The organism is Pseudanabaena minima str. Chao 2107, from assembly GCF_051131155.1.
Lineage (GTDB): Bacteria > Cyanobacteriota > Cyanobacteriia > Pseudanabaenales > Pseudanabaenaceae > Pseudanabaena > Pseudanabaena minima.
On the sequence record NZ_CP159508.1, the window covers coordinates 5017229 to 5074899 of the forward strand.

At 43.1% G+C, this 57671-nt stretch carries 43 protein-coding genes, 1 other RNA gene and 4 pseudogenes (2 of these 48 running past the window's edge); 26 read left to right on the forward strand and 22 right to left on the reverse strand.

From position 1 onward, the window contains the following. Nucleotides 1–232: the 5' end (the start) of a translational GTPase TypA gene (gene typA / locus ABM313_RS22640; protein ID WP_434685382.1), read on the reverse strand. 1562 nt of this gene lie to the left of the window's left edge; only the first 232 of its 1794 coding nucleotides appear in the window; it begins with the start codon at nucleotides 230–232; its stop codon lies off the left edge, out of view. 243 nt (nucleotides 233–475) lie between these two features. Next, a complete protein-coding gene (gene rseP, locus ABM313_RS22645) occupies nucleotides 476–1564 on the reverse strand; it encodes an RIP metalloprotease RseP (RefSeq protein ID WP_434685383.1) in 1089 nt (362 codons plus the stop codon). Between the two features lie 265 nt (nucleotides 1565–1829). On the opposite strand from rseP, the gene ABM313_RS22650 reads away from it, so the two are divergent. Together ABM313_RS22650 and ABM313_RS22655 are read left to right on the forward strand one after the other, a co-directional pair. Next, nucleotides 1830–2357 (forward strand): DoxX family protein, encoded by a 528-nt coding sequence (locus ABM313_RS22650; protein WP_434685384.1) that lies wholly within the window; start codon nucleotides 1830–1832, stop codon nucleotides 2355–2357. 728 nt (nucleotides 2358–3085) lie between these two features. Beyond that, nucleotides 3086–3415 carry an RNA recognition motif domain-containing protein gene (locus ABM313_RS22655; protein ID WP_434685385.1) on the forward strand — a complete coding sequence of 110 codons (330 nt, stop codon included), beginning with the start codon at nucleotides 3086–3088 and terminating at the stop codon, nucleotides 3413–3415. A 68-nt stretch (nucleotides 3416–3483) separates the two neighbouring features. On the opposite strand, the gene ABM313_RS22660 is transcribed toward ABM313_RS22655, so the two are convergent. The 4 genes from ABM313_RS22660 to ABM313_RS22675 form a co-directional block, all read right to left on the reverse strand. Further along, on the reverse strand, nucleotides 3484–3882 hold the full coding sequence (locus tag ABM313_RS22660) for a ferredoxin (protein ID WP_434688571.1): 399 nt from the start codon (nucleotides 3880–3882) through the stop codon (nucleotides 3484–3486). Beyond that, nucleotides 3875–4261: a DUF1257 domain-containing protein gene (locus tag ABM313_RS22665; RefSeq protein WP_434685386.1), complete on the reverse strand. Its 387-nt coding sequence runs from the start codon at nucleotides 4259–4261 to the stop codon at nucleotides 3875–3877. The genes ABM313_RS22660 and ABM313_RS22665 overlap by 8 nt, the downstream gene beginning before the upstream one ends. Nucleotides 4262–4342: 81 nt before the next feature. After that, nucleotides 4343–4579 (reverse strand): DUF2997 domain-containing protein, encoded by a 237-nt coding sequence (locus tag ABM313_RS22670; protein WP_434685387.1) that lies wholly within the window; start codon nucleotides 4577–4579, stop codon nucleotides 4343–4345. 394 nt (nucleotides 4580–4973) lie between these two features. Continuing rightward, complete coding sequence (locus tag ABM313_RS22675) at nucleotides 4974–5594, reverse strand: hypothetical protein (RefSeq protein WP_434685388.1); 621 nt, start codon at nucleotides 5592–5594, stop codon at nucleotides 4974–4976. 52 nt (nucleotides 5595–5646) lie between these two features. Between ABM313_RS22675 and ABM313_RS22680 the strand changes: the two genes are divergently transcribed. Further along, complete coding sequence (locus ABM313_RS22680; RefSeq protein WP_434685389.1) at nucleotides 5647–6984, forward strand: sensor histidine kinase; 1338 nt, start codon at nucleotides 5647–5649, stop codon at nucleotides 6982–6984. Nucleotides 6985–7099: 115 nt separating this feature from the next. Continuing rightward, a pseudogene (locus tag ABM313_RS22685) lies at nucleotides 7100–7453 on the forward strand (response regulator transcription factor); the annotation flags it as partial. Nucleotides 7454–7496: 43 nt separating this feature from the next. On the opposite strand, the gene ABM313_RS22690 reads toward ABM313_RS22685, so the two are convergent. Beyond that, on the reverse strand, nucleotides 7497–8348 hold the full coding sequence (locus ABM313_RS22690; protein ID WP_434684046.1) for an IS5 family transposase: 852 nt from the start codon (nucleotides 8346–8348) through the stop codon (nucleotides 7497–7499). Nucleotides 8349–8440: 92 nt separating this feature from the next. Between ABM313_RS22690 and ABM313_RS22695 the strand changes: the two are divergent. Next, a pseudogene (locus ABM313_RS22695) lies at nucleotides 8441–8713 on the forward strand (winged helix-turn-helix domain-containing protein); the annotation flags it as partial. A gap of 133 nt (nucleotides 8714–8846) precedes the next feature. Then, nucleotides 8847–9410 carry a hypothetical protein gene (locus tag ABM313_RS22700; RefSeq protein WP_434685390.1) on the forward strand — a complete coding sequence of 188 codons (564 nt, stop codon included), beginning with the start codon at nucleotides 8847–8849 and terminating at the stop codon, nucleotides 9408–9410. A gap of 196 nt (nucleotides 9411–9606) precedes the next feature. Here ABM313_RS22700 and ssrA read toward each other — a convergent pair. Next, nucleotides 9607–9998, reverse strand: a transfer-messenger RNA (tmRNA) gene (gene ssrA / locus ABM313_RS22705). A gap of 229 nt (nucleotides 9999–10227) precedes the next feature. Between ssrA and ABM313_RS22710 the strand changes: the two genes are divergently transcribed. The 4 genes from ABM313_RS22710 to ABM313_RS22725 all read left to right on the forward strand — a co-directional run bounded on the left by ABM313_RS22710 (nucleotide 10228) and on the right by ABM313_RS22725 (nucleotide 17719). Continuing rightward, nucleotides 10228–11142: a hypothetical protein gene (locus tag ABM313_RS22710; RefSeq protein ID WP_434685391.1), complete on the forward strand. Its 915-nt coding sequence runs from the start codon at nucleotides 10228–10230 to the stop codon at nucleotides 11140–11142. Nucleotides 11143–11281: 139 nt separating this feature from the next. After that, nucleotides 11282–14059 carry a CHAT domain-containing protein gene (locus tag ABM313_RS22715; protein ID WP_434685392.1) on the forward strand — a complete coding sequence of 926 codons (2778 nt, stop codon included), beginning with the start codon at nucleotides 11282–11284 and terminating at the stop codon, nucleotides 14057–14059. Between the two features lie 347 nt (nucleotides 14060–14406). Continuing rightward, the gene (locus ABM313_RS22720; RefSeq protein WP_434685393.1) at nucleotides 14407–17187 is read left to right on the forward strand and encodes a CHAT domain-containing protein; all 2781 of its coding nucleotides are present in this window, start codon (nucleotides 14407–14409) and stop codon (nucleotides 17185–17187) included. Between the two features lie 361 nt (nucleotides 17188–17548). Then, nucleotides 17549–17719 (forward strand): hypothetical protein, encoded by a 171-nt coding sequence (locus tag ABM313_RS22725; protein ID WP_434688602.1) that lies wholly within the window; start codon nucleotides 17549–17551, stop codon nucleotides 17717–17719. Here ABM313_RS22725 and ABM313_RS22730 read toward each other — a convergent pair. Continuing rightward, nucleotides 17707–18044 (reverse strand): annotated as a pseudogene (locus ABM313_RS22730) (type IIL restriction-modification enzyme MmeI); the annotation flags it as partial. The gene ABM313_RS22725 and the pseudogene ABM313_RS22730 sit on opposite strands and share 13 nt — an antisense overlap. Before the next feature lie 176 nt (nucleotides 18045–18220). Then, nucleotides 18221–19153: a pentapeptide repeat-containing protein gene (locus ABM313_RS22735; protein WP_434685394.1), complete on the reverse strand. Its 933-nt coding sequence runs from the start codon at nucleotides 19151–19153 to the stop codon at nucleotides 18221–18223. Between the two features lie 172 nt (nucleotides 19154–19325). Between ABM313_RS22735 and ABM313_RS22740 the strand changes: the two genes are divergently transcribed. From ABM313_RS22740 to ABM313_RS22755, 4 genes are all read left to right on the forward strand, one after another. Beyond that, nucleotides 19326–22385, forward strand: a complete 3060-nt coding sequence (locus ABM313_RS22740) for a DUF4114 domain-containing protein (RefSeq protein ID WP_434685395.1) — start codon at nucleotides 19326–19328, stop codon at nucleotides 22383–22385. 99 nt (nucleotides 22386–22484) lie between these two features. Further along, nucleotides 22485–22691, forward strand: a complete 207-nt coding sequence (locus ABM313_RS22745) for a hypothetical protein (RefSeq protein ID WP_434685396.1) — start codon at nucleotides 22485–22487, stop codon at nucleotides 22689–22691. Nucleotides 22692–22748: 57 nt separating this feature from the next. After that, the gene (locus ABM313_RS22750; protein WP_434685397.1) at nucleotides 22749–23522 is read left to right on the forward strand and encodes an RNA methyltransferase; all 774 of its coding nucleotides are present in this window, start codon (nucleotides 22749–22751) and stop codon (nucleotides 23520–23522) included. A 75-nt stretch (nucleotides 23523–23597) separates the two neighbouring features. Continuing rightward, nucleotides 23598–25178, forward strand: coding sequence for a serine hydrolase (locus ABM313_RS22755; RefSeq protein ID WP_434685398.1), 1581 nt, complete (start codon nucleotides 23598–23600; stop codon nucleotides 25176–25178). A 221-nt stretch (nucleotides 25179–25399) separates the two neighbouring features. Here the strand turns inward: ABM313_RS22755 and ABM313_RS22760 are convergent, their stop codons facing one another. Further along, nucleotides 25400–25960, reverse strand: coding sequence for a thioredoxin domain-containing protein (locus tag ABM313_RS22760; protein WP_434685399.1), 561 nt, complete (start codon nucleotides 25958–25960; stop codon nucleotides 25400–25402). A gap of 257 nt (nucleotides 25961–26217) precedes the next feature. Between ABM313_RS22760 and ABM313_RS22765 the strand changes: the two genes are divergently transcribed. Together ABM313_RS22765 and ABM313_RS22770 are read left to right on the forward strand one after the other, a co-directional pair. Beyond that, nucleotides 26218–27693 (forward strand): MFS transporter, encoded by a 1476-nt coding sequence (locus ABM313_RS22765; RefSeq protein WP_434685400.1) that lies wholly within the window; start codon nucleotides 26218–26220, stop codon nucleotides 27691–27693. A 293-nt stretch (nucleotides 27694–27986) separates the two neighbouring features. Beyond that, on the forward strand, nucleotides 27987–28862 hold the full coding sequence (locus tag ABM313_RS22770; RefSeq protein ID WP_434685401.1) for a hypothetical protein: 876 nt from the start codon (nucleotides 27987–27989) through the stop codon (nucleotides 28860–28862). 65 nt (nucleotides 28863–28927) lie between these two features. Here ABM313_RS22770 and infB read toward each other — a convergent pair whose 3' ends face one another. After that, complete coding sequence (gene infB, locus ABM313_RS22775) at nucleotides 28928–32359, reverse strand: translation initiation factor IF-2 (protein WP_434685402.1); 3432 nt, start codon at nucleotides 32357–32359, stop codon at nucleotides 28928–28930. Between the two features lie 536 nt (nucleotides 32360–32895). On the opposite strand from infB, the gene lepA reads away from it, so the two are divergent. Then, a complete protein-coding gene (lepA, locus tag ABM313_RS22780) occupies nucleotides 32896–34707 on the forward strand; it encodes a translation elongation factor 4 (protein WP_434685403.1) in 1812 nt (603 codons plus the stop codon). Between the two features lie 45 nt (nucleotides 34708–34752). Here lepA and purM read toward each other — a convergent pair whose 3' ends face one another. From purM to ABM313_RS22800, 4 genes are all read right to left on the reverse strand, one after another. Continuing rightward, a complete protein-coding gene (gene purM / locus ABM313_RS22785; protein ID WP_434685404.1) occupies nucleotides 34753–35784 on the reverse strand; it encodes a phosphoribosylformylglycinamidine cyclo-ligase in 1032 nt (343 codons plus the stop codon). Between the two features lie 66 nt (nucleotides 35785–35850). Further along, entirely contained in the window at nucleotides 35851–36648 is a 798-nt protein-coding gene (gene proC, locus ABM313_RS22790) for a pyrroline-5-carboxylate reductase (RefSeq protein WP_434685405.1), read from the reverse strand. Between the two features lie 22 nt (nucleotides 36649–36670). Next, complete coding sequence (locus ABM313_RS22795) at nucleotides 36671–37255, reverse strand: cell division protein SepF (protein ID WP_434685406.1); 585 nt, start codon at nucleotides 37253–37255, stop codon at nucleotides 36671–36673. Between the two features lie 810 nt (nucleotides 37256–38065). Then, a complete protein-coding gene (locus ABM313_RS22800) occupies nucleotides 38066–38746 on the reverse strand; it encodes a YggS family pyridoxal phosphate-dependent enzyme (protein WP_434685407.1) in 681 nt (226 codons plus the stop codon). Between the two features lie 197 nt (nucleotides 38747–38943). On the opposite strand from ABM313_RS22800, the gene ABM313_RS22805 reads away from it, so the two are divergent. The 3 genes from ABM313_RS22805 to ABM313_RS22815 all read left to right on the forward strand — a co-directional run bounded on the left by ABM313_RS22805 (nucleotide 38944) and on the right by ABM313_RS22815 (nucleotide 46486). Next, on the forward strand, nucleotides 38944–42120 hold the full coding sequence (locus tag ABM313_RS22805; protein WP_434685408.1) for an adenylate/guanylate cyclase domain-containing protein: 3177 nt from the start codon (nucleotides 38944–38946) through the stop codon (nucleotides 42118–42120). A 135-nt stretch (nucleotides 42121–42255) separates the two neighbouring features. Next, complete coding sequence (locus tag ABM313_RS22810; protein WP_434685410.1) at nucleotides 42256–45804, forward strand: helicase-related protein; 3549 nt, start codon at nucleotides 42256–42258, stop codon at nucleotides 45802–45804. 34 nt (nucleotides 45805–45838) lie between these two features. Continuing rightward, on the forward strand, nucleotides 45839–46486 hold the full coding sequence (locus ABM313_RS22815; protein WP_434685411.1) for a Uma2 family endonuclease: 648 nt from the start codon (nucleotides 45839–45841) through the stop codon (nucleotides 46484–46486). Between the two features lie 62 nt (nucleotides 46487–46548). Here ABM313_RS22815 and ABM313_RS22820 read toward each other — a convergent pair whose 3' ends face one another. Beyond that, a complete protein-coding gene (locus tag ABM313_RS22820; protein WP_434685413.1) occupies nucleotides 46549–46785 on the reverse strand; it encodes a hypothetical protein in 237 nt (78 codons plus the stop codon). A gap of 185 nt (nucleotides 46786–46970) precedes the next feature. Between ABM313_RS22820 and ABM313_RS22825 the strand changes: the two are divergent. The 6 genes and pseudogenes from ABM313_RS22825 to ABM313_RS22850 form a co-directional block, all read left to right on the forward strand. Further along, nucleotides 46971–47306 (forward strand): annotated as a pseudogene (locus tag ABM313_RS22825) (DUF1156 domain-containing protein); the annotation flags it as partial. Nucleotides 47307–47352: 46 nt separating this feature from the next. Further along, nucleotides 47353–48168 (forward strand): HNH endonuclease, encoded by an 816-nt coding sequence (locus ABM313_RS22830; protein ID WP_434685414.1) that lies wholly within the window; start codon nucleotides 47353–47355, stop codon nucleotides 48166–48168. Beyond that, nucleotides 48165–48335: a hypothetical protein gene (locus ABM313_RS22835; RefSeq protein WP_434685415.1), complete on the forward strand. Its 171-nt coding sequence runs from the start codon at nucleotides 48165–48167 to the stop codon at nucleotides 48333–48335. The genes ABM313_RS22830 and ABM313_RS22835 overlap by 4 nt, the downstream gene beginning before the upstream one ends. Before the next feature lie 65 nt (nucleotides 48336–48400). Beyond that, on the forward strand, nucleotides 48401–49030 hold the full coding sequence (locus tag ABM313_RS22840) for a Uma2 family endonuclease (RefSeq protein ID WP_434685416.1): 630 nt from the start codon (nucleotides 48401–48403) through the stop codon (nucleotides 49028–49030). A 24-nt stretch (nucleotides 49031–49054) separates the two neighbouring features. Further along, nucleotides 49055–49675 (forward strand): Uma2 family endonuclease, encoded by a 621-nt coding sequence (locus ABM313_RS22845; RefSeq protein WP_434685417.1) that lies wholly within the window; start codon nucleotides 49055–49057, stop codon nucleotides 49673–49675. A gap of 40 nt (nucleotides 49676–49715) precedes the next feature. Next, nucleotides 49716–53072, forward strand: coding sequence for a Swt1 family HEPN domain-containing protein (locus tag ABM313_RS22850; protein ID WP_434685418.1), 3357 nt, complete (start codon nucleotides 49716–49718; stop codon nucleotides 53070–53072). Nucleotides 53073–53153: 81 nt separating this feature from the next. Here the strand turns inward: ABM313_RS22850 and dnaK are convergent, their stop codons facing one another. The 5 genes from dnaK to ABM313_RS22875 all read right to left on the reverse strand — a co-directional run. Then, on the reverse strand, nucleotides 53154–55124 hold the full coding sequence (dnaK, locus tag ABM313_RS22855; RefSeq protein WP_434685420.1) for a molecular chaperone DnaK: 1971 nt from the start codon (nucleotides 55122–55124) through the stop codon (nucleotides 53154–53156). 149 nt (nucleotides 55125–55273) lie between these two features. After that, nucleotides 55274–55747, reverse strand: coding sequence for a CAAD domain-containing protein (locus tag ABM313_RS22860; protein ID WP_434685421.1), 474 nt, complete (start codon nucleotides 55745–55747; stop codon nucleotides 55274–55276). A 348-nt stretch (nucleotides 55748–56095) separates the two neighbouring features. Next, the gene (locus ABM313_RS22865; protein ID WP_434685422.1) at nucleotides 56096–56413 is read right to left on the reverse strand and encodes an STAS domain-containing protein; all 318 of its coding nucleotides are present in this window, start codon (nucleotides 56411–56413) and stop codon (nucleotides 56096–56098) included. A 373-nt stretch (nucleotides 56414–56786) separates the two neighbouring features. Next, on the reverse strand, nucleotides 56787–57359 hold the full coding sequence (locus ABM313_RS22870) for a DNA-3-methyladenine glycosylase (RefSeq protein WP_434685423.1): 573 nt from the start codon (nucleotides 57357–57359) through the stop codon (nucleotides 56787–56789). A gap of 39 nt (nucleotides 57360–57398) precedes the next feature. Further along, nucleotides 57399–57671, reverse strand: partial view of a molybdenum cofactor biosynthesis protein MoaE gene (locus ABM313_RS22875; RefSeq protein WP_434685424.1) — the 3' portion only. It continues 153 nt past the right edge of the window; only the last 273 of its 426 coding nucleotides appear in the window; the start codon falls outside the window, past its right edge; the stop codon is at nucleotides 57399–57401.

Here is a 57671-nt window from a genome sequence, read left to right on the forward strand (position 1 = left end):
GTCCTGGGGTGTCAACGATATTGATCAGCGTATCTTTGTATTTAACGGCAGTATTTTTAGAAAGGATGGTAATACCGCGCTCACGCTCTAAGTCGTTGGAGTCCATCACGCATTCGACAAGGGCTTCTCCTTCGCGAAAAGCGCCAGACTGTCTGAGGAGTGCGTCAACTAAAGTGGTTTTGCCGTGATCGACGTGGGCGATGATGGCGACATTACGAATAGGGAGAGACATGGGTGATGTATCGAGTTGATCGAAAAACTTATTATTTCTTTATCTATTATGCGTGAATTTGTCAAAAAACTTTGTATTTATGACCACTTGTAGTAATCCCTAATACAAAAAGAAAGGCGGCACTTAGTAATATTGCGATGTAATATTGCGATCGCCAGTCAAAAGCAAAACCCAAAAGAGAGTGGCGGCGCTCCGCGCCGCCACTCTCTTTTGGGTTTTATGTCCTAATACACAAAGCTTTGGCTACAGAGGGCTTAACCCACTTTGTTGAAGTAAGTTAAAGGAGTCTTTGAAGATCATCACTACACCTAGACCGAGCAGAATTACCAAACCTCCTTGCATAACATTATTTTGTAATTCTTCAGGCAGAGGCTTGCCACCGCGCAAGGCTTCAATGAGTAAAAACACTAACTGACCACCATCGAGAGCGGGCAAAGGCAAGATATTAATGATCGCAAGGTTAATACTAATAATCGCGGTGAAATCAAACAATGCTGCCGCATCTGACTTAACTAACTCTGAACCCATCGCCACGATCGCTACAGGGCCCGATAATTGTGAAGCTGTATTTTGGAAATTAGTAGCCAATTGTTTTAAGCCTTGAATCGTCATCACCACTAAGCGCTCAAAACTCTGAGTGGCATTATCGAAAGCTTCCCCAATATTATGTACGGAACGGCGATGGGGCTTGCCCGTAAAGTCTAGTCTCACGCCGATACGACCTTTACCTGATTCGCCATCAGGCAAGATGGGTATTTCCAGCAATTTGCCGTCACGCATCACTTTCAAGTCAACGTTTTGATTGGCATTTTTGGAAATCAAAGTTTGAAAGCGATCAAGAGTAGTTAGACTCGTGTCAAATTTTGTACCATTTGCTGATAAGACGATATCGCCAGCTTGTAAACCTGAAACGGCAGCAGGTGCATTTGCATCAAGGATTTTTGTAATTCTTACTCCTGGTTGATCGACTGTACCGATACCAACGCTAATAGTCATTACTAATAAGACTAAGTAAGCAAAGACAAAATTGGCGATTACACCTGCACTGATTACGATCGCACGATCCATGATTGGACGATTTCTCATTAAGTTGGGATCATCCGCAGAAATGTTGCTCTCTTCATCATCATCAGGAAAGCCAACATAACCACCAAGGGGAATTGCCCGCAGTGCATACTCTGTTTGTTTACCTTGATATTTCCACAACACGGGACCAAAACCAATCGAAAATCGATTGACATGAATGCCCTGTGCACGGGCAGCCATAAAGTGACCGAGTTCGTGAACCAAAATCAGAATCGCAAGAACGGCAATGGCGGGCAATGCTGACATAATCTTCGCTCTAAAAATTTAGAATTTTAATGTTGTATGCAATACATAAAGATTGCTTAGTTTGCGATCGTAGCACAACGAAAATGTCAAATGCTTGACAAAGATTTTTGCGCTTCGTCCAACCAAAAGAATGTCAAGACCCTATAAGCCTCAATACTTTTTTAATTATTGGATGAGTTGTATTATAAAAACTTATGTTAAGATTAATGTATATACGTAATAAATTATTTCAATTGATTAACTTTTGTTAACTAGGTGCGCCGACATGAACAACACTACTCGCATTGCTGCTGCTATCTCTCGCCTAGTTTTGAGTTCAGACTCAGCACCTGTATCGCTGACACAAGGTGCATTGTTGCTCCTGAGAGTTGTTTTAGGTACGGTCATGGTGCATCACGGGTTCGATAAGCTTGATGATATATCTGATTTTGCAGAATCCTATGTAGCAGCTATTGGTATTCCATTTCCTATCTTTTTTGCATACTGTGCAGCGATTACAGAAGTAGTTGCTTCTCCACTACTAGCCTTAGGTTTTTTAACTAGACCAGCTGCTTTAGGGCTATTTGCAACCATGTTGGTAGCCAACTATCATCATATTTTGACTAGTGGCTTCTTTATTCCGTCGCTAGAGCTGTCATTACTTTACGCTGCGTCTTTTGCATTTTTTGCCATTTATGGCGGCGGCAAATATTCGATCGATACGTTGATTGCTAAAGCCTTAGATAAATTTTTGTCAGTTCCTGCTGGGGTTGACGCGATCGCTGAATCCGTAAAAGTGACTATTAACAAGTAGATTTTTAACTAAACAAGAAAAAAAGGACGCAAAGCGTCCTTTTTTTCTTGTTTGAACATTTCTAAACTAAAAAAACTAGGTGTTATAAAACACTTAGTTAAGTATTTATTCCCTATAGATTGTTGACTATTATTTATAGGTTTTATTTTTACAAAAGCGATCGCCGATCAGATCTTTAGTGATTGTTACAATTTATAGAAAATTGTATTTTATACTACGGTTTTTTATATAGCTATAGCCACCTGTATCAGGACAAATCAAAAACCAAATAATATGATGCGGCGCGAAGCGCCGCATCATATTATTTGGTTTTTATGTCCTAACAAGAATGGAGACAGCTATAAGTGAATTAATCAACAATATTCTCAAATAAATGGCTTAAACCTGCTAAAACTCATAGTGCATAGGTATTACTTCTCATTTCAGATTTTTATAGCAATTATCGATTAAACATACTACAAGAGATTTTTTGAAAAGCCTGCAAAGCAATACTCTCAAAAAATCTCTTGGTTTGTGTTTAATAGCAAAGTACTGCAATTTGCTGAGATAGCGTAAATATTTTCAAGATCAGCGACTAATTGAAGATGACTACGCTAGAATATGTGCGGATGAGTATTTCTAGATCGCATGTTTGTTTTCAGTATTGACAGTCGTCTTCTGTTTCATCGTGTCAGCCTTCTTTCCGAAATCTCTATCTCTACACATATCTGATTGTTGAAGCAAGTATTATGTCTATTTATGTTGGTAATCTCTCTTACGAGGTTACAGAAGATGATTTGAAAGCTGTATTTGCAGAATATGGCAAAATCACCCGCGTTCATCTACCGATTGATCGTGAGTCTGGTCGTCCACGCGGTTTCGCTTTTGTGGAAATGACTGATGAAAAAGAAGAAGATGCAGCGATCGATGCACTAGACGAAGCGGAATGGATGGGTCGTGCGCTCAAGGTGAATAAGGCTAAGCCTCGCGAAAGCTCTGATTCCTTTGGCGGAGGCAGAGGTGGCTTCAAGGGTGGCGGTGGTCGTCCTTCTGGCGGTGGCGGCGGTCGTCGTTACTAAATAAAAAAGAAGCGGTGCATTACACCGCTTCTTTTTTAGCTAAAAGGGGGACGCTTTGCATCCCCCTTTTAGGTTTGTGAATTGATGGCACGGCGCAAAGCTGCGCCATCGCCAATAATTCCTAAATTTTGAATGATTTGATGCTTTCTAGCTTCTTCGAGCTTGTTAAGGTCATTGTAGTTAACCCAAGCAATGCAATCAACTGGACAAGTATCGATCGCCTCTTGCACCAATTCTTCCTCATCGCCATCTTGGGCAATTACCCTAGCGCGTCCATAGTCTTCTTCTAAAAAGAAAGTACCACTAGCAGTATGGGCGCAATGACCGCAACCGATACAGACTGTTTCATCAACAAATACGGCATTTTGCCGCAATTCTCCGCCAAGCTCTGGTTCAAAGCCAGAGCGATCGCTCATTTCTGGCTCTGAACTAGTTGTTATCGCTGTTTCTACAGGCGAATTATCCATTCCAACGTTGGAGAACGAGACGTACTGAGCCATCTTCACGGACTTGCTGCTCCGCTAGGCTAAAGCCCTGTTGAGTTGATTCACCCATAACTGTAGCGATCGCATAGCCTTGAGTGACCTTGCGTAAGAAGCTCTCGACAGTCCAAGGCTGTTGCCAAAACTGCATATCAGCAACTAGGGCATATTCAGACCCATTCCACTGAAAGCCTACATCATAACCATTTGCTTGCTCAATTACCACTTCCGCCGATGTGGTCGTGCCTTCATGTCCGCGCATGGGGGAAGCCCCAGACTTCCAGTTGATTCCTAAATCAGTGAGAGCCTTTTGCAAAGGTTCAAGACTGCGGATTTGGGTTTTTACTTGGCTAAAATGTGACATAAGGGTTATCCTGACTACGACTAAATGGCTAATGGACAAAAATTTTTATTTTATAAAATGAAACATTGGATTTTCTGTGTTTTATTGCCATTGGCTAAAGCTAGAAGCGTCCATGTCTGACAAGCGATCAAGTTGCGTAGCCGACTGAGATGTGAACTGCTGCTGAGCAAAGTTTTCGGATGTTAACTCGCGATGAGCCACGATACCGAGCTTTGCTTCGATCGCTGCCGTCACCTCAGCACAACTAGAACCGACAATGCCTGTGACGCGCTCTTCGACTCGTCCATCTGGGTAAATAATGAATTCCAGAGTTTCCATGCTGGTTCTAGCTATTGAGTTACTAGACAGTTTGACTCAAAGTTTATAGAAACGTCAAGAAGTTGGATGTGAAAATCAAAATGCTTTTCTAATGCTTGTAATAGAGCGATCGCAATGATTAGTAAGGATTTTCAGCTTTTTACGAACTAATTAAATTTATTTTAAGTTTCTTGATCAGATCTAAATGTCATCAAGACATATCTTAAGGAATAGTAGGAATAGTCCTTTCAAAGGGAAATTGTGGATCGAGGACTTGGGTGATCGCATAGGTGCATTCTAAATGTAAGCCATAACTAATTAGCTCCCTTTAGGAATGAAAATTAATTAACTTGTGCAATTAAAACCAAAATTTGTTGTGGCGGGCGAAGCCCGCCACAACAAATTTTGGTTTTAATTAATTTTCATTCCTTACTAGCTTGCCATACCTCATATCTATAGAGACTGCAGTTTTGGATTTGTCTCGGCTTGCCTCAATCGGAAAAGTTGCGATATCACCTCGGAGAATTGGTTTCTCAAAAAAGCAAGGACAAGAGAGTAAGGTCGTCGTAATTGGTAAAATCCACACCCTAGTCCTAATCTCAGTGGAGTAATAACCACATTCAGTCCGACTATCAGGCGGAAAACAGGTGTTTTCGTAGATATAGAGAGTTGTGGGTAAGTCTTGAAATTGATACGTGGCGACGGGACGGTAGTCCAGATAGGCAAACGCTAAGTTGACTAACAAAAAAAATGGTACTACCAAAGTAAAAATTGCTAAAAATGGAAAAAAGACAAATGGGCGAAATAAGATAACTCTCTGTTTACGAGCAGTCTGCGATCTCCATCTGAAGGCAAACCCTATAACCATAATTAAAAATATCAATACAGCGATCGGCTTGACTATTTCCCAAGTAGGGATCATCTGCACAAAGCTCATACCAACAAGTGCTGGTAGGCTAGATACAATAATTAACTGCTTTAGATATTGAGAATTTGTAAATGCTTGTTTAATTAATTCGATGAAGAAAAGCCTCATACGTTTGTGGAGCCAAGCTCGCACTCAAATTCTAGTTTGGTATATCGTTTTAATGTCGGTTTCTACAGTAGTTGCTATTGGGGCTATTCGTCATACTCTATTTGTAGAGTTAGATGCACGAGTTAAAAACTCTATGTATCAAGAGCTAGAAGAGTTTAAACGCCTGCATTCGGAGCATAGGCTGATAGAAGGAGACACTTTAGCTGAAAATGTAGCCACGTTATTCGATGTATTCCTATCGCGCAACGTGCCAGAGGATGACGAATTCTATATTACGATTCTAGATGGACGCTTCTATGATGCTAGCTCAAGAGCTTTGCCTAAATTATTGCAACCTGATGGACAGTTAGTTAAACAATTAGAAAAAATCACGCTCCAAGAGTTTAGGCAAAATGCAACTCCAGAAGGAGAAATTGTTTACTTAACTTATCCAATCTATTTTGGAGAGAGATTTAAGGGCGTATTTGTAGTTGTGCATATTACTACGGGGGAGCGAGAGGAAGTTCAAGACATGCTGGTTGCGATCACGAATATTATGCTGTGGGTTCTGGTGATTGCATCTGTGATTGCTTGGTTAACGGCAGGACGCATTTTAAAGCCATTACAGTCGTTGACCAAAGCTGCACGTAGTATTAGTGAGTCTGACTTAACCCAACGTATTGTCATTAAAGGGAATGGGGAGGTCATGGAGTTAGCCAATACTTTTAACGACATGATGGAGAGGCTTGAGCGAGCATTTACGAACCAGCGTCAATTTACCAATGATATCGGACATGAACTTCGCACTCCTATCACCATCATTCGGGGTCACCTTGAACTGATGGGGGATGATCCTCAAGAACAGCGTGAGGCGATCGCATTGGTTATAGATGAATTAGATCGCATGGCTAGTTTAGTTAACGACTTGATCTTGCTTGCCAAATCTGAACAACCTGCTTTTTTGCGATTAGAGTCGATCTCCCTCAATCTATTGATGTCTGAGCTATATGCAAAGTCTCAAGCGATCGCGCCGCGACAATGGCAACTGAATGCGATCTCAGATGGTCAAATTTATGGCGATCGCTATCGCATTACCCAAGCAGTGATGAATTTGGTTCTCAATGCCACGCTGCATACACACCCAAGCGATCGCATTATCTTGGGTGCTGCTATCACTAATACAGAAGTGCAAATCTGGGTTGAAGATACGGGCGAAGGTATTTCCCTAGAGGATCAACCACATATTTTTAAGCGCTTTAGTCGTGGCAACCACCACCAAATCCGTGGAGCCGATGGTTCTGGTTTGGGGCTAGCGATCGCCCAGTCGATTGTCCATGCTCACGGTGGCTCGATTAGACTTCAGAGCAATTTGGGAACTGGATCGACCTTTACTGTCGTCTTACCCAAATAAGGGCTTCGCAGTAAAATAAGAACCCAGTTTTTTGATGGTGCGGCTTTGCCGCACCATCAAAAAACTGGTTATTTATTAAGTTGCAAAGCCCTAATCACAAGTTTAAGGTTGTGTTATGGCTCATATATTAATTGCCGAAGATGAAACTAGGATTTCTGCTTTTATTGAAAAAGGACTGCGATCGCACGGCTTTACTACCAGTGTCGCCAAAAATGCTAATGCTGCACTTCAGTTAACTCAATATGGTGAATGTGATCTATTGCTACTAGATCTAGGACTACCTGGCAAAGATGGGCTTGATGTTTTAGAAGAATTACGCGGTCAGGGAGTAAATTTACCAATTATTATTCTGACGGCAAGAAACGATATTGAAGACAAAGTTGCAGGGTTAGAGAGTGGTGCTGATGACTACATGACCAAACCTTTCCAGTTTGCCGAATTATTAGCGCGTGTGCGGTTGCGGCTCAAGAAAAAAAACAACCATCACAATAGACCTCTTGCAGAACTGAAAATTAATCCAGAGCAGAGAAAGTTTTAGAAGCAACAAGAGCGACTTCAAAGTTATAAATGGCAGCAATCAAATTACAACGCAAACCAAAACGACGACGACGATTACGATAAGGTAAAGAGAGAATCTTAAAAATCTTCAAGCGACGATTAACATGCTCAATCGCAATACGTTGACGTGCAAGTTGGCGATTACAACGCTTATCTTCCTTGGATAATGAGCCATTTTGAGGCTTTTTGATAGGAATTTGCGAGTTAGGATGCAACTTTTGTAAGCCTTGATAACCCTTGTCTGCCAAACCTTGTGTCTGTGCGTGAAAATGAACTCCACTTGCCTTGAATAATGAGAAATCATGCTGCTTGCCCTTACCGTAAGCGGTACAAACTATCTTGAAATTAGTCAGATCGACCACCAATTGGGCTTTGAGGGCATGATGCTTTTTCTTACCGCTATAAAAATGTTTCTGGTGATATTTAGGGCGCTCAACCTTTGTCTCAGTTACATCAATGGCAATTATGGCTGGAGCCTTCTCCTGCCACAATGACTTTTTTCCTGCTAACCGAAACTTTTTCGATTTAATTAAGACATTTTCTACTTTTTTGACGATGCGGCAAATCGTCGATTCTGACACTTCCCAGTCGCTAGCAATATGAAAATAGGTGCGATATTCACGCCAATACTGCAAAGTAACCAATATTTGGTCTTCTAGACTTAGCTTTGGTTCTACACCACCTTGTCCTTTGCTTTGGGCTGCTTGTTGCATTAGCTCCGTCATTTGCGCAAATGTTTCTCTTCTTACCCCAAATAACCGTTTAAATTCTGTCGCTGATAGATTTTGACTGGCTTCGTATTTCATCGCTTAATTTGAGATCTGATAAAAAGCTTATAAATCTAACATGTTTTTGGTTCTGCAAGAGGTCTAATAATGAAACGACGCAACTGTTAGCTGGTCATATCACTTTAGATTTACGGACTCGTAAGGCTTACATCGGCTCACAGGAAATCGATCTGCCTGGACGAGAATTTAACTTAGCCGAAACTTTCTTTCAGCACCAAGGTCAAGTGCTGAGCCGCGCTCAATTATTAGATCGGGTCTGGGGCTACGACTATGACCCTAGCTCTAATGTTGTTGATGTATATGTGGGCTATCTCCGCAAAAAGCTTGGTAATGATGTCATTGAGACAATTAGAGGGGTAGGCTACCGCTTGCAGCTTTCCTAAGAATTTTCTCATGCAATTCTTAAGTAACCTTCATGCACAAAACCTATTGTACAAATTGTTGAAGTTGAGAACTTCACCTATAGCCATTAGCTATACCAATCAGCAATTTTATTCAACTAGGATAGTTCGACACATGAAAAAAGTACATTTTGCAGCGATCGCCTTGTTAACCTTTACTGGACTGAGTCTTCCTACTGCTCCTAGCATAGCTGAAGAAATTTCTTGCCAAGGAACCTTGGGAGCAGTCACCGTTGATAACGTCAAAGTGCCTTCTGGTAAAACTTGTAACCTCAATGGTACTCGTGTGCAAGGAACCGTTAAGATTGAGTCTAATGCTACCTTAAACGCTCGTGGTGCGCGTATCGTTGGTGATATCCAAGGCGAAAATGCTGCTGCTGTAAATGTTTTGAATCAATCAACAGTAGGTGGTAGTGTTCAAGTCAAGCAAGGGCTTGCCGCTAATGTTTCGGCTTCGAGTATTAATGGTGATGTCCAATTTGACTCTAATCGTGGGGCGCTAGTCGCCAACAACAATCGTATTGGTGGTAGTTTGCAAGCTTTTCAAAACACTGGTGGTCTCCGCATTAACAACAATCGTATTGACGGTAACCTGCAATGTAAAGAGAACCGTCCTTTTCCTCTAGGTAGTGGCAATATTGTCCAAGGTAGCAAAGAAGATCAGTGTTCTGCGCTATAAGTAGCTAGGCATAGTTAATTACAAAGCAAAACCCGTAAAGTTGCGCCCCTGCGGGGCGCAACTTTACGGGTTTTGGTAATTTATTTTGCACAGGTACTTAACCCCAAAAATGAAGGCGGCGCAAAGCGCCACCTTCATTTTTTTACGAAGCCATCAAAAAAGGCACTTGCTTAGCAAGTGCCTTTTTGATTTAGGTTAATGGAATCGGGCAGAGTCGAACTGCCGTCCGCACTAGCGCCTAACCTCCCAGTCATTCACAGGTTTATCCAATCTAATCCTCGTGGAGGGAACTGCTATTTATCTCTAGCAATGGGAGATGCACTGATAAAGTCTTAAGCGAAAAGCCTATCAGAGAAAGCTATTCACAGCATCCGTTGATTGGTTGAGTGGTGCATTTAACGGAGTCATACATCACTCCTCGAAACCGAAAAGTTTGGTTCTTAGGCTGCTACTGGAGCTGCTTTACGAGAGAAAGATACAATGTTGTTCGCATGTACTTGTTTGAGCCATTGATTTACGAGAGATAGCCCGCTCTCGACCTGCATCAAGGGATAGCTTCTACTAACACGTCGAAACCCTTACGATCCCTTATGGTTTAAATATAACATATTAAACAAGAATGCATGATTCTTTGTAAGATGTGAGCAGTTCTCACTATGAAAGCCCACCAACAGTAGGTTTGTGTATTAAAAGCTAAACCCAGAGAGGGTTTTTTAAGCTAAACGTGGCGTAGCCATTTTTAGTTTTGGTATTATGCGATCGCTAATCTATAGGCTAACTCTACTAAATTACTGGGTATTAAGAAAAGGGTAACCAAGTGACTATTGCAAGCATAGAGACGGAATATATATCATCCAAAGAACTCAAAGAGTTGCATGGTTTTACTGATCCCATGATCAAGAAGTTTTTAGGTGAGTGCGACAAGACAGAGAAAAATCCCAAAAGCAAAAGTACAACTCTGCTCAAACTCTATCGGATTGATCGTGTTAACGAGGTTTTAGCCGATCCATCATTCATTGAGTGGCAAAGCAAGAAACAATCATCAACCGCTAAACGTAAGCAATCGGTGGTCAATGTCGAGGCTGTTCAAAATATTGAGGTAGTTCCACCTGCTAAAGCTACTACTGTTGAGCCTGTCGTTAAGGTAGATGCCTTTGATTTTGAGCATAAATTATCGCTATTACAGACTGCGGATTGGGTTGACTTTCAATGGGAACATTTTCGAGAGGAAGATGTTGATAAGTTCTCAGAAGAGCAGCAATTACATGCGGTGATGACAGTCAAAAAAATGTTGGCAGCTTCCTATTGGTTTGAGCCTCAAGATTTTTTCAAGGCTTTTAGTCAATATGGCAAGGGTAGTAAAGACAGCACAGATATCACTAATGAATATAAGTCAAGTATCTTGGAAGATGGATGGAAGGGAATTCCGCTTGTGAGTTTAATGATTCGCGATCGCGAAGATCCTACCAAAATAATGCTGGATTCTGGACATCATCGATGGAATGCGCTTAAGGAGTTAGTTGAGGCGGGCAGTTTCCCTAGCGATTTTAAAATACCTGTCTTTGATTTAAAGAAATTACGTCCAATCGTGAGAGATCAATACAATCCAAGTTTAGAATTTGCGCTGCGCTATGCGATCGCGGGTGGCACATTGGGGCATGACTTTGCTCTAAGAGTAATTGCAAAAAATTGGTTTACCAGACTTTGTACTGGGGTTGATTGCTCTTACTGAGACTGTTTAATACCAACCCGCAAAAGTGTGACGACACTTTCGTAAATTAACAACCAAACTCAGTAAGGGCTTTAGATTTTCAACATGGCAACGTCATTTTGAAAATTGGTATAAGAATTATATGTTTGAGGATGATGCCATGATTTCTCGGATCTATTCGCTGAAGTTTGTGTTGGTAAGTGGGCTTTGTGGGATATTGTTTGCGTCTGATTTATCCTTTGCCATAGCTCAAGCGCAAACAAGTCAAAATCGCAAAGTAGAGGCAGAGCGACTTTTGGAGGTTTGTCGAAACGACTTAAAAACAGGTAAAAATCAACAGGCTTTACAGGATTGTCAACAGGCTCTAGACGCATACAAAGCTATTCGAGACCTGAGTGGAGCATCGAAGTCACTGCTAAATCTGGGAGTTGCTCATTATGCACTCGGCAAATATGACCAAGCGATTGAATACTATCTACAAAGCTTAGCGATCGCAAGGGAAATTAAAGATCGCTTAGCCGAAGGAAAATCGCTGGGAAATATGGGCGTTGTTTACTTAGCTTTTGGCAAATATGACAAGGCGATTGAGTTACATCTGCAATCTTTGGCAATTAATCGAGAAATTAAAGATCGTTTGAGTGAGGGACAAGATTTGGGGAATCTAGGTCTCGCTTACTACTCTCTTGGCAAATATGACCAAGCAATTAATTCTCATCTGCAATTATTGGCGATCGCAAGGGAATTTAAAGATCGTCTGAGTGAGGGGCAGTCGCTAGGAAACTTGGGGTTAGTTTACTATGCTCTTGGCAAATATGACCAAGCGATTGAGTATCACAGGCAAAGATTGACGATTGCCAAGGAAATCAAAGATCGTCTGAGTGAAGGACAGTCCCTCGGTAATCTGGGTATTGCTTACCAAGCTCTTGGCAGATATGACAAAGCGATAGAGCACCATCTGCAATTTTTAGCGATCGCGAGGGATCTCAAAGATCGCCTAGGTGAGGGAGCAGCCCTCGGAAATTTGGGTGTCAGTTATAAGTCCCTCGGTAAATATGACAAAGCGATTGAGTACTATCTACAAAGTTTAGCTATCGCAAGAGCAATTAAGGATCGACAGGGTGAGGGAAAGGCGCTAGGCAATTTGGGAAATGCTTACGATTTCCTTGGTAAATATGACAAAGCGATTGAGTACCATTTGCAATATTTAGCGATCGCAAGGGAAATCAAAGATCGTGATGATGAGGGGCTTGCCTTGGGGAATCTGAGTGCTGCTTATAACTCTCTAGGCAAATATGAAAAGGCAATTGACTATAGTTTGCAATATTTAGCGATCGCAAGAGAAATCAAAGATCGTCGTGGCGAGGGGCAGGCTTTAGGAAATCTAGGTGTCGCTTATGATAGCCTCGGTAAATATGACAAAGCGATTGAGTCCCATCTGCAACTGTTGGCGATCGCAAGGGAAATCAAGGATCGTAATGCTGAAGGTATATCGCTTAACAACCTCGGTTTTTCTTTTGAAAATCTTGGTCAGCTTGAGATTGCTTCTCTTTATTACAAAGAATCAATCAATGTGTATGAGTCTATTCGCAAAGATATCCGCAAACTAGATCAAGAAGAACAAAGATCTTATTTGGGAACTATCTCTAAAAGATATAAAGGTCTTGCGACTTTGCTGTTAAACCAAGGTCGCATCATGGAAGCATTACAAGTTCTCGATCTTCTCAAAGTCCAAGAACTCGAAGACTACCTCAAAAACATTAAAGGTAATGATAGGTCGGCTCAGGGTGTAAGAATTTTAGAGCCAGAGAGAGCTATTAGATCTCAGCTATTAGCTCTTAGCCTAGAAAAAGGCAAGGATCTCAATCGGCAGCTTGCTACGCAGATCCAACAACTTCCTAAATCAGAAATCAACAAAGTTCCCGACTATCTCCAACAAATTCCACAGGGAACAGTGCTGCTTTATCCATTGATTTTAGGTGATCAGCTAGAACTGATTTTTTTCTCTCCCAACACAATTCCAATCAGACGTACTGTCAAAATCTCTAAAGATAAACTTGAATTTTTGATTACTGAATATAGAGCAGGACTAATTGATTCTGAATCCGAAGATGTCAAAGAAGCTTCTAAAGCTCTCTATGATGTTTTGATTAAGCCGTTTGACTCAGAACTTGCTGCTGCAAAAGCTAATACAATTCTCTATGCTCCTGATGGAGTATTACGCTATGTTCCCCTTGCAGCTCTCTATGATGGTAAGCAATGGCTAGTGGAAAAATATCGTATTAGTAATCTCATAGCCTATACCCTCACTGACTTCTCTCCAAAGCCAAAATCTCAACCCATTATTCTTGCAGGAGCCTTTGGTGGTAAGGCTGGAGAGAAAAAATTTGGTCAATTTGGATTGCCAGCTAGTCTCAAAGAAGTTCAATCGATCGCCAGATCATTCCAAAACTCCGTCACCCTAACAGAAAATAATTTCAGTCGCCAAGCGATCGAATCCAAATTCAAAAATCATAATATTATTCACCTTGCTACCCATGCTGAATTTAATGTTGGTGCTCCAGAGAATTCTTTCATCATTTTTGGTAACGGTGACAAAATCCATCTTAATGAAATTACGGATTGGCAAATTCCGAATATAGATTTGATTGTGTTAAGTGCTTGCCAGACAGGAACAGGTAAACTTGGTGATGGGGTAGAAATATTGGGCTTTGGCTATCAAGTCCAGAAAGCAGGGGCTAAAATGGCGATCGCCTCTCTCTGGTCAGTTAGTGACGCAGGCACAGGTTCACTCATGATGGCTTTTTATGACCAACTGCAAAAAAAGAATGTGTCAATCTCTGAGTCTTTGAGGCAATCGCAAATTACCTTAATCCAATCTAAAGAATATCGACATCCCTACTTCTGGTCAGCCTTTTTTGTAATCGGCAATGGTTTATAAATACCAATTTACAAAAGTGTGATCACACTTTTGTGAGTTATAGCTGCCGCCATTCTTGTTATGACATAAACCCCAAATAGTGTGAGGTGGCGCGAAGCGCCACCTCACACTATTTGGGGTTTGTCCTGATTCAGGTGGATTAGTTATAGATGTTGATATATAGCTGTCGCCAAATGCAATAGGACATAAAACCTAAGAATTGACTGGCGGCGCTCCGCGCCGCCAATCAATTCTTAGGTTTTGATTTGTGACTGTAGCTATAGCATTGTTCAAATAATTACGTACTCAAAAAAATGATGTACTTTACTTTATAGTTGCTTTAAGGTTGCTAAGGAACTGAAAAGCCCATGCTATCAAGTCTAAAACTGCTTGCTCTTACTGCAATTACATATGGTCTTACATCATTGCCGATCGCTTTGATGCCAATGACTAGCACTGCGATCGCCCAGAATATATCTCCACGACAAACAGAAGCAGATCGACTGTTACGGGAAGGGTTTCAGCAATTTCAAACTCAGCAAATTGATGCGGCTTTGATGACATGGCAGAAGTCCCTAGCCATTTATCGAGAAATCAAGGAACGAGGTGGAGAAGGAGAGGTACTTGGTAGTCTAGGAATTGCCTATCATGTATTGCGCGACTACGACAAAGCCATTGAGTACCAATTGCAAAGCCTTGCGATCGCCAAGGAAATTAAGGATCGCGTTGGTGAAATGCAAGCGCTGAGAAGTTTGGGAAACTCTTACTATGCAGTAGGGAACTATGAGCAAGCGATTGCTTCTTTGCAGCAATCATTGGCGATCGCAAGGGAAACCAAAGATCGTGTCACCGAAATGCAAGTATTGAGCAATCTAGGCTTTACCTATTACTCTCTCGGCAAATATGAACAAGCGATCAAATACTATCTGCAACATTTAGCGATCGCCAGAGAAAGCAAAGAACGCCTCGAAGAGGAACATTCTCTTAGCTATCTGGGTAATGCGTATCGTTATCTCAGCAAATATGACAAAGCGATTGAGTACGGTCTGCAACGTCTAGCAGTCACAAGGGAACTCCAAGATCGTGAAAGAGAGGGACAATCACTGGGTAATCTTGGTTTAGCTTATTACTATCTCGGTAACTATGACAAAGCGATCAATTATCAACTTCAACGTTTGACCATTACAAGGGAAATTAATGATCGGCTCGGAGAGGGTCAGGCGCTAGGAAATCTAGGAATCAATTATTTGGCTCTGGGTAATTATGAGAAGGTAGTTGAGTACCAGTTGAAACGCTTAGCGATCACCAGAAAAATCGCGGATCGTTTGGGAGAGTCACAAGCGTTAGGAAATCTAGGAATTGCCTATGATGCTCTAGGTAAATATGAAAAAGCGATCCAGTACCATTTACAAGGATTAGCAATTAATCGCGAACTCAAAAGTCGCCAAGGGGAGAGTGCTTCATTGATTAACTTGGGTTTGGCTTATCACAATCTAGGAAAATATAATAAGGCGACTGAATACTATCTGCAAAGTCTGGTGATCAAGCGAGAACTCAAAGATAGGCAAGGGGAAGGAGTAGCTGTAGGCAATTTAGGGCAGGCTTATCTAGCACTGGGCAACCGTGATCAAGCGATTGAATACTATCTGCAAGGTTTGGCGATCGCTAGGGAAATTAAAGATCGTCAAGGAGAAGCTGTAGACTTGCACAATCTTGGCGTTGTGTCTTATCAACAGAACCAACCTGAACTTGCAATTCTCTTTTATAAGCAATCGGTAAACGTTCGCGAGTCTATTCGCAATGACATCAAAAATCTGGATAAAGCCGCGCAACAATCCTATGCTAGTAGTATTTCAGGAACTTATCGTCGTCTTGCGGATTTGCTGCTTCGACAAAATAGAGTCATGGAAGCATTACAAGTCCTTGATCTCCTCAAAGTTCAAGAACTAGAAGACTATCTCAAAAACATCAAAGGTAATGATAGAACTTTGCAGGGTGTGAGACTTTTGGAACCAGAGAAGGTTGTTAGTGAAAAGTTGAATGTGAGCGGATTGGTAAAAAGTTCGGAAATTAATCGCCAACTAGCTATACAAATTCAACAAATCCCCAAATCAGATATCAATCAAGTTCCTGAATATCTACAAAAGATGCCACAGGGAAGTGTTCTTGTATATCCTCTCATTCTCAGCGATCGCCTAGAAATCATTCTCTTTGCTCCCAATACTTTACCGATTAGTCGCACTGTTCCGATTACCCAAAGTAATCTTGATGCGTTAATTGTGGAGTTCAGGACAGCATTACAGGATAGTGGATCTGATGATGTAAAAGAGCCAGCCCAAAAACTCTATAACCTGCTCATCAAACCCATTGAAGCTGACTTAATCAATGCTAAAGCAACAACTATTCTCTACGCCCCTGATCAACAACTTCGCTATGCTCCCCTAGCAGCACTCTATGATGGTAAACAATGGCTAAGCGAAAAATATCGCATCAGTAACCTAATTGCCTATAGTCTCAGTGATTTTAGTACCAAATCTAAGCGATCTCCCAATGTGCTTGCGGGAGCATTTGGCGGTAAAGCGGGAGAGAATAAATTTGGTCAAGTTGCTCTTCCTGCTACGCTCATTGAAGTCCGCGCAATTTCCAAAACGCTACAAAATTCAACTACGCTGGAAGAGAAAGATTTTAGCCTCCAAGCTACCAAAGATCATTTAAGTAATCATAATATTCTCCACTTTGCTACCCATGCTGAATTCAACACAGGTAAGCCCGAAAACTCACGCATCTTCTTTGGCAATGGTGATATTCTCCAGTTAAATGAAATCACTAACTTGCCTCTGCAAAATATTGACTTAATGATCTTGAGTGCCTGTCAGACAGGTGTGGGCAAGCTAGGTGATGGGGTGGAGATTTTAGGCTTTGGCTATCAAGTCCAAAAGGCTGGAGCAAAAACCGCGATCGCCTCTCTTTGGAAGGTTGATGATGCTGGCACACAAGCTCTAATGGATGCTTTTTATCAAGAGTTACAAAGTGATAATCTGGCGATCGCGGAAGCTTTACAAAAGGCGCAGATAAAGATGATTCGCTCATCTCAATACAATCATCCTGCCTTCTGGTCTGCCTTTTTTATCATCGGTAATGGTTTGTAAGCACTATCGTTCTCTGTATTATAGCTGTAGTCAATTTCAATAGGACAAGCCAAAACCCAAGAAGCGAGTGGCGGCACTTCGCGCCGCCACTCGCTTCTTGGGTTTTGGGTACTAACAAGAGTGGCTATAGCTATAGTATGGTTATGGCTTTCAAAAATTAAAGAGATATCGATATGTCGCCTAGCGAAAAATCAACTCAGAAAAATTTAATTGACCCAAAAATCAAGGTTGCGGGGTGGAACTTAGAAGATAAAAAATCAAGTTGGTTTTGAGATTCCTGTGGATGGTTATGATGCAGAACCTTGGAATGGGGTGACGGATTATTGTTTGTATTTGCCTAATGGGGAAGTGATTGCGGTAGTTGAAGCAAAGCGGGCAGAGCCGATCGCCTGAAGTCGCTGAGCAGCAGGTACGCCGCTATGTTACGGACATTGCTAAGCATCAGAGCTTTCAACCCTTTGTTTTTATGAGCAATGGCGATCGCACTTTTTTCTGGGATGTCGATCGCGAGAACAAGCGACAAATAGCGTGATTTTTTTCGTTCAAGTTTTCCGATTCAAAGCTCTCGCCATCCGTCGCCAGAATAAACTTCGCCTTATGCTTAGTCGTGGCGGGACTTGTCCGCAAAGCCGTCAGGGTTGCGCCCAACGCACAAACCTTGATATGAATGGTATTGCGTTGCAGCACACCGCCCACCAGATCAGACTGGTTAGTTAGAACTACTCTGTTCACTCCTGAGCTTCTTGAGCGTAGTCGCTTTATTGCCAAAAGCCTCTAGAAACGCAAAAGGAAACTCCTCTGCATCAAAGGGCGCTTCCCAACCGAGAAACCGCTTCTTCAATTTCGACTGCATTCATACGTTATCTATAAGGTGTTAAGGATGGGCGGCGCGAAAAATTAAATGTAGTGGATAGACACAGCTAATTTAGTGTGTTAGGAAAGCCTTGATTTATTTATACAATAGATATTAATCTAAAATCTATTGCATCACTTTAGATGTGTCTGTCCACTACAAATAATTAACTCTAATAACTCATTTTAAAATCTCCATATTGGTATTCGTAAAATCCGCATCAGCTAAAATCGCCTCGTTAAAATTCACACCCTGCAAATTTGCCCCTGTAAAATTGACACCACCTAAATTTGCGGCGGTGAAATTCGCACCTTCGAGATTTGCTCCACTGAGATCTGCGCCTAGTAACAAAGCTTCGGTAAAATTTGCCTTTTGCAAACAAGCTTCACTAATGATCGCCCCAGCCAAATTTGCGCCCACAAACTTGGTCTCGATCGCTGACAACTCACATAAGTCCGCCAGCATTAATTTGGCATTGGTAAAGTCAGCACCACTCAAATTTGCGCCATTGAGTTTCGCACTCACCAAATTCATCAGCCTAAAATTGCGCTTACCCACGGAATACAGATACAAAACTTCCTGACTGCGATTACTAAAGAGATTGCCGAAGTTGGGGCGATCGCCTTGATCCGCTAATTCTTCTAGAGTCACAGCATCGGTAGCTTCGCTGATTAGGTTGAGCAGAGGATTTTGGGTTAGCTCCGCACTACTAAAATCGTGATCAGGAAGCGACTCGACAATGCGATCGAGTCGCTGAGCAACATTTTGACGCTGGGTCATCAGTTCTTGGATTTGCAGATCGAGTTTGCGGAGATGTTGCTGCACCATCTGTTTAAAAGTGGCGTAGGGGATAGTTTGGGCGGCTTGTAAATCCAATAACTGTTTGATTTCCTCAAGGGATAACCCAAAGGCTTTGGCACTTTGAATAAATAACAGACGCTCTAGAGCATCGGTAGCGTAGAGACGATAACCTTGGGGCGATCGCAGGGGCGCGAGCAGCAATCCCAATCGTTCGTAATAGCGAATGGTTGGGGACGGAATCTCGACTAAGCGGCTTAGTTCGCCGATCAGCCAACCACGGGCGCTATTTTGAACGGGTTCGCTGGGTTCCATAGAAAGATTGATAAGTTTTTTTAATAGTTTGTTTGATTTTAGGGATCTTGACCTTGAAGCTAGCTGCAAGCTCTAACGTGGGTGACATGGGATGGGAAAGCGCCAAAAGCAATAGAAAACAGCCCAAGGGAATCAACTAAAGACGCGAGCAATAGATTAAGGATAGATAACCATGTCACTACAAGCAACATCACAGGGAACATTCACAGTTGGAACGACGGGCAAACTAAGTTTTGATTTTCTATTTGATGGTGGACAATTTCAAGGTGAACTTGCCATATTTAGCTTGAGGGGAATGGAAAATCTAGAAGTTGGTTCGGTTGCCTTCAATCAAGAAGCGGCTCGCCGCGCCCTGACCAATTCCACCCAAGGTCGTATTCTGGTTGCTGATAGTGCTGAAGGTGCAAAGTTTAGCGACAAACTTGATTGGGAAGATAATTACAATAGTGGTTCTTACAAAGGAATTAAAAATTTCTCCATGCAAGCAGGCGATCAGGTTGCCTTCATGCTGATTTCTAATGGAACTGTTAGCCAAACCTTTAATACTCTAGCAAGTGGACTGGATCTAGGACTAAGACAACCTTTATTCTCGATTAGTGCCGCTAACCCCGATCTCAGCAATCAGTTTTCTCAAGTTACTGATGTTGCTGGCAAAGGTAATCTCTTCGCGATGGAAGATGTCCGTCTCAAGGGTGGTTCTGATTATGACTATAACGATATGGTATTCCAATTAACAGGAGCCGAAGGTAATGGCATTCCTGCGCTTGAGGATATCGGTGCATCCACTAAAGATTGGGTAGATACAGCGATCGGGAAGCAAATCATCGATTATGCTAGCCGTCCCACCTTCGAGTCTGGGGTGTTTCGTGTGGATGCGTCAGGACAGGTCGGTGTGGACTATCTCTATGATGGTGGTTGGTATCAAGGAGAAATGGCAATCTTTAGCCTCAAGGGAATGGAAGGATTAAAGGTTGACTCTAATGAGTTTGTACAAGAAGCCACTCGCCGCGCCCTCAGCAACTCTACTCAAGGTCATATTGTGATCAAGGATCGGACTGAGGGTGCAAAATATACCGCTAAATTTGCATGGGAAGATGGATTTAATGGCGGTGCTTATCAAGGTGTCAAAACCTATGCCATGAATGCAGGTGAAGACTTTGCGGTAATGCTTATCCAAAACAGCACTGTCCAAGAACTTGCCAATGATGTCACCAAAATGTGGTCTGGCAATCGCTTACCAATTTTCTCAATTCCCCAAGCTAATATCGGCGCACCTAGCAGCGTTCGCCAAATCGTTGATGTCACTGGTCGAGGTGATACCTTTGGTATGGAAGATGTGCGGACTGACTGGGGAACTACTTCCGATCGGGATTATAACGATATGGTTTTTCGCTTCACGGGAGCTACGGGTGTGGCTCCTTTGATGGATACCAATGTGAACCGCGATCGCGATTGGCGCAATTCTTCTGTCGGTCAAGAGTTGGTGCAGTATGCTACTCGTCCTGACTATAGCGGCGGCATTTTTGACACAGGCGAATCTGGCGCAGTTCGCATTGACTTTCTCCATGATGGTGGGTGGTTTCAGAGTGAATTAGCAATTTTCAGTCTTGATGGCATGGAAAATCTCAAGGCTGGCTCGACAGAATTCATTCAAGAAGCATCCCGACGCGCTCTCAGTGAGTCCAATCTCGGCTATGTCGTCACCAAAGATCGTACCGATGCAGCGAAGTTCTCGGACAAGGTTGCATGGGAAGCGGACTTTAACGGTGGTGCATATAAAGGCGCTCAAACCTTCAACATGGCTCCTCGCGGACATTTTGCCTTCATGTTGGTACAAAATAATACCGTAGCGGCGATCGCTAACGATATCAGCATCATTAATCAAACTGGCAACCTGCCCATCTTCTCAATTCCTGAAGCGAATCCCTTTGGCACAGCGATCGGTCAAATGGTTAATGTTGATGGCAAAAACACCTACGCCTTTGAAGATAATCGTCTAGACTTGCCCAACATTTCTGATCGCGACTATAACGACATCGTGATTCAAGTCAAGGGCGCAACTAGTGATGTACCTCTGATGAATGATTTGGTCAATCCCGATCGCGACTGGCGCAGTTCTACCGCTGGACAACAGCTACTCAACTATGCCAATCGTTCTGAATATGACAAAGGTGTAATTTCCTCAGGTCAATCTGGCAGCCTCGAAGTCGAATTTCTCTACGATGGAGGTGCATATAGAGGTGATGTTGGTATTTTCAATCTGGATGGCATGGATACCTATGCTGCTGGATCGGCGGCTTTTATTGCGGAAGCAGCTCGTCGTGCAGCCAGTAACTCGACCCAAGGCTATGTATTGCTCAGTGACACTACCGATGCTGCTAAGTTTACCAGTGGTTTAGATTGGGAATCCAATTTTAACGCTGGTACATTCAGAGGTACAAGAAGCCTCAATCTTAATCCCAACAGTGCCTATGGGGTCATCCAAGTTCCCAATGGTCGAATTAGTGAAGTCGTTGCCAATCCTGTGATCGATGGCACTAAGCGTCCTCTATTTTCCATGCTAGACAACAATCCTAGCCGCAGTTTCCAAATGGGTAAAATCGAGGTGGGTAATGGCTCCTATGTCATCGCCCTTGAAGATCAACGCCTTGATGGAGCCAGCGATCGTGACTACAACGATATTATCTTCCGTGTCAAGGGTGATATTTCTATTAGTGCCGATACCTTGGATCGGGTGATGGCTGCGAGCAAAGATTGGCGATCAACCGATATGGGTAAAGCCCTAATCGATTATGCGAGTAACCCTACAGCCGCGACGACAACCCAATCAATTTTTGGTTTTAGCTGGAGCGACACATTGATTGGAACTGATGCGAATGAATTTATTTCTGGTGGCACAGGTAATGATATTCTGATTGGCGGCAATGGCAATGATATTCTTGTCGGTGGAGCAGGTAGCGATACTTTCCAGTTTAATAATATTCGGGAAGCTGGGGACACAATTCTCGACTTCGGTGCGGGCGATACGATTAACCTCAGAGGTGTATTTAGCTCAATTAATTACACAGGTACTAATGCGATCGCTGATGGCATTCTCCAATTCCAACAACTCGGAACCAATACTGTTGTTCAAGTTGTTGCCGATGGTTTAGGTAATACCAATAATTTCATGGATTTAGTGACAGTTAACAATACTGGTATTGCTTCTGTTCGTAACAGCCTAATCTTTTAATCGCCAAAGATAAGTGGTGGCGCGAAGCGCCGCCACTTATTAATATGATCAAAATATAGCAATGTAAGTTTTGCTTAGGACATAAAACCAAAAATATGAGTGGCGGCGCGAAGCGCCGCCACTCATATTTTTGGTTTTGATTTGTCCTATCTCTTGCGTTGCTATAACAGCCAAGAATATTCTCAAGTAGCAATTCTCATTATAAAAATCGGTTTTTTGAAAGCCCGCCGTTGGCGGGCTTTCAAAAAACCGATTTTAGTGTTTTCAGTGCCTTTGGCGCTGAAAACACTAAAATCGGTTTCATAACTAGCATTGCTGATTTTCAAGTACTCAAAGCGCAAAAACGGATTTACGATCGCTACTATGCCAAATACCACATCAAATATCAGAATTGTGTTAGTCGAGACAGCGGGGGCGCGAAACCTTGGCTCAGTGGCAAGGGTGATGAAAAATTTTGGGCTAGCGGAATTGTGGTTAGTCAATCCGCAATGCGATCGCCTTGGTGATGAAGCGAGACATATGGCAGTCCATGCATCGGAAATTTTAGAAAATGCAAGGATTGTGGATAATCTACTAGATGCATTAGTTGGCTGTCATCGAGCGATCGCTACCGCAGGTCGCATTGATCAGGGCGAAATGAAAGTTACTGATCCCCAAAAAGGTTTGAGTTGGCTAATGCAAGCGGAAACCAGTGCGATCGTCTTTGGTGCAGAGGATCGGGGCTTAAGTAATGCTGAGATTCAACATTGTCAACAAGTGATCCGAATTCCCGTCCATCCAGACTATCCATCGCTCAATTTGGCGCAATCAGTGGGTATTTGCTGCTATCAATTGCAACTGTTGAAAGCAGATTTTAGAGAAAATCCTCAATGTCACGAAAATTTGACTAGCCAAATTGCCCAAGATTTGATACAGTCAGCACCCATAGACCTTGCTACCCGCGCAGACCTAGAAGCTTGCTACCAGCAACTTGAAGCAGTATTGCTCAAGATCGGCTATGTTTATCCACATACCGCCGCTCATCGATTGCGAAAGTTTCGGCATATCTTTGATCGCGCCAATCTGAGTCCATCGGAAGTTGCCATGCTGCGGGGGATTTTACGCCAAGTTAATTGGGCTACGGCTCATCTTGATTAACTTTCAAATGGTTTACTTCGTAAATCATTTGAAAATATCTGTAGAGACATTTTTGTATCGGAGTTATAAATAGCAGTGGAACCAAGAAACTTTTCATCGCCTGACGCTACCGAAAAAAGTCGAGAAGCGCGTTTAAATAAGTTGCGCGAACGTCGCGCCAAGGCTGTGACAAGCAATAGTGACTCTGTTCTCCGCCCAATTAGTGCTGAAGTTCCACCACGTTTGGGGCGATCGCCTGAATCCAATCGATCCCCAGAACCCATCATCGACAATCGATTTAGCAACCGCTCAGACCGCCGTTCGGAAGGACGAATACAGGAGAATAAGGTTAAGCCCTTACCCAATCGTCAAGGTTTTGTAGAGGCTCGTCCTGAGCAACGCTCTGACAATAGGACTGAGTTAAGACCACGCAAAAAATCCAATGGCAACAATCGGACAATCCCCATCAAGTCTCCTATTAAGTTGTTTGGTTGGCATGTACTGCGTTTAGCGATCGCAGGTATTGGGCTGAGTGTGATTGCTGGCACAGCCATTTCTTTCTGGCAAAATCAGCAATCTATTTCTGCAAAAACTAATGCTACAGAATTAGCAGCCAAGGAAGAGGCTAATAAATCTCCAGATATAGCTCCTCTTGAACTCAAAACTGAGGCAGTTCCTTTGCTAAGTAAAGTCAAAGAATTGGCTGCTAAAGAAAAAGATCTCACCATGCAAATGATGGTGGTTGATCTTGACTCTGGAGCCTATGTACAAGTGGGGGCAAATCAGCCGATCGCTGCGGCTAGTACGATTAAAACCCCGATTTTGGTTGCCTTTTTTCAGGATGTGGATGCAGGCAAAATTAAGCTTGATGAGCAGCTAGAGATGACTGCTGACGTTAAGGTGGGAGAAGCGGGTGATTTTCAGCTTTTACCAACGGGTACAAAAATTTCGGCGTTAGAAACAGCCACCCAAATGATTGTGATTAGTGATAACACAGCCACGAATATGATCATTAAGCGGCTCGGTGGGATTGCAGTCCTAAATCAGCGTTTCAAATCTTGGGGGCTAAATAATATGGTCATCAAGAATCAACTGCCCGATCTTGAAGGTACAAATACAATTAGTACTCAAGATATGGTGACATTACTATCCATGCTCGATAAAGGTAAATTGATTGAGCCGCGCAGTCGCGATCGCTTTATGGATATCATGCGCCGCCCCGTGACCAACACGCTTTTACCTAAGGGACTTGGTGAAGAGGCAAGAATTATCCATAAAACAGGAGATATAGGCTCAGCAGTTGGCGACGCGGGCATCGTTGATATGCCTAATGGTAAACGCTATGCGATCGCCGTAATGGTCAAGCGTCCTGATAATGATCAACGCGCCAATGAGTTAATCCGTCAAATCTCACGGACAACTTACGACTATTTTCTCAATGGTGGTAGTTTACCTGCTAGCAATTCTAGCCCTGCTAATCCAAATGCCCCAGCTTCTCAAGAGTCCAATGATTCGACCAATTCTCCAACGCCAAATAATGGTGGTAGTGGGACTAGCGTTATTGAAAACATTACTTTACCCTTGCCAAATACAACTCCAAATGTGACTCCATCACCAAACCCCAACTCATCACCAAGTCTTATCAATCCACCCGAAGTAACTCGTCAAAACCCATAAACAAAAAAGCCACGCTTTGCGTGGCTTTTTTGTTTATGGATTTTTTAAAAGTGTTGTAATACCAATTCACGAAAGTGTGACAACACTTTTGTGAATTAAAAAACAAACCCAGTAAGGGTTTTAAAAACACAAAATGGCTACGCCATTTTGTGTTTTGGTATAAAGCAACGCTTTTAAAAAATCCTTGATTTTATTGAGGGTGCAAAGCGCTCTCAATAAAATTATGAGTGATCCCTTGGTTGAGAGATGTCGGCGGCTTTTGGCTCAGAGAAACGTGACGTTCGATCGCTACTAATGCTGTTATGGGGTAACGGCTGGTCGGCGATCGCCGCTTCGATATTTGCTGCCATAATTTCGCGAGGGACTACTCCTGTCGTATCACCGATCGCCTGATTAGCACGATCTAAAAAAATAAACCGAGGAATCCCATCAACCCGATATTTAGTCACCTCTGGCAACCACTTAGTATTGTCTACATTTAGCATCACAAAATTCATGCGATCGCTATATTCCTTTTCCAGTGATAAATTATCTGCCGCCATCGACTGACAACTAGTACACCAATCCGCATAAAACTCAATCGTAGTTGGTTTCCCATTGGCTAAAGCTTCATCAATGGGCATTGCTGCCGCCGCAACTGCATCCAGCGATGTGCTACTTTGTTGCGCCTGAAATCCGAAAAACAAGGCTGTCGTTAACAGGATGGCAGCGATCGCCACTAATAAATTTCGCAACTGATTAGAAGTGGTTGGCGTGGGACTGGTTGAATGCTCTGAATTCATGACAATAACTTACGAAAATAACTATTCCCATTATGCCGAGCAAGGATTGCCCTATGCTAAAGAAATTCTAAACGAGTTATGAGTGGGTTATCTACGGGTAAGCCTCTCTTAATTTAGCGTGAATTCGATATAGCCATTTGCGCCGCGCGAAGCGCGGCGCAAATGGCGCAAAATGGTAAAAATCGCTCTGCGATTTTTACCATTTTGCGCTTTCGTCGAATTGACGTTAATTCAAAACTGAAATTACGCAATCAACCATGAGTAATTCCGAAAGTTCCTTTGATGCATCCCAATATGACCTCACCCAAGCTAAATTAACTCTTAGTGAAAAATTAGCCTATGGGGCAGGTGATCTTGGCACTTCGATCACCACAAATTTGCTCTCATTTTTTCTATTATTCTTTTTTACCAATGTCGCTGGACTTGAACCTGCCCTTGCAGGGGTGGTTCTATTAATTGGCAAAATCTTTGATGCTATCAATGACCCGATTGTTGGTGTACTTAGCGATCGCACCAAATCCAAAATGGGAAGGCGACTACCTTGGATGATCTATGCGGCGATTCCTTTTGGACTGTCATTTTTCGCGCAATGGCTAGTGCCTAGCACCGATAAGATGGTTCTCTTTTGGTATTACGTGATCGTGGGAATTGTGTTTAATCTCTTTTTCACAGCCGTTAACCTTCCCTATACTGCACTCACGCCCGAAATTACTCAAGATTATAACGAACGCACTAGCCTTAACACCTTCCGTTTTACCTTCTCCATCGGTGGCAGCATCCTCTCGTTATTTATTGCCCAATTAATTTTTGCCTTCTTTAAAGATCCTGCGCGGCAGACTGATAGCTGTAATACAGGTGGAATGCAATATATTGTGCTGGGTGCAGTCTGTGCCATTATTTCCAGTGTTTCGATTTATTGGTGTGTCTGGGGAATTAAAAGAAGAGCGATCGCCAGCGATCGGCATCGACTTCATAATGAATCCATTGATACTGCTATAGAGGAGATGAGTTTTCTTGAGCAATTAAAAATTGTCTTTAGCAATCGCCCATTTCTGTTCGTGATTGGCATCTATTTCTGCTCATGGCTAGCCTTACAAATCACTGCATCGATCATTCCCTACTTTGTGGTGAATTGGATGAAGATGCAGGAAAGTGATTTTATTCTTGTGACGATCGCTGTCCAAGGTACGGCGCTAGTCATGCTATCCGTATGGAGTGAGATCAGTAAAAGATTTGGTAAAAAAGCAGCTTACTTTATGGGTTCAGGTATTTGGATTATTGCCCAAGCAGGCTTATTTTTCTTGCAAGAAGGACAAGTGGTGCTGCTCTATATACTGGCGATTATGGCAGGTGCTGGTGTTTCCACCGCTTATCTGATTCCTTGGTCAATGATTCCTGATGTCACGGATCTTGATGAACTAGAGACAGGACAACGCCGTGAAGGAATTTTCTATGCCTTCATGGTGTTATTGCAAAAGTTTGGGCTAGCGGCTGGTTTGTTTTTGCTTGGTCTAGGTTTGTCATGGGCTAAATTTCAAGAGAGTGTGCCTTGCAAGCCCTTACCAACTCAACCTGATTCAGCCCTATTTGCAATTCGCTTAGCGATCGGTCCTTTGCCAACGATCGCCCTTGTGATTGGTTTAGGTTTGGCATATTTCTATCCGATTACTCGCGAGGTGCATACAGAGATTTTGATGCGCCTATCAGAAAGAAGAAGAGAACAAAGCGAGTAAACAAAAAGCACCCATCGGGTGCTTTTTCTTTGGTATTACGCTGTATCAATCACATTTTTACTTTGTCGTGCTTTGAGATCAAGATCAAACCAAGAAAAGTTTAAAAACGTTGCTTGACAACGCTTTTAAACTTTTCTCCTAATATATATCTTACCTTTCCCTTGCTTTGCTATATTAGCCTTCTAGAATGCTCATTGTAAAATATTAGAGGCTAGTATTTCTTGCTTGTTTCAGTATAATCGAGTCTAAAATAGCAACATTACTAACACCTAAAAATAATCGTTTATTTTAAAATGCTAGCCCCAAAAAAGAAGTATTGCTATATTCTTTCTTACGTCTTACCTCCTGATTCAGTTTTGCGAGAACTTTGTATAAAGGATGCATTACTAGATAATGAAGGTCTTGTAAAACTTTTTGAGATTGATGATTTCCAGCTTTCATTAAGACTTAGTTCGGAAGGAAAACTTGATGCCTTCTTTTGTAAAACTGAAGATTATCAAGAAGAAATTAATATTGATGCTTTCAAAGAAAAATCATTAGGCATACTCATAAAATCTCTAAATCGGTTTCAATTTGCCTTTATGGACTTACGGAACCAGCGTGGATATACACCGTTTGAAAGAAATCGCCATCAATCTAATATTTATGATATTGAAGTATTAGATTGTGAAACGGGAAATAAAATACTTCAACCTGCTGCAACAATATATAAAGTTGTTGGTGAAATGTCATTTCTTGGATTTCCCAAAAATGTACTTTTGCAAAAGTTTTGTGAAGTCTTAGAAATCCAAAAAGACAATATCGATGAATACATTGATAGATTTTTAAGTCTTGAGAATTTAAATAGTGATCCAGTTTTACACTTTGTCACTTTATATTCTTTGTATGAATATATCAATAAAACATCGGGAAACCGTTTAAAGGAATTATTTACTAACAAAGGACTTGAGAAGAAGTTTAGAAATACTAGAAATTTTGCTGCTCATGGAAAAGTTGAAGGTCAAGAGTTAAAAGAAGTCTTAGAAAACTTTTTGGGAGTTTCTCCGATAGGATTTTATTCATTTGATCGATATAATCCATCTCATGTAAATCTAATTAATGAAGTTATTGTTGAAGCTCAACCTATAATTCAGCAGTATTTGAGGGGAGAATTAGGTCTCAATCAATAAGGTTTCCCTGAAAATATTTTCAAACAATAAAAAAGCGCCCCTAAGGGCGCTTTTTATTGTTTCTGCTACGAAGTAGCTAGCGTGCGACGCTTGGTGACCATGCGGAAGGCTTCGATGATATCGCCCTCTTTCCATGCTGAGAACTTCGTAAGGGAGATACCGCACTCAAATCCAGAGGCAACCTCCTTCGCATCATCCTTAACCCGACGCAGCGAATCAAGTACGGCTGAATGTATAACCTCATTGCCACGTTTGACACGGACATTGCAGTTGCGGATCAGCTTGCCATTCTGGACATAGCAACCAGCCACAGCACCCTTACCAATCGTAAAGATGGCGCGGACTTCAGCCTGACCAAGGTATTCTTCGACCATTTCAGGATCGAGTAAACCTTCCATTGCGTCTTGGATATCTTCCAAGAGCTTATAGATGACGTTGTAATCACGGAAGTCAACACCAAGGTCATCAGCAGCCTGTCTTGCACCTGGAGCCATCGTTGTATTGAAACCAAGTACAACAGCCGAACTTGCCGCCGCTAAGCTGATATCGTTTTCGGTGATTTCACCAGGAGCTGATAGTAGGATACGCAATTGGACTTCGCGTTGAGGTAGTTGAGCCAAAGAACCAAGAATTGCTTCGAGGGAACCTTGAACATCTGCCTTGAGAATAATATTGAGTTCCTTGAGATCGCCTTCTTTGACTTTTTCCGACAAAGTACCAAGGGTGACTCGACGTGAAGCCATGGCTTGTACCAAGCGGGCTTGACGTTGATCCATTGTGCGTTGATCGGCGATCGCACGAGCTTGCTTTTCATCAAGGTAGACTTCAAACTCATCACCCGCCGCAGGGACATCGCCAAGACCAAGGACTTCCACCGCAAAGGATGGCGAAGCCTTATCGACACGTACACCGCGATCGTCCACCATGGCACGTACCTTACCAAAGGCAGCACCAGCCACGAAGATATCGCCAACATGCAATGTCCCGTTTTGAACTAGCAATGTTGCTACGGGTCCCTTCGCCTTATCGAGGTGAGCTTCGATGACAGTACCCTTAGCAGTACGGTTAGGGTTCGCTTGTAAGTCTTCAACTTCAGCAACCAGCAAGATCATTTCCAACAAGGTATCAAGGTTCTCGCGACGGATCGCACTCACAGGAACCATGATTGTGTCACCGCCCCATTCTTCAGCAACGAGAGCATATTCAGTTAACTCTTGGCGAATGCGATCGGGCTGAGCCTCAACCTTGTCCACCTTATTAATGGCAACAACAATTGGTACTTTAGCTGCCCGAGCATGGCTAATTGCTTCAATGGTTTGAGGTTGTACACCATCATCGGCGGCTACAACCAGTACGGCAATGTCAGTGACCTTCGTACCACGCGCACGCATGGCAGTAAAGGCTTCGTGACCAGGAGTGTCAAGGAAGACGATCTGTTGTTTCTGACCATTATGCTCAACATCAACATGATATGCACCGATATGTTGAGTAATACCACCCGCTTCTCCTTGAGCAACTTTACTCTTCCGAATTGCATCAAGTAGGGTCGTTTTACCATGGTCAACATGTCCCATGATCGTAACTACAGGAGGACGACGTTGCAGTTTATCAAGGTCACCAACCTCGATCATTTCGGTCTTGAGCGCTAGTTCAACAACTTCAGGATCGTGGACTTCGTAGCCCAACTCTGCAGCCACCATTTTGGCAGTGCCCACGTCGAGGGTTTGGTTAATATTCGCCATGATCCCCTTCATAAATAGGGTGCGAATCACTTCTGTCTCAGAAAGTACTAGGCGCTTAGCTAGTACGGCGACGGTCATGCCCTCTTCGATTTCCACTGAGGTAGGCTTTTCGGGAATAACTTCGACTTGTTGATGACGGCGATCGCGACTTGGTGCAGATTTTTTACCCTTTTGAGTTGGTTTAATATCGGCAGCCATGGTTGGTTTTGATGGCACAGTTATGGCTTTAGGTCGTGCAGTTGGACGCGCCAAAGACAGACTGATTTGTGCTAACTCAGCAGCAGCCTCAAGATCAGCGGCATCATCATCATCGTCATCAAAATCACGCAGATAGCGCTTAGGCTTATTCAGGCGATTCTTTTCTTTAAGCTCTAATAAATCCTTTTCTTCTTCTTCCTTAGACTTACCTTTACGCTTACTTGACTTGTTCGGTAGAGTAGGCTTTTCCAAAAGTTCAGGCAATACAGGATTAAAGCCACCTGCAACCTCAGGTTTTTTGCCAGTTTTGTCAGCAATTACTGGCTTCTCAGGCGCACGCATTAAAGTGGGCATTGGAGGGCGCAGGTTGTGTGGTGGCTCTGTTGGTGCGGTGATCCCTCGTTCGATTAGTACTGAGTCCTTGACTAATTTGGGACCACGACCTTGAGGTCTACCGTTAGTAGGAGCCACAGGTTGCTCAACAGGCTTGTTCAGTTTTGGCTTTTCAGGCTTGTTTACCCTAACTGTTTCTGGATGTGTTTCGTGTTTGACCTGATGATCGGAGCGGTCTTGCTCAGACTTACTCTGATTGGCTTTTGCCGAAATTCTTGACTCATCTGAAGGCTTTGCGGTTGGTGGTTTAGGCGCAATAACTGCTTTAGGTGCAACAGATACAGGAGGTTTGGGGCGCTCTGGTGCTACAGGCTTATTCAATTTGACTTGAGGTGGTGACACACTTACTAAAGCTTGTTTCGGCGCAAGTGGACGTTCAGCTTTTTCTGCTTGCGGACGTTCAGACCTTGGATTTTCTTTACGGGGGTGTTCTTTGGGTGCTTGTTTGGATTGGTTTACCCTTGCTGCGATCACTGGCTCCTCAACTGAGTTTTTTGCAGGAATCGATACAGCAGCCTTTTCTGGTGATTTGGGTGCAGTTGGCGGCGCAATTAATTCTATTTTTGATTCTGATGGCGATGCTGGCTGAGAGTCTTTGATCGCTTGGGGATTTACTGGTGAGGTCAATTCTGTTTCTGATATTAATTCAATTTTGGGCGCAGGAGCAGTTTCGGACTGTTCGCCTTCTGAGACGGAAGGACGACTAGGAGGCTTAACTAATGAAGAAGCAGAGGGCATGGGCAAGGGAGGGTTGATAACAGCAGTTTTAGCAGGAGGTTCTGAGCTAGGCTCAGTGATCGCATTAGATGAGTTAAGAGGCGGATGCAGTGGAGGCGTAGCTCCTACATTACCAGAGACAGGCGGAGTATTGAGACGAATTGTGGGCTTGGTAACAGCAAGAATTTGTTGCTTGGCAATACGAGCATCGGATTCTTTGGTCTTCGCCACAGCAATTGCTTTCTTTTCAGAAGTTTTGGGATCGGTCGTTTTGGGATAATGTTGAGGGGCTTTGATGCGTACCAATTCCGCCTCTGATTCTGTAATTGTACTACTATGACTTTTGACAACTATATTTAATTTCTCACACACCGCGATGACATCTTTGGTGTCGAGATCTAGCTCTCGCGAGAGTTCATATAGTCGAACTCGATTGCTTATACTCATTGCTCACTCTGCCCTGCGTAACTGTTGTACACGATGAAATTGAATTTACATAGAAGTTGCTTCCTGTCTTTTGCTAGGTTGAATTACATTAGCTGAATTACATTGACCATAGTTAATCTTAGAAGCGCCTAGCTATTCCTGTTGAACAGGCTAGCGAGTATGTTTCAATTTTTAGATGAAACTACTATAGCTATTATTACTCATACAATCTAGTAATATGAGAAGTCAGATAATTTGGCTCACAAATCCTTGGCAAAATCTCACCCAGTTTACTAGCTCTTGTACATTACCCCTAAACACAGTTTTTGAGAAGAGATTTTTTATGTAAGCATTACCTTGTGTTAATTACAGAGCCGAATATTAAGAAAGTCATGCTTTGTAGGAATTCCTCAATATATTTAACTGAATTTAACCGACTAAGTAGGTTTTTTAAAGCTCTGTAAATTTATTAGCGCTTTTACAGTTGTTTACATTAGTTTACTTTAATGTAGGATCGGATCGTCTCGCAGTGTTCTGCCCCCATTGTTTTGATATCTATGACCAACGTACCTGTCTCTCGTATTCGTAACTTTTCGATTATTGCCCATATTGATCATGGCAAGTCTACACTTGCCGATCGCTTGTTGCAATTTACAGGCACGGTGGCGGATCGGGATATGAAGGCTCAATTTCTAGACAATATGGATCTGGAACGAGAGCGGGGGATCACCATTAAGCTGCAAGCAGCAAGAATGAATTATCAGGCTCTTAATGGTGATGAGTATACGATTAACTTGATTGACACTCCCGGACATGTGGACTTTTCCTATGAAGTATCACGCAGTTTGGCGGCTTGTGAAGGGGCTTTGCTGGTGGTTGATGCGTCGCAGGGGGTAGAAGCTCAGACTCTGGCTAATGTGTATTTAGCCTTAGCCAACGATTTAGAAATTGTGCCTGTATTAAACAAGATCGATTTACCAGGAGCTGATCCCGATCGCATTGCCCATGAAATTGAAGAATTAATTGGCTTAGATTGTGCGGACGCAATTCATGCATCGGCAAAACAAGGGATTGGGATTCGCGAGATTCTTGAGGCGATCGTTTTAAGAGTACCCGCTCCGAAGGATACGGTCGATCAGCCTTTAAGAGCTTTGATCTTTGACAGTTATTACGATGCCTATCGGGGGGTAATTGTTTATTTTCGGGTGATGGATGGCACGGTCAAAAAAGGTGATCGCGTCAAATTCATGGCTTCGGGGCAGGAATATGTAATTGACGAGCTAGGGGTCTTAGCCCCAGGACAGATCCAAGTTGATGAATTACATGCGGGTGAAGTAGGCTATCTGGCGGCGGCGATCAAGATGGTTGCCCATGCGCGGGTTGGGGACACGATTACTTCGGCGATCGACTCGGCTCCAGAACCTTTCCCAGGGTATGAAGAAGCTAAGCCGATGGTTTTCTGCGGCATGTTTCCCACTGATGCCGATCAGTTTGAAGAATTGCGCGAAGCTTTGACGAAGCTCAAGCTCAACGATGCGTCTTTAAACTATGAGCCAGAGACCTCGAACGCGATGGGCTTCGGCTTTCGATGCGGATTTTTGGGGATGCTGCACATGGAAATCGTGCAAGAGCGTCTGGAACGTGAATATAATCTCGATTTGATTGTGACTGCGCCATCGGTAATTTATCGGGTGACGACTAATAACGATGAGATCTTAATGATTGATAATCCCAGTGAGTTACCGCCACCCAATTCAAGGAAACAGATCGAGGAGCCATATGTGAAGTTGGAGATCATGACTCCGCAAATTTACATTGGTACGTTGATGGAGTTGTGCGTGGCTAGACGTGGCGTATTTGTCGATACGAAGTACATCACTACGGAACGGGCTACTTTAATTTATGAGTTGCCATTAGCCGAAATGGTGACCGATTTCTTTGATCAGATGAAGTCACGCACTAAGGGATACGCCAGCATGGAATATCAAATTATTGGCTACCGTCCTAATGATCTGGTACTAGTGGATATTCTCGTCAACGAAGAACCTGTCGATGCCTTGGCTTGCATTGTGCATCGTGACAAGTCCTATAACGTCGGTCGGGCGCTAGTATCTAAGCTCAGAGAATTAATTCCTAAGCAACAGTTCCAGATTCCTATCCAAGCGGCGATCGGTTCAAAGATTTTGGCGCGGGAGAATATTTCGGCTTTACGCAAGAATGTGCTCAGTAAGTGTTACGGCGGGGACATTTCTCGGAAGAAAAAACTTTTAGAGAAGCAGAAAAAGGGTAAAAAACGGATGAAGTCGATTGGTACGGTGGAAGTACCACAAGCCGCATTTATGGCGATCTTGCAACTGAACGGCGATTAACAAAAAAGGAGCGCATCGCGCTCCTTTTTTGTTCTTTTTTGTTTTTTATACGAAGATTAGCGATCGCTCGGCGGCGATGACTTCACCGATGCGATTAGTGACAAAGCCTTGGGACTGGAAATAGGCGATCGCCTCATCAGCTCTAGCGGGATCAACGACTACTGCCATACCAATACCCATATTAAAAGTATTGAACATATCTACTTCGGGAACTTCACCCTCAGACTGAAGCCATTGGAACAGCGTAGGAATCTGCCAACTATCACGGAAAATCTGCACGGCTTGACCTTCACCGAGGCAACGGGGGAGGTTTTCAGGTAAGCCGCCACCTGTGATATGTGCAAGCCCGTGAATGCCAAAATTTGCTTTTAGGGCTGCTAAAACTGGTTTGACATAAATTTGTGTGGGCGTGAGAAACACCTCAGCTAAGGTCAAATCTTGAGTATCGATGGAGATTTCTAGCTTATCGTCCCATTTATAGCCTTTAGTTTCGATGATTTTGCGAACAAGGCTATAGCCATTGCTATGGATGCCCGAACTCGCCAAACCAATGACCACATCGCCAATATTGACCTGTGTGCCATTGAGCATTTCTGACTTTTCGGCGATCGCTACACAAAAACCCGCCGCATCATATTCGCCCACACCATAAAACCCCGGCATCTCCGCCGTTTCGCCGCCAAGCAAGGCACAACCTGCCATCTGACAACCATCAGCAATGCCCTTAACTACTTCAGCAAGTTGATCGGGTTCCAGCTTGCCTGTTGCTAAATAATCTAAGAAAAATAATGGCTCTGCACCAGAGGTAAGCACATCATTTACGCACATTGCTACTAAGTCAATGCCGATGGTGTCGTGTTTATTGGCTGCTTGAGCAATTTTTAGCTTTGTACCAACGCCGTCTGTACCTGAAACGAGAACGGGTTGTCGATAACCTGTGGGCAGTTCAAAACATCCACCAAAGCCGCCAAGATCGCCTAATACCCCTAGACGATGGGTTCTGGCGACGGAATCGCGAATTTTTTCCACGAAAGTGCGACCTGCTTCGATGTCTACACCCGCTTGACGATAATCCAAAACTTCTAACTCCCAATCTGCTCAATTAAACTTTTAGATTGGTGGTTTGCACAAATCTAAAACAACTTACTGCTTGCCTAATTCATCAGCCCGATGGGTTGCCGCAAGCACGGCTTCTATCATAGCGGAACGCAAGCCCGCTTTTTCTAACTGAGCGATCGCTGCAATGGTTGTGCCCGCAGGACTGGTGACTTGATCTTTTAATTGAGCAGGATGTAACTTCGTTTCAGTTAATAATTGTGCGGTTCCTAAAACCGTTTGTGTGGCTAATTGCATGGCGATCGCCCTTGGCAATCCTGCTGCTACGCCCCCATCTGCCATTGCTTCAACCATGAGCGCAACATAAGCGGGCCCAGAGCCTGATAAACCTGTGACTGCATTCATCAGTGATTCGGCAACTTCGACGACTGTACCAACCGCCCCAAAAATTTTTCGCACAGCATCTAACTGTGCCTTAGTTACTAGCGCATTTGCGGCGATTGCCGTTACGCCTGCACCCACTTGCGCTGGTGTATTGGGCATAGTTCGGATAATTGGTTTAGAGGGAAACATCACCTCTAGTTGCGCCAAAGTTACACCAGCTAAAATTGACACAATGCAATTAGCGGGAGCATTTGCTAAACCAATGGCAGCCGCATTGAGTGATTGTGGTTTAACAGCAAGAAGCATAATCTCTGCTTCCGCAGCCACTAGATTATTTGGTGTAACTTGCACCCCATACTTTTTTTCTAAGAGAGTGCGACGCTCTGGCATCGGGTCGCTGACGCAGACATCGGATGGCAGGTAAAGGTTACTAGCGATCAGGCGAGACAAAATTGCCTCACCCATTACACCGCCACCGATAATACTGAGTTGAGCTTTCAAAGATTCACCAATAACCTAGATATTATTGAGCGAAACGGCTAACAGGTGCTTCGGCAGCCCATGCTGGAGCAGGTGCTGCGGTAGGACGTACCACGCGAGGCTGAGGCATAGGTGCTTCGTTCAATACTGAAGACTGTGATGTGACTTGAACACAAGAAGGTGCAAACAGGAAGATGCTGTCGCCAATACGTTCTTGATGACCGTCAAGGGCATAAGTACCACCAGCAACAAAGTCAACTGCACGCTGAGCTTGATCGGGGTCCATCATCGTCAAGTTCAGTACAACTGATTTGCGTTCACGTAATGCTTGGATGGCTTGAGGCATTTCTTCAAAAGTGCGAGGCTCCATCACCATTACTTGGGACAGACCATTTGCAGCACCAGGCATACCAATTACATTGCTCATGTTTTCAGAAGTTGCTCTTAAAGCAGTGGGACGTTCACGGGTGCGGCGAGTTTGTGGCTCTTCAGGTTCTGGAGCGATCGCGCCATTATCTTCTTGGTAAATGTCTTGGTATTCACGGCTTGAGGCTTCATCGTACTCATATTCGTACTCTTGTGCTTCAGTCAAACCAACAAAATCCTTGAGCTTTGTAAAAATTCCCATCGTAATTAACTCCTAGTGTGTGCTCCTCAGTTTTGGCTTAAAACCTCAACATCATACTTCTAGACTAGATGAGGAGTGCGATCTAATAAAGCAGTCTTAAAAAATAAGGCAAAGAGTTGCTTTGTCTAGTTGTGCTAAGTTGCCTTTACTGTCCAAAACAGTATTGACAAAATATTTACTCGCAGACTGTAACCGATAACAGGCAAAAAAGCTAGATAGAGTTATTAACTTTTTTTAATACGACAAAACACGACTTTTATTTGACAAAGCCTTGTAGTACATAGGACTTAACTACTTAAGTAAACTAGTTACTTACGAGGAAATCTTTTTGATATTTAACAAGTTTTTAATAATTAGGTAAACTTGATTGCTATCAAGGGCTTTGCTAAACAAATTTGTTTTTGCTAAGAGTGTCTATGTGAGTCTAAATGATGATAATTGGACAATGTGATATCACCATAAAAACTTAGTTAGGCATAGTCTTTCTTAAAAGCTTTTCGTATTAGTCTTTACAAAAGACAAAAGCAATAACATCAAAATAGTTAGTAATACTCATGGGCAATTTCTGATTTTGGGACATCAGTATTGTTGGTTGAAATTAAAGTATTCTAGAATACAAAAATTGAACAATTTATTGTATTTATAGAAATAATTTCTAACTATCTCCATCAGGATTAGCTAAATTCTCAACTTTATTGAGAAAAACTATTTGGTTTAGAACGCTAAACTTATAACAGGTTTGTGCATCTCTGGCAAGCAGAAAAAATCCAATATCTGTAAGGTGGCGCTTCGCGCCGCCTTACAGGTAAACTACAGAGCAAAAATTTGGCTGCCAATGCGAATGATCGAAGCACCTGCTTTGATAGCGATCGCATAGTCGGCGGACATACCCATTGATAGTTCTTGGATATTTGCCCAGCCTAGCGATCGCATTTTTATTGCTAGTTCAGCAACATTGCTAAAAACGTCATAGGCTTGAGACTCATCTAAGCCAAAGGGCAGAATTGACATTAGTCCAACGATATTAAGATTTTGTAATTTTGCTAATTTGGGTAAATCTGCTAAAAGTTCTGATTCTGACCACCCTGACTTATTGGGGTCTTCGGCTAGTTTGACCTGTAATAACAACTTAGGCGATTTTCCAAGTTCAGATATGAGGTGATCGCATTGTTCGGCGAGACTCAGACGATCAATCGAATGAATCCAATCAAATTGGCTGATGGCTTGTTTGGCTTTGTTACTTTGCAAAGATCCGATCATGTGCCATGTGATATCAGTTAAATCTGCTAACTCTGTTTGCTTGATTTTTGCCTCCTGTACACGCGATTCGGCAAAGTCACGCACACCTGCATTGTAAGCCGCGCGGATTGCCTCTGTCGTCGTGTATTTGCTGACAGCAACTAGTTTTACCTGCGGTGGAAGATTGACCCGAATTTGATTTAGGCGATTGGCGATCTTTGGGGCGATCGCTTCAGAATTAACTTCAGACATAACTTTGATGGTAATAAAAATCCAGATCTAAAACCTCTAGCCCACGTGCAGCGTGGACTAGAAGTTTTAGGTTTTGTCTACTTACTCATTAGAGCAAACCTCAGGCAATAAATGAGCAAATAAGCGCAGACTCGTACTTTTCCATGAGGATCACTTTATTATGGGGATTGTCTAGCACTTTATATGCAGCTTTTTGTATGACTGCTCCTGCCAGTACAGATGCCAAATCTCAACGCGATCGCCAGCTTTCTCTCAAGATATTGCTGATAGTTCCCTTTGTGACTCAAGTGATTGCGGCTGTAGGAATTACGGGATGGTTATCGGTACAGAATGGACGGGAGGCAACTCAAGAACTAGCTCCTCAAATTGGACAGGAAGTAACCAATACGATTGAAGCTCATGTGCGAGGTTACTTTGATGCTCCTTTAGAAATTTTGCAAGCTCACGGGGCTATGGCAAAAGCGGGCTATTTGAATTTTGAGAATTTAAACAGTGTCGATAAATTATTTTGGCAACAGATGCGCCAAGCTCAAAGTTTATATTTTTTCTATGCTGCCAATCCTCAAGGGCAATTTCTCGGTGTGGAGAGGCGAGAAGGTAATGCTTTGGTGTTGCATCGATCTTCTTCGCCGAATTTAGCTGCTCCACTGCAAAAAATAATCTATCGCTTAGATAATGCTGGTAAAGCTCTTAACCAAATTGAAGTAAATATTTACGATCCTCGTGATCGCCCTTGGTATAAGGGAGCAGTTAAGGCTCGTCAAACAGTCTGGAGTCCTATTTATCCATTTGTAGCACGTCCGATTTTAGGAATTACGGCTTCTTTGCCGATTTATAGTGAGTCTGGTAACTTGCGCGGAGTCATTGCGATCGACTTAACGCTCTCTCAAATAGGGGATTTTCTAAGACAGCTAAAAATTGCTAAAACAGGGCAAGCATTTATTCTGGAACCATCAGGGGATATCGTTGCCACATCAACTTCGGAAGCGCCTTATATTTCCATAGATCAAAAACAACAGCGCATTCATGCTAGTAAAAGCCAAAATTCATTATTACGTCTAGTCTTTCAAAATATTCAACAAAAATATCCTAACTCTTCTAGTATTCCTAATCATCAGCAACTACAAATGGAATGGGAAGGTGCAACTCAATACGTCCAGATTACGAGATTACGCAATGATCAGGGGCTGGACTGGCTGATGATTGTGGCAGTATCTGAAGAAGACTTTCGCGATCGCATTAATATCAACACGCGCAATACGATTGTCTTATGTGCTTTAGCTCTAGTTTTTGCTAGCTTAACAGGCTTCTATACATCGAAATGGATTGCCAAACCCGTAGAGAAGTTAATTGATGCTTCGCATTTGCTCGCAAATCTATCTGCCTCAGCTGATCTTGCCACTGGTCAACCCTATCACCCCATCGAAACTGCTAATGTGCGAGAGCTATCAATTCTGGCGGATTCTTTCAATCAAATGGCGCAACAGTTACAGATTTCTTTTATGGCGCTTGCTCAAAGTAAAGAGGAATTGGAAATCCGTGTAGAACAACGTACTGCTGATTTGAAAACCAGTGAAATCAAATATCGCACCCTTGTTGAGGCAGCCAATTGCATTATTTTGCGTATTAATACAGTCGGTACTATCAAATTTATTAATGAATATGGTTTAACTTTCTTCGGCTTTCAGAAGGAAGATGAAATGGTGGGCAGAAATATTAGTGGCACGATTGTGAAAGGTAGTGATGACACAACTATTTCTGATTTGCTCAGTTGGATGAAGGATCGTAATAATTCCCATCAGATATCGATGTTTCAAGAAAGTCAAAATATTCGTAGTGATGGAGAGCAGGTATGGATATCTTGGTCAAATCGTCCAATTTTAGATGATTCAGGAAAATTGGTAGAAATTCTCTCTATTGGGGTTGATATTACGGAACGGAAGAGAATTGAGTCTACTCTTGAAGAGTTTGTGAGTTTGCAAAGAGCTACCTTTGAGTCGATCGCTGATGGTGTGGTTGCAGTGGATCGGATGGGGCATGTCAATAGTTATAACCAGCGCTTTGTTGATATGTTTGGACTATCGTTAGAGGTTTTATCGATACCTGACTCTGACCTGAGATTAGAGTTTCTATCGGAAAAGATGCTCGATCCTCAAGACTTTATGAGGCGATCGCAGGAGTTTTATCGCCATCCTGAACGCGAAAGTTATGATTTGTTAGAGCTGATTGATGGCAGAGTTTTGGAACGCTATTCCCGTCCTCAAAGACTTGGTAATCAGATCATCGGTAGGGTCTGGAGTTTTCAGGATATTACGGCTCGTGTGAGAGCTGAGCAAGCTCTTGAAGAACAAAAAACCTATTTGCGATTAATCATTGATAGCATTCCCCAACAAATTTTTTGGAAAGATACAAATCTGGTGTTTAGGGGATGTAATAAAAATTGGGCGATGTATGCTCAACTGGAGACTCCAGAAAGTGTGGTGGGTAAGACTGATTACGATCTGATTAGTAATCCAGACTTGGCAAATATGTTTCGGAAACATGATCAGCAAATTATGGAATCGAATATTCCTGAAATGCATGTGATTCAGCGCAAACTCAATCCAGATAAGTCTGGAAAATCAATATGGCTAGATATTAGCAAGCTCCCAATTATTGATGCAGAGGGCAAAACGATCGGGATTTTGGGGGTGCTTGATGATATTACTGAACGTAAGATGGCGGAAGAAGCTCTCAATGCTGAGCAGGAGAAATCAGAAAAATTATTATTAAACATTTTGCCTAAGCCGATCGCCGATCGCCTAAAACAATTTCATGGTGTCATTGCGGATAGTTTTGAGTCTGTTACGGTTCTCTTTGCCGATCTGGTGAGCTTTACGCGAATGTCTTCTGAACTCTCGCCTCAGGATTTGGTGGATCTCCTCAATCTCATTTTTTCGACGTTCGATACACTTTGTGAAGCCTACGGACTAGAGAAAATCAAGACCATCGGTGATGCTTATATGGTAGCGGGTGGTATTCCGATTCCTACGGAAAAACATGCGGAGGCGATTGCTTGTATGGCTTTAGATATGGTTGATAAAGTTGCTGAACTCCGTGATTTGACAGGTAGACCATTACAAATTCGGGTTGGTATCCATACGGGTGCGGTAATTGCAGGGGTGATCGGTACGCAAAAGTTTATTTACGATCTCTGGGGTGACACAGTGAATGTGGCAAGTCGGATGGAGTCTCACAGTGAGGTTGGCAAAATTCAGGTGACTGCTGCCACCTATGAACTGCTCAAGCATAAATTTGATTTGGTCGAACGGGGGGCGATCGAGGTTAAGGGGAAAGGACTCATGCAAACCTATTGGCTTACCTCAAAATTATAGCCAAAAAAGTTTTGCTCAGGACATAAAGACCTGATAAATGAAGGTGGCGCTCTGCAACACCTTCATTACTAAGGACAAGATGATGATCGCGGTAGATAAGCAAAATAATTCCGATGATGTCAAGGTAACTTCACTATGAATTTAGATGAATTGGCTTTAGGGATGGTGCTTAGAGGGGTTTTGCCCGATCGCACGGTCACGATTGTTAGTATTTCGCGTTATGGCACTGAAGCCGTTGACATTACCTATAAGGACTCTTTGGGTGCATTAGGAAATGAGTTGCTCTATAGAGATCGTGAGTCTGAGCTAGAAATTGTTCAAGTCGGTCATCAGTGGAGCTTTGATGGCGATGGCGCTTTGCTAAGACTTGTTTCTGAAGCATACAGAATTCACTTAGCGCATCTGTTCGATCCTCTTCTGGCTGTGCATACATCTTTAGTAGAGCCGCTTCCCCATCAGATTACGGCGGTGTATGGCGAAATGCTCTCACGTCAGCCTTTGAGATTTTTACTTGCCGATGACCCTGGGGCGGGAAAGACAATCATGGCAGGATTGCTGATTCGTGAGTTATTGATGCGTGGAGACTTACATCGTTGTTTGATTGTTTGCCCTGGGAGTTTAGCAACGCAGTGGCAGGATGAACTATTTACTAAGTTTCATCTCCCGTTCGAGATTCTCTCAAATGATCGCATTGCAACAGCAAGAACAGGAAACGCTCTAGCAGAGATGCCTCTGGTAATTGCGAGGCTTGATAAGCTCAGTCGCAATGAGGATTTGCAGGCAAAACTAGCGCAGACTGACTGGGATTTAGTGGTCTGTGATGAAGCCCATAAGATGTCCGCATCTTTTTTTGGTGGAGAAGTTAAGGAAACTAAGCGATATAAATTAGGTAAGCAGTTATCACAAGTCGCTCGACATTTTTTGCTAATGACGGCAACGCCTCACAATGGTCGAGAGGAAGATTTTCAATTATTTATGGCGCTACTGGATGGCGATCGCTTTGAGGGAAAATTTCGTGAGGGAGTCCATGCCAGTGATGTCTCTGATCTGATGCGTCGCTTTGTTAAAGAAGATATGCTCAAATTTGATGGTAAGCCCCTATTCCCAGAGCGACGCGCTTATACCGTGAGTTATCAACTATCGGCATTAGAAGAAAGTCTTTATCGTCAGGTGACTGATTATGTGCGGGATGAATTTAATCGTGTTGATGCTTTGGAAAATGAAGGGCGAAAGGGTACGGTTGGTTTTGCGCTGGCAATTTTGCAGCGTCGTTTAGCATCTTCACCAGAGGCAATTTATCAGTCGATTAAGCGGAGACGGGAGCGACTCCAAAAGCGTTTGCAAGAAGAAGAACTGCGAAGGCAATATCCGTCAATAGTTCTCTCTAAGTTAGATGCTGTAGATCGTGATATCGATCCAGATGACTTGGAAAATGACATGGAGGACTTTGCGGCGGATGAACGGGAGATGACCGAAGAGGAGTTAGTCGATCTGGCTTCGGCATCGCGGACGATCGCCGAGTTGCAGGCAGAAATAGCCAAACTTAAAGAACTGGAAGAACTAGCGGCTAGAGTGCGGCGCAGTGGGACAGATCGCAAGTGGGAAGAATTATCGGGTTTGTTGCAGGACTGTACTGAAATGTTTGATGCTGGTGGCTATCGCCGCAAGTTGGTGATCTTTACCGAGCATCGCGATACGCTCAACTATCTTGTCGATCGCGTTAGTACCTTACTCGGTCGCACCGATGCTGTGGTCACTATTCACGGAGCGATCGGTCGAGAGGAGCGCAAAAAAGCGGAACAGGCATTTAAACAAGATGTGGCTGTCCAAGTGTTGATCGCCACGGATGCGGCGGGAGAGGGGATTAATTTACAAAGGGCGCATCTCATGGTGAATTATGACTTGCCTTGGAATCCTAATCGTCTAGAGCAGCGCTTCGGACGTATTCATCGGATTGGACAGACAGAGGTTTGCCATTTGTGGAATTTGGTGGCGGCGGAAACCCGTGAAGGTAGTGTTTATGCGACTTTGCTCAAAAAAATTGAAGCGGAACAGGAAGCCTTGGGCGGTAAGGTGTTTGATGTATTAGGAAAAGCGATCGCAGGTGCAGAGCTGCGAGATTTAATGATTCAGGCTATTCGGTATGGCGATCGCCCTGACATTCGGGAAAAGCTCAATCAGGCAGTGGTCGATAAGCTCGATCAGCAAAGACTGCGTGACCTGTTAGAAGAGAGAGCCTTAGCCCATGATTCGATGGATGCTTCTAGGTTGCAGCGTATCCGTGAAGATATGGAACGAATGGAAGCCCGTAAACTTCAGCCGCACTTTATAGCGGAGTTCTTCCTGAGAGCTTTTACGGATTTAGGCGGCAGCATTCGTCAGCGTGAACCCCTTCGCTATGAAATTACCCACGTACCTGCGAGTATTCGTAACCGTAGTCAGCAAGTGGGGTTGGGTGAACCTGTGGGCAGAAGTTATGAGCGTATTTGTTTTGCTAAGGATTTAATTAATGTGTCTGGGAAACCCATAGCTACTTTTGTTTGTCCTGGGCATCCTTTACTTAATAGTGTTATTTCTTTGTTGATGGAGCAGAATCGTGATTTGCTCAAACAGGGGGCAGTATTAGTAGATGAAACTAGTACGAACCAGAATCCGCGTGTGCTGGTTTACCTAGAGCATTCAATTCAGGATGCGCGAACAAATGCTGATGGGAGTAGGCGCGTAGTCTCTCGGCGTATGCACTATGTGGAGATTGATGCTGAAGGACATACTCAAGATGCAGGATATGCTCCTTATTTGGATTATCGACCCTTGCGAGAGGATGAGCAATCGCAGATGCCGACACTTTTGGCTCAATATACGTTCTCTCAAGAAATTGAATCGAAGGCGATTGGCTATGCGATCGCCCATTTAGTACCACAGCATTTTGCCGAAATTCGCGATCGCCGTGAGAAGTTGATCGACAAAACGATCGCTGCGGTAAAAGAACGACTAGCTAAAGAAATCAGCCATTGGGATCGACGGGCAAATGAGTTGAGCGCCCAAGAATTGGCTGGCAAACCCAATGCGAAGCTCAACTCCGCAAGGGCAAGACAGAGGGCAGACGATCTAGAAGCGCGAATGAAAAAACGGTTAGACGAACTTGCTCAAGAGCGACAACTAACACGCTTACCGCCAATTGTGGTGGGCAGTGCCTTAATTATTCCTGCGTCAGTGTTTACGCCGCCAAGCATTGTCGAGAATTTGGAGAAGGAAGATCTGAGCGATCGCCTCAATGTTTCTAACCATGTTTCTAACTATGAAGCGCGTCGCCGCGTGGAGTTAAGGGCAATGGCGGCAGTGATGGCACAGGAAGTACAGCTCGGTTTTAAACCTGTCGATGTCAGCGATCGCCGTTGTGGCTATGATATTGAGTCCTATGTGGGGGATGGACGCTTGCGATTGCTTGAGGTTAAGGGCAGGGTTGAGGGGGCAGATACGGTGACAGTGACTAAAAATGAGATTTTAGTTGCATTGAATAAGCCAGAGAGTTACTTGTTAGCGATGGTCAAAGTGCCACAAGATGAGGATGCTCTCTGTGCTGTGCGTTATGTTCAGCAGCCATTTCAAAGAGAGCCAGATTTTGGGTCGATTAGCGTAAACTATAGTTGGCAAGAGCTATGGGCAAAGGGTCAGGAATTCTAGATTTGGTAAGACTGATCGCATAGGAGTTAACAGGATGGCAACATTAGTACGGATTGCTCAGATTGAGACTTTGCAGGGTCAAACTACGGTTTTGCATGATATTGATTGGCAGCAATTTGAGGCGATTCTAGAAGATTTGGGAGAAAAACGCGCATCGCGGATTGCTTATTTTGATGGTGTATTGGAGATTCAGATGCCTTTGCCTGAGCATGAAGCGGATAAGGAATTGATTGGCGACTTGATTAAGATGCTATTTGCCTATCTCTTAATGGATTACGAGTGCTATGGTTCGACGACTTTTAAGAAGCAAAGTATGCCTGCGGGGATTGAGCCAGACAACTGCTTTTATGTGCAGAATCATCATTTGATGATTGGCAAGACGCGCTTAGATTTGGCGGTTGATCCACCACCAGATTTGGCGATCGAGGTGGATCTGACTTCTCGGACTGCGAGATCTGCTTATGTGGCTTTGGGTGTGCCTGAAATATGGCAGTATGCCGATCGCCAGTTAAGAATTTTTCGATTGCAAGATGGGGACTATGTTGAGTCGCTGGATAGTGCGATTTTCCCGCAATGCCAAGTTACAACAGCGATTAATCGTTGTTTAGAAATTTGTCGCACAAAAGGAAGAGGGGCAGCATTGCGAGAACTTCAGGCATGGATGGGGCAAAATCTAAAGTAATTATTGCTCTACTAAGTTGATGTCTTTTTGGGCTTGTTTTGAAAATAAAATTGTGTAAGCCATTATCCAAACACTTGCTGCATGGTTAAAGCTTCGCCTTTTCGATATTCTTGTCGTGCTGACTCAACTTGATCTAAGAGGTCAGGAACTTGCAGGAGAGCGTTTGTTTCGATTAATGAATCATCGTCACTTTGATTGTTGAGATTAAATGCCAAAAATTCAACAAAGGCTAATGCTTGCTTTTGCTGCTCGATGGGGAGTTGCTGCACGGTGTTGACTACTTTTTCTAAGATGGTCATAGATTTAAGCTTTTATTCTCTTGTTGTCTAGTCTAGATCATAGTCATATCAAAACCAGAATAGGGTGAGGCGGCGCAAAGTGCTGTATGTTGTGAAATTTGTGAGATAATGCCAAAAATCGCAAGCAATCTTGCATTTACATCGATGAGTTCTGCTAAGAACTGGTTACAGAAAAATTAATCGTCATGACTTACAAAAAGAAACTCATCGAGGTTTCATTACGACTAGAGGCGATTAATAAAGAATCGGCGCGGGAGAAGTCAATTCGGCATGGGCATCCTAGCACTTTGCATTTGTGGTGGGCGCGGCGACCTTTGGCAGCTTGTCGGGCGGTGTTGTTTGCTTCGTTGGTAGATGATCCTTCGAGTTTACCTGATGAGTTTCCGACTGAGGATGAGCAGAATATTGAGCGATTAAGGTTATTTGGGATTATTGAGCGTTTGGTGAAGTGGGAGAATATCAATAATCAGGATGTTTTGAATGAAGCAAGGGCAGAAATTCTCAAAAGTACTGATAAGAATTTATTGCCTGTATATAATTTTATGTAATCTAAATGATGATAAAAGAATGAAAAATCTAGTTCTTAGCAATCGTTCAAATTTAGAAAGAGATCATTATATTAGAAAAGCAGATCCTAGTAATAACTATTGGTTTGATTTTTCCTTATCCAAGCTCAAAAAATACAAAGAAACATTTGGCAATAACTTCTCTATAATCCTAGCTGGAAATCAAGATTTAGAGGGTGACTTTTATGTGATTCCATTTGTTGTAGTTGCTGATTTATTTACTGAAGAATATTTATCTAATGATAAAAATGGAAAAACTAGATGGGTAGGAATTATCAGAGGACACGAGATTAAGGTTAATAACTGTAACTATACAAAAGATATTAGTCTTTTTTATGGAAATCCTCTGTTCCTCAATAATCAATATGATCTAATTAATACTGACACAAAAATTGATGAATTAAATGAATATGCTATTCAAAACAGAAGGATAGAAGTAAATTCTCGTCAAAAACAATCACTGTTTAGAAAAAGAGTCCTTGAGAATTTTCAAGGAAAATGTTGTTTAACTGGTATTCCTGAGAGCAATTTCTTGAGAGCAAGTCATATTATTCCATGGTCTCATGGAATCTCTAGCCGTCTAGATCCTTCTAATGGATTATCACTATCTGTAACTTACGACCATCTATTTGATCAGGGTTATATTGGTTTTGATCCATCTCTTAAAGTGATAATCACTCCACAATTTCAAAATTTCAGTCTTCCTTTTCAAGACATTTTAGTTAAAATCAATCAAATGCAAGCGAGTCTACCGCTTATCCATTCAATTAATCAGGAATATCTTGAATATCATCGAAACAAAATTTTGATTAGATGAACACTAATTTTGATTTCAAAATACCTAAATTGCATCTTCATCGCAAAGGTTGGACACAACTAGCCCTCGACTACAACAGCCTCGTCATCTCATGGCAAGCGATCGTGCAACTAGCCAGCGCCGAGAAAAAGCCCACCACCGAACAAGGCAATTTATTTAATATTTGATTTAAAACTGTCTGGCAAATCAAAAAGGCTTAGGACTTTAACTTTAGGAGGCAATAGACAGAGCTATGAAAATCACCCTTGATATACCTCAAATCGACTTAGAGAAATTAATTGCACCAGCGATCGCTGAGCCGCGTATCCCTCTCTATGGCATTACTTGGCAGCAATATGAAAACTTTATTGAGATGTTTTCTGGACATCAAAACCTACATCTAACCTATCTGCAAGGAGTTTTAGAAATCGTGACGCTTTCGCCAGAGCATGAAATGCTGAAAACCCTAATCGCAAGGCTTTTATATATCTATGCCGATGCTCTGGATATTGACCTCTTTAGCTGTGGTTCCACTACATGCAAATCTCAATCAACCAATCGCGGACTAGAACCCGATGAAAGCTTTTGTATTGGCGATCGCAAACAATTCCCAGACCTAGCGATCGAAGTAACCGTCACCAGTGGCGGTATCAACAAACTCGAAATTTATCAAGGTTTACAGATTCCCGAAGTTTGGTTTTATCAGCGCGATCGCTTTACCCTCTATCGCATTAAACAAGACGGTACTGGCTATACAGAGATTACTCAAAGTCAAATTTTTCCTAATCTAGACCTAAACCTCATGGCGCAATATATCCGCCCCGATCGCGAACCTGAAATGGTCAGGGCATGGCGTAAGTTCATTAAGAGCAACGAAATATAAATAAAATATAAAAAAGAAAAAAGCATGATGATTGCTAACCTTCACTCCCCTATCCTGTCTCCCGCCGAATATCTGGCATGGGAAGCCGAGCAAGATACAAAACACGAATACGAAAACGGCAAAATCATCGCTATGACAGGCGGCACAATTCCCCATAGCCAAATTTCTGCCAATCTTGCTGCCCTGCTCATTCCCCATCTGCGGGGCAAAGGTTGCAAAGTCGCCATCAGCGATGCCAAAGTCACCACCCCATCAGGCAAATACTACTATCCCGATCTCATTGTCACCTGTGACGATCGCGATCGCTTTGCGCGGGACTTTTTGCAATACCCCACGATCATTGTCGAAGTGCTGTCACCTGCCACCGAAGCCCGCGATCGCGGCATCAAACAGCAACACTATATGCTGATCGAAACTCTACAAACCTACATTCTGATCACACCAGATCGACCCAGAATTGAGATCTATCAGCGCCGTAGTGACTTAGCTTGGGAATATCTATCCATCGCGATCGAGCCAACAGACTTAGAAGATAAAAATACAACTAACGATCCACTCATTCAGATCACCAGCCTAGACCTAACCTTTCCCATCTCCGTTCTTTACGAAAATATTAATTTCCCTTCTGAACCTAACGACCTATAACAATTTCACTCTCATCTAAATTAATCTGTTAATCAAACCTATGGCAATTAGCAATCAAGAACGTATCGGTCGCGCCCTCAAATATCTCAAAGAAGGACTATATCCTTTCATCGAACGCGAGATGAAAAGCGCCTATCGTACTGATTGGCTAACTGCTGCTAAAGCATCTGTTGACCCAGATCCAAATCTCAAGCGTACACTCGAAGAAATTCTGCAAGAAGATCCTGCGGCTCAACTAAAGCTACTCGATCGCCAATGGAACGAAGTATTTAGAAAAATCCTCAGCAAAACCGATCGCTCTATCGTTAATGAACTAATTGCCACCCGCAATAATTGGGCGCATGGCTCTAGCTCTGTGTCTACCGAAGATGCCTATCGCGCCCTCGATAGCGTTGCCCGTTTGCTCGATTCTATCGGTGCAGCAGAGCAATCTGAGGCGATCGCTAAGCAACTCTATGAACTGATGCGGCAAAGATACGAAGAACAAGCCCGTCGTGAAACCAGAAAAGCAACCGCAGCGATCGAAGGTTCACCCCAACAAGGGCTGAAAACTTGGCGAGAAATTGTCACTCCCCACCCTGATATTGCATCTGGACGCTACCAACAAGCCGAATTTGCCGCCGATCTGTGGCAAGTTTATCTTGATGAAGGCTCCGATGAATATCGCCTCCCCACCGAATTTTTTCGCCGTACTTACATTACGGAAGGACTCAAGCAACTACTCACCAATGCCCTCAATCGCTTATCTGGCAATGGCGGCGATCCTGTAATCGAGTTACAAACTAACTTCGGTGGTGGTAAAACCCATGCCCTGCTTGCGCTTTATCATCTCTGCTGTGCGCGATCGACTCAAGACTTACCAGGATCTGAGCCAGTATTTGCCGCAGCCGAAGTCAAAGAACCGCCCGAAAATATCAACATTGCCGTAATTGCGGGTAATAAAATCTCTCCTGGACAAAGACACACTAAAAACGATGGCACGGTCGTACATACCCTCTGGGGCGAAATTGCTTGGCAATTGGGAGGTAAAGAAGGCTATGAAATGGTACGTTCCTCTGATGAGACGGCGACTAACCCTGGGGATAATCTCAAGTTACTATTCAATCGTTATGCTCCATGCCTGATTTTGGTTGATGAATGGGTTTCCTATGCCCGTCAATTGCACAATCGCGAAGATTTAATTTCAGGTAGTTTTGACACTCACTTCACGTTTGCCCAAACCCTAAGCGAATCTGCCAAAAATGCCGATCGCACTTTACTTGTAGTCAGTATCCCCTCATCGGATATTGAAATTGGTGGCGATTACGGACAAGCAGCACTGGATAGACTCAAAAATGCGATCGGGCGAGTAGAATCGCCTTGGCGACCCGCAAGTGCAGAGGAGAGCTTTGAAATCGTCCGACGACGACTCTTTCAACCGATCGCTGACCCTGCCCTATTTGTGGCGCGAGATGCAGTTGTGCGAACCTTCTCCGAAATGTATCGCAGTCAAGCACAAGAATTTCCTACTGAATGCCGCGAAGCCAACTATGAGCGCCGACTCAAAGAAGCCTACCCCATTCATCCCGAACTATTCGATCGCCTTTACAGTGATTGGTCAACTCTCGACAAGTTCCAGCGCACTCGCGGTGTCTTGAGACTGATGGCTAAAGTGATTCATTCTCTCTGGGAACGAGACGATCGCAGTTTGATGATTTTGCCTTCCAGTGTTCCTCTTGACGATCCGTTAGTTCAGTCCGAACTAACTCGCTATCTTGAAGACAACTGGGTTCCCATCATTGAAAAAGATGTCGATGGTGCTAATTCTTTACCTGCTGCTTGCGATCGGGATAATCCCAACTTAGGGCGATATTCTGCTTGTCGGCGTGTCACCCGCACGATCTATCTTGGTTCTGCTCCAACATTAAGAGCAGCAAATCGAGGCATTCAAGATCGCCACATCAAACTAGGTTGCGTCCAACCAGGTGAATCGCCAGCTACTTTTGGCGATGCTTTACGCCGTCTTACCGATAGCGCTACCTACATCTATGTTGATGAAAGCGGACGCTACTGGATTTCTACTCAACCCAATGTCACCCGCACCGCTAGCGATCGCGCCACTCGCATCTTGTCATCTGAGCCAGAACGCATCCATACAGAAATCGTGCGCCGACTCAAAAGCGACAAAAACAAGGGTGAATTTGCTGGCATCCACATTGCTCCTGAAAGCTCTGCCGATATTCCAGATGATTCCAGTATGGGTGTTCGTCTAGTTGTGTTGTCTCCAAACTTTCCCTATAGCAATAAGGCAACTAATAGTGAAGCTTATAGTCAAGCTCAGGAAATTTTGAATAAACGTGGTGGCAGCCCACGCTACAACAAAAATTTATTACTGTTTGTGGCTCCAGATAAAAGTAAGCTCTCGGCACTAGAACAATCAACCGCACAGTACCTTGCTTGGAAGTCGATTACCAATGAGCGCGACATCCTCAATCTCGATCCTTTTCAAACTAAACAAGCCGATGCCAAGTGCCAGCAATCCAATGAGTCAGTTGATATTCAGTTAAAAGAAGCCTACCAATGGGCATTAGTCCCTGTCCAACCCGATCCGCAACAAGGAATAACGTGGCAAGAAGTTCGCTTACAAGCTCAAGAGTCCCCTATCCTCAAAGCAAGCCGTAAGCTTTCCCATGACAATTACTTTCTCACTCAATATGCTGCGGCAAACATGAAATTAGAAGCCCTAGATCCCTTTCTGTGGCGAGATGTCAATCATCTCGAAATCAAAAAGCTCTGGAGCTATCTTGCCCAGTACCTCTATCTACCCAAACTGCGCGACGAACAGGTGCTACTACGGGCAATTTCTGAAGGTGTTTCATCGTTACTTTGGCAGGAAAACTTTGCCTATGCCGATGCTTTTGATGAAACCCAACGACGCTATGCGGGGTTGCGGGGTGGTGAAATGAGCTTACTAACTAACTCAACAGGGCTAATCGTTAAACCTGACATAGCTCAAAAACAGTTTGAGGCTGATGAGGCTAAGAGAAAAGAATCTGCAACCAACAAACAGACAACAGACTATCAATACAGCACATCTAGCCAAGGAATTACTAACATCGTCAAAGATGGCAGTTCCAGCACAGCCCAACCAAATCTAAAACCAGAAAATCTGCCACTTCCTCAACCAAAACGTTTTTACGGATCGATCAAACTAAACCCTTTGCGCTGTCAGCGTGACATGGAGCAGGTTACCAAGGAAGTGCTAGAGCATCTAATGAGCTTGGCAAATGCCGAAGTCGAAATCACCTTAGACATTCAAGTGCGATCGCAAGAAGGTATTTCCGATACAGTTATTCGCACCGTTACAGAAAACTGTCGTACCCTCAAATTCAATAGTCAGAGCTTTGAACAGGATTAAATTAGCACCATTTTTATTGCCAGTTTTACTTAACAGACTGGAGTTTAGACTAATTTCATTTGTATAACACCCGATTTTTGCTTACATCCAATCATCATCGTCATCATAGGATACTCGCGTATTGGGACGGCGGCGATCGTCTTCGTCCTTGCCCCGCTTGTTACGGCTGGCAAAACTGCCAATACTTTCGAGGATGCCACCGAAGAGATCGTCATCCTCATCATCGTAATCCTCGTCATCTTCGGCATAGAGTTCCGTTGATAGAGCATATAGCGCTTCCTGCAACTCGGACTGAGCACGATCAATTAGGGCATCATCTTCCTTGGCGATCGCATCTCTCAGTTTTTTAATTGATCCCTCAATTTGTTTGCGACGTTCGTAACTGAGTTTATAGCCATAGTTAAGTGCTAACTCCCTCAGTTGACGCTCGGCTCCCACTGCCAAGTTATCGGCACGGTTAAGTTTCTCGATGCGTTCCCGTTTGGCGCGATCGCGATCGGCAAATTGCTCAGCCTCAGTAACCATGCGCTGTACTTCTTTCTCATCCAAGGTTGAAGCGCCCTTAATCGTGACACGGCGTTCGACACCTGTGCGGCGATCGCTGGCAGTTACTGCCAAAATACCGTCAGTATTTAAGTCAAAGGTGACATCCACCTGAGCCACGCCGCGAGGCTGTGGATCAAGCCCACTTAACTTGAAGCGCCCCAAAGACTTGTTATATTCCGCGAGATCTCGTTCCCCTTGGATCACATGGATTTCCACAGAGGTTTGATTGTCTTCGGCAGTGGTAAATAATTCCATTTTGCGACAAGGGATCGTCGTATTTCTAGGAATTAAGCGTTTGACTACACCGCCCGAAGTTTCGACACCCAAAGATAAAGGTGTGACATCCAGCAGCAACACATCCTTAATTTCGCCCGACAAGATCGCCGCTTGGATTACTGCACCGATCGCCACCACTTCATCGGGATTTACACTTTGGCTAGGCGGCTTACCGATTGCTCTTTCCACCATTTGCTGTACCGCAGGAATCCGCGTCGAGCCACCAACTAAGACCACTTCATCAATCTGGCGCGGACTAATTTGAGCATCACGTAACACGCGATCAAGGGGAATTTGTAAACGCTCTAATAAATCGGCACTTAAACGCTCAAATTGCGATCGCTTTAAACTCGTTTCTAAATGTAAAGGACCTTCAGCCGTCGCCGTAATAAATGGCAAATTAATTTCAGTTACACCTACGGTCGAAAGCTCGATTTTGGCTTTTTCGGCGGCTTCGGTCAGACGTTGTAACGCTTGGCGCTCTTTACGCAGATCGACACCATCGGATTTTAAAAATTCTTCGGCGAGATAATTCACTATTTGGCGATCGAAATCATCGCCGCCTAACTGGGTATCACCCGTTGTTGCCTTGACTTCAAATAAACCATCACTGACCTCTAGGACTGACACATCAAATGTGCCGCCACCAAGGTCAAATACTAAAATTTTCTTGTTGGATTTTTTATCTAATCCATAGGCTAGCGAGGCAGCCGTTGGTTCATTTAAAATTCGTTTAACTTCGATCCCCGCAATTCGACCAGCGTCCTTGGTCGCCTGTCTCTGGGAGTCATTAAAATAAGCAGGAACTGTAATTACCGCACCTGTCACAGGCTCCCCTAGATACCGACTCGCTTCATCGACGAGTTTACGAATTACCATTGCCGAAATTTCTTCAGGCGCAAAATCTTTCTCAAGTCTCGAACTGCGTAACTTGATATTGCCCTGATCGTCACGACGCACTGTATAGGGAACTCGCTTCGTTTCAGCCGAGAGTTCACTATGCTTGCGTCCGATAAACCGCTTGACAGAATAAAAGGTATTGTCAGGATTTAGCACTGCTTGCCGACGTGCCATTTGCCCGACAAGACGCTCGCCATCTTTAGTAAAGCTAACAACGGAGGGAGTGGTGCGGCTACCTTCTGAGTTTGCAATCACTATGGGTTTGCCACCTTCCATAACGGCTACCACAGAGTTTGTCGTACCCAAGTCAATACCTACAATTTTGCCCATGCTTGACGTATATACCTCTTCACTTCCCAAGACTGTTTATTAAACAGCTTAACAATTTTTGATGTTGCTTTACTTTGCTAATATCCTATCTCTAAACATCACGCTTATAGACAAAGGGCTTCTAAGCCCCTTGTCTTTAGATTAGTTGTTTAGCCAAAAACTTTGTTTTTCCAAGTTGTGAGCCCATCGATTAACTCTTTGCGAGTATTGGCAAGTAATAGGTATCGATAGACAAACCATACCGAATAAACAAAGCCAACTAATTCAAAGACGCTAGGCAATATAGGTAATTTATTTAAAAAGCCTAAAAGTTCTGACGTGGCAATCAATACAGGGATAGTAGCAATTATGGCGATCGCTAGGGTGCGATTGGCTTTTTTACCTTCACCAAAGTACTCCTCCCAAAGTTCCTTGATTTGTTTCAAAATATCAAAGCTCACGTTGAGTGAGTCATCTATGGGTGGAGCGGTAGGAGTAGTATCTGTTGTTATAGCTTCAGAAACAGATGTTACTGGCTTGCTTGTTTCTGGGGCTTTGGGAGATTCTTTGTCTGTGTTGGTAGTTTCTACAGTTTCGGCTGGATCTTCTGCGATCGATTCGGTAGTGTTTTCTTTAGGTTCCATAATTTGTTTGATCTTATTGACCAGTCAGTAGGATGGGGAAATTTTAACAATATTTGCTGCGATTTGTTAGGGGATCACTGTAATGAAGTGGCTGCCATCCTCAAAAAAGAGATGGGGCAAAGAGAATTATCTATTTTTGGTTTTGAATATATAGCGATCCTAAATGAGTTGTAAGATTTGGATGCTATGAGAGTACGACCTTTCGGGGCGCACTCTCATAGCCTATTTAGGGTCGCTATATTGAAGCTTTTATATTTAAGTTTTAGAAATAGTAGTGATCGCTACTATCCAAAACTAAAAGAGACATGGCGTGAGTGCCATGTCTCTTTAGTTTATTTCTAATAACATTTAAACTTTCTTCAAAGAATGTTCAAACTGGCTGCGATTTTCAAATACATCAAATAAGTTTTTCATTGATGTAGCTTCTAACAAAAATTCGATATATTCGCTGATTGAGCAGAGTGCAAACCTACAGCCGATCGCCTTTGCGCTCCTCAAAGCAAAAATTAAAGCCCCCAAACCTGAGCTATCCATCTGTTTGAGATGTTTTAAGTCAATAAGTAATACATCAGGTTTTCGATCTAAAACATGACTAGCTTGTTGACGAAAATAGTTAGTACTAGTGGCGTTAAGATGACCCGTTGGCTGCATTACTTCAATGTGCATTGCTTTTTTCTCCTTTCCCCGATTTAGAGGTACTTAAAATATCTAAATTGATTTAATAAATTATTAATTAAAATGTCTGGATAACTCTGTGTGTGGATAATTTTTAGAAAATATTAAGTTGAAAAACCACTTTTTCTATCTAAACAATCGTCTAATTTAGATAAGGCTTTTTGGCTGTGCAACTGTACTTTTCTATTTCATAGGAACATCCTACTTCCTAAATTCAATATTTATTTACCCAAAAGTTATGAAAAGGTTATTTCTAAAGTTATTAATATTGAGTGATCGCCGTCTAAAGATCTGACAATCTTTTCCAGCCCAGTATTTAGTGGTGCAGCACAAATCTCTGCACCACTAAATACTGGCTACTTATTTAGGTCACTTTTCGAGATACTGAGGTGCGATCGCGTAAATACCAACGCCAAGGGATATCTGCTCCCTGCGTAATGCCAATTCTTGTGGTCTGATCAATTGGCTCAGCAAAATTAGGCGATCGCGCCTCTAGCCATAGATCTGAATCGGGATGTAGCTTTACCCCATCAAGTTGTCGATCAATTTTCAATAGTCGGCAAAGTTTGCCAGGTCCGGCTCCTGCCCGATGCGCTTTTTCTTTAGGGTTGTGCCAACTTGGTAAGAGATCGCATTCGATCGCCCGAATTAATACCGCACTGCAAAAATCTTCGCGATCGGTCACGATATTAACGCAGTGGTACATTCCATAAATTAAATAGACATATGCAGTACAGGGTGCGCCAAAAATAGCGGCATTGCGCTGAGTTTTACGCCGATACCCATGACAAGCAGGATCGGTTGCGTCATAGGCTTCAGTTTCGACAATAATTCCCCGATATTCAAGCTCGTCAATCCTTCTTACTAAAGTGCATCCCAATAAATTTGGCGCAACTTCATAGGCAGGACGAGCAAAAAAAGATTTTTCTAGCAGCATCAAAAACTCCAAACCCAAAGAGTGTTCTGTATCTTTCTGCTATATCGGGCAATTAACCCAACTGCTGACCCCATCTAGCCAAAATTCTTTTTTCCAAATTGGAGCATCAACTTTTAAGCTGTCGATCGCATAATGACAAGCCTCAAAAGCTTCGGCACGATGTGGAGACCCTACTGCAACTAAAACGCTAATTTCGCCAATTTTAAGTTTGCCAAGGCGATGGTGAATGACAACTTCGGTGATATCTGGAAATTTTTGATGGCAGCGATCGCTAATTTCCTGAAAAACTTGTAAAGCCATCGATTCATAGGC

Coding starts and splice junctions, on each gene's coding strand:
- rseP (WP_434685383.1), bottom strand. CDS start 1,564: ATGTCAGCATTGCCCGCCATTGCCGTTCTTGCGATTCTGATTTTGGTT.
- ABM313_RS22650 (WP_434685384.1), top strand. CDS start 1,830: ATGAACAACACTACTCGCATTGCTGCTGCTATCTCTCGCCTAGTTTTG.
- ABM313_RS22655 (WP_434685385.1), top strand. CDS start 3,086: ATGTCTATTTATGTTGGTAATCTCTCTTACGAGGTTACAGAAGATGAT.
- ABM313_RS22660 (WP_434688571.1), bottom strand. CDS start 3,882: ATGGATAATTCGCCTGTAGAAACAGCGATAACAACTAGTTCAGAGCCA.
- ABM313_RS22665 (WP_434685386.1), bottom strand. CDS start 4,261: ATGTCACATTTTAGCCAAGTAAAAACCCAAATCCGCAGTCTTGAACCT.
- ABM313_RS22670 (WP_434685387.1), bottom strand. CDS start 4,579: ATGGAAACTCTGGAATTCATTATTTACCCAGATGGACGAGTCGAAGAG.
- ABM313_RS22675 (WP_434685388.1), bottom strand. CDS start 5,594: ATGAGGCTTTTCTTCATCGAATTAATTAAACAAGCATTTACAAATTCT.
- ABM313_RS22680 (WP_434685389.1), top strand. CDS start 5,647: ATGTCGGTTTCTACAGTAGTTGCTATTGGGGCTATTCGTCATACTCTA.
- ABM313_RS22690 (WP_434684046.1), bottom strand. CDS start 8,348: ATGAAATACGAAGCCAGTCAAAATCTATCAGCGACAGAATTTAAACGG.
- ABM313_RS22700 (WP_434685390.1), top strand. CDS start 8,847: ATGAAAAAAGTACATTTTGCAGCGATCGCCTTGTTAACCTTTACTGGA.
- ABM313_RS22715 (WP_434685392.1), top strand. CDS start 11,282: ATGATTTCTCGGATCTATTCGCTGAAGTTTGTGTTGGTAAGTGGGCTT.
- ABM313_RS22720 (WP_434685393.1), top strand. CDS start 14,407: ATGCTATCAAGTCTAAAACTGCTTGCTCTTACTGCAATTACATATGGT.
- ABM313_RS22735 (WP_434685394.1), bottom strand. CDS start 19,153: ATGGAACCCAGCGAACCCGTTCAAAATAGCGCCCGTGGTTGGCTGATC.
- ABM313_RS22740 (WP_434685395.1), top strand. CDS start 19,326: ATGTCACTACAAGCAACATCACAGGGAACATTCACAGTTGGAACGACG.
- ABM313_RS22750 (WP_434685397.1), top strand. CDS start 22,749: ATGCCAAATACCACATCAAATATCAGAATTGTGTTAGTCGAGACAGCG.
- ABM313_RS22760 (WP_434685399.1), bottom strand. CDS start 25,960: ATGAATTCAGAGCATTCAACCAGTCCCACGCCAACCACTTCTAATCAG.
- ABM313_RS22765 (WP_434685400.1), top strand. CDS start 26,218: ATGAGTAATTCCGAAAGTTCCTTTGATGCATCCCAATATGACCTCACC.
- ABM313_RS22770 (WP_434685401.1), top strand. CDS start 27,987: ATGCTAGCCCCAAAAAAGAAGTATTGCTATATTCTTTCTTACGTCTTA.
- infB (WP_434685402.1), bottom strand. CDS start 32,359: ATGAGTATAAGCAATCGAGTTCGACTATATGAACTCTCGCGAGAGCTA.
- lepA (WP_434685403.1), top strand. CDS start 32,896: ATGACCAACGTACCTGTCTCTCGTATTCGTAACTTTTCGATTATTGCC.
- ABM313_RS22795 (WP_434685406.1), bottom strand. CDS start 37,255: ATGGGAATTTTTACAAAGCTCAAGGATTTTGTTGGTTTGACTGAAGCA.
- ABM313_RS22800 (WP_434685407.1), bottom strand. CDS start 38,746: ATGTCTGAAGTTAATTCTGAAGCGATCGCCCCAAAGATCGCCAATCGC.
- ABM313_RS22805 (WP_434685408.1), top strand. CDS start 38,944: ATGACTGCTCCTGCCAGTACAGATGCCAAATCTCAACGCGATCGCCAG.
- ABM313_RS22810 (WP_434685410.1), top strand. CDS start 42,256: ATGAATTTAGATGAATTGGCTTTAGGGATGGTGCTTAGAGGGGTTTTG.
- ABM313_RS22815 (WP_434685411.1), top strand. CDS start 45,839: ATGGCAACATTAGTACGGATTGCTCAGATTGAGACTTTGCAGGGTCAA.
- ABM313_RS22820 (WP_434685413.1), bottom strand. CDS start 46,785: ATGACCATCTTAGAAAAAGTAGTCAACACCGTGCAGCAACTCCCCATC.
- ABM313_RS22830 (WP_434685414.1), top strand. CDS start 47,353: ATGAAAAATCTAGTTCTTAGCAATCGTTCAAATTTAGAAAGAGATCAT.
- ABM313_RS22835 (WP_434685415.1), top strand. CDS start 48,165: ATGAACACTAATTTTGATTTCAAAATACCTAAATTGCATCTTCATCGC.
- ABM313_RS22840 (WP_434685416.1), top strand. CDS start 48,401: ATGAAAATCACCCTTGATATACCTCAAATCGACTTAGAGAAATTAATT.
- ABM313_RS22845 (WP_434685417.1), top strand. CDS start 49,055: ATGATGATTGCTAACCTTCACTCCCCTATCCTGTCTCCCGCCGAATAT.
- ABM313_RS22850 (WP_434685418.1), top strand. CDS start 49,716: ATGGCAATTAGCAATCAAGAACGTATCGGTCGCGCCCTCAAATATCTC.
- dnaK (WP_434685420.1), bottom strand. CDS start 55,124: ATGGGCAAAATTGTAGGTATTGACTTGGGTACGACAAACTCTGTGGTA.
- ABM313_RS22860 (WP_434685421.1), bottom strand. CDS start 55,747: ATGGAACCTAAAGAAAACACTACCGAATCGATCGCAGAAGATCCAGCC.
- ABM313_RS22865 (WP_434685422.1), bottom strand. CDS start 56,413: ATGCACATTGAAGTAATGCAGCCAACGGGTCATCTTAACGCCACTAGT.
- ABM313_RS22870 (WP_434685423.1), bottom strand. CDS start 57,359: ATGCTGCTAGAAAAATCTTTTTTTGCTCGTCCTGCCTATGAAGTTGCG.